Origin of the sequence: Marinicrinis lubricantis (assembly GCF_042658665.1) — a bacterium.
Taxonomy (GTDB): Bacteria; Bacillota; Bacilli; order Paenibacillales; family KCTC-33676; genus Marinicrinis; species Marinicrinis lubricantis.
The window spans coordinates 1-41,906 of the sequence record NZ_JBHSQV010000165.1; the positions used below are offsets into that span (position 1 = coordinate 1).

The window sequence follows — 41,906 nt, forward strand, 5'->3', positions numbered from 1 at the left end:
TCCCGCCTACGCTCTTACAGAAAATCGAGGTTCAGAGAACATTCTCCACTACTATCTCTTAAGCTGTCAAAGTTGAAATAATGAGAATGAGTGCGGAAACAGGAGAAAAAAATACTTTTTAGTAGGAAGGTTCGTATACGAAGTTGGCATTCATGCGAGAATCGACGGAGTATTCATAGAAAATTACTTCGAATATATTTACCAGAGATGAAGAATAAGAGATAATAGAAATATTGGCGTCCCTTTATTTGGAAGAGGTAAGCTATTTCTTACCTGCGTTTTTTTACATAAACCTGCTTGCCGGTGGAAATAACAGAAGAGGGAAGGACCGACACACGCTGGATGAAGAAGATTCACAATGCTGCAGTTGATAGTACACATTTGAGTCTGTTGCGCCCACAGATTACTGTGGACGCTTGATAAATATTGCCCTTATACAGTTGGAAGGAGAGGTCTTCTTGGATTCAATTTGGTTTGAATATGCTTGGGCGTTGTTGATTTTGATTGGTCTGGAGGGTTTGTTGTCCGCTGACAATGCGCTCGTCTTGGCAATCATTGCGAAACATTTGCCTGAAGATCAAAAGAAAAAGGCCATTAACTATGGAATTATTATGGCTTTTGTGTTTCGATTTGGTGCATTATTCGCGATTTCTTTTATCGCAAACGTTTGGCAGGTGCAGGCGGTCGGGGCCGCTTATCTCTTGTACTTGGGATTAAAGCATATCATTCAGGCTCGCTTTGGTAAAAAGCATGACAAGCCTCAAGAAGAGACGGAAGAAAAGGCGGCCGGCAGTGGTTTTTGGCCGACGGTAGGCAAGATTGCATTAGCCGACCTTGCATTCGCAATTGACTCGATTCTCGCCGCGGTTGCGCTTGCTCTAGGTCTTCCGGATTCGCCGCTGGGCAATTTTGGAGGTATGGATGGCGGAAAGTTCATCGTGGTATTACTGGGCGGCATTGCCGGTTTAATCTTAATCAAATTCGCGGCAACTTGGTTCTTGAAGCTGCTCGATGAGCGCCCGGCACTCGAAACAACGGCATATGCAATTGTCGCATGGGTTGGCGTCAAGCTCGCTGTCATTACGCTGGCGCATGAGGATATCGGGGTGCTCGAACACCATTTCCCTCACAGTACAGGGTGGACAATAACCTTCTACGGAGTCCTCGTCGCGATTGCCGTTATCGGTTGGTTCGCTCCAAGCAATAAATCAGCGGAGAAACAGGCGGAGAAAGAAAACGGCTAAAATATCAGCATATCTAAAGGAGAATGTTCGCTATGAACATTCTCCTTTTTGGTATCGTCAAAAGCTGTTAAGAAATATTTAATCGTTTGATAATCGGTTGGTTAGAACCTTTGTTTAGGATGAACATGTAGTTTGATCAAAAGGATATCGAGGCCATCGCAATCATAGGCAGCCCGGAACGTTTTATCATTCATCCATCTGGACGAAATGACTATTTTACAAAAAAATGCAGGGATTTGGATAACGAACAAGAAAAAGAAATACGTATCGAATCAAAAAGCGAGTTGATGGGGATGGATTTAGCTGAGCGGAGAGCTTGGAACGATAACCATAAGCGGTTAACTGAAATCATAACAAAACCAAATGAGCACGATTTAACGGTGGACCTTTTTCTTACTCATCATGCGATGCTGCACTCCTCGAAAATGATTCAAGGCGGCATTCCTACGCTTGAGGACGCGGTATTGGAAAATCTAGATGAAATGGTATTTCGCGAATATCCTGTGAACGCGCCAGACACGAAAAATTCAATCGCTTGGCATCTTTGGCACATCGCAAGAATTGAAGATATGACAATGAATGTTCTGATTGCAGACGACCAGCAGGTGCTGTATACAGGGAACTGGCTTGAACGATTGAACATCCGTTTCCCCCATAGCGGTAATAGTATGAATGATGAGCATATCTCCGAGCTGAGCGCTAGGATCGATATGAATGCTTTATTCGCGTATCGAATCGCGGTGGGAAAGCAAACGAGGAAGGTGGTGTCCTCTCTGCAATCCGGTGAGTTCAAAGAAAAGGTACAAGCCAGCCGCATTCAAAGGCTGTTTGTTGAACATGCCCTTCTTCCCGAGGCGAGGGGGATCGCCGATTATTGGAGCAAGAAAACCGTAGCGGGACTTGTGCTAATGCCTGCCACGAGACATAACTTCCTGCATCTGAACAAATGTGTTCGTATAAAACAAAAAGTCCAAAAAGGCACGAGGAATCCACTCCAAAGTTGAACCGCACTGCGAACGGTTATGGTGTCTAACCCTTGGCGCAACATCAAGCAAATGGAGTGGTTTTCTCTTCAAATGAAAAGGATGTTTAGATTCGAACAGGGATCCGTATCCTAAGAAACAGGAATGAAACCGATCATGAGGTGCTTGCATATGGTTGATGTTCAAACGGAAATGATCATTGGGTGCTCTAGAGAAAAAGTAGCTGAATATACAGCGAATCCTGACCATGCACCGGAATGGTACGTCAATATTAAAAGTGTACAGTGGGAAACCCCTAAGCCGCTCGGGATCGGTTCGAAAATCGCATTTAAAGCGAATTTCATAGGACGCACGCTGGAATATGTCTACGAGATTATGGAGTATCAGCCCTTGGAGAAGCTGGTGATGCGAACTTCTAACGGACCTTTTCCGATGGAAACAACTTACGAGTGGGTCAGCATCAGTCCGGATTCCACATTGATGAAACTCCGCAACAGAGGGGAACCTAGCGGGTTTTCCAAGTTTTTGACACCTTTCATGAAGGTGGCGATGCGGCGTGCGAACGTGAAGGATTTGAAGAAGGTGAAAGATATATTAGAGAGGCATTGTAACGATAGAAGGAAGTGAAATAGCCGGGATCACTGTCCCGGCCATTTCTGTCAGGCATCTGCGATTGCCGCCTGCCTTTACTAAATCAATGCGAATGAAATTCACTTATTGAATACTCTACATCATGCGAACAGCGATAGATGGTATTGCAAGCAACCTATGGAGTGCAGCTGTGGTTTTGTCGAGCAAGAATAACGCTTTAATAGCCATCTCCATAATAGCAGACAATAAGCTGGTTAGAGTATCCAAATTCATCCCTCCACATTGAAGTCGTATTGTGAACACAATACTAAGTATAGATTAGCCACTGTATGCGGAATTTATGTGATGCAGATGTGACGGCTAATGTTTAATTAATTCTTGGCGATTTTCCATTTGCGGCGGCTCTTCCATCCAGCCATGCTTAATCATCATCTTGATGCCGTCTTTAGCATAGAAGTAAATATCTCAACTTTCGCAGCTTGGAATAGGCAGATAAGCCTTGATGTAATTGGGTAAAGCAGAGATCCATTGCTGTAATTGACACTGAATCAGAGTGGAAAGCTTTTTCCCTGATTCGAGGATGGGAGTCATCAGGAGCTTCTTGAGAAAGAAGATGGCATGTTCGCGAAGCTGCACGCATTACAGCTGTAGATGGACTTTTCCTTAATGAAGGAGTTAGGTCATGGAAACCATGTTTGTTTTAACGGTTGTGATGTTACTTATCATTAGTGTTGTTTGTTTTAAATGCAGAGGCAAGGATGATAGGAAATGGATGAAGCTTATTCTAAGTTTAGTTCTATCCGTATTCATTCCGTTGGTCTTGACATCATCTATGCATTATTTTATATCCGAAGGCATTCTCCAAGGCGCTTTATTTACTTGGACAATGGTAGGCTTCACGGTCATAGGATTTATTATTTTTCAGCTGTTATTATACGATATTAGAACATCATCTTAGAACCTTAAAGTAACCTAACGACTGATCCTTCGGGTTCAGTCTTTTTTTTGTAGATATGAAAGCATACAATGTGGGATCCACTACAGGAACTGAAAGCGGAGCTGACAGAAGAGGGTGCTGCGATCGCATCGATTGCTGAGGAGAAGGGAATCGATGTTTCAGCGGTGACCAGTGTGGTCGAGGAAGCCATCACGGCACAAATCGATGAGGCATTAGCTGCCGGTACGCTGACCGAAGAACAAGCGGCGGCTCAGAAGGAGAAAGCAACCGATCCACATGTTGCCGGTCGGTTTTATTTGTTCACCTGCTGATCGCTCTTCGCGGTCTTTTTTGCAGGGTGTGACCCAAAAACATATCGTTTACATCCTTCCGATCGGATTAATTATTGTGCAACTATGCGGTTGAAGAAACCGTCTATTCAATAAAACAAGAAGCTTGAAGGTGATGTATGAATCAATTTCGAATAGGGGTATTGTCGTTCGTGCTGACCGTAAGTTGGCTGGTCTTGGCGTCTCCTATCCCGACGTATGCCTGCAGCTGTGTCAGGGTGGAACCGGAAGAGGCATTACAAAAGGCGGACGCCGTATTTATCGGGAAAGTGCTGCAGACGAAGGAGGAGCGCCAATGGGCAGGAGGCTTCGGCACGGTAGAAATTCGTGATGCGAACTTGCTTGAGGTGCAGGAGGTTTGGATTTTCCAACCTAAAAGGAGGAGAGCAAAGTTGAATATTGAACGATTAGACCACTTGGTGTTGACGGTTCGGGACATACAGAGGACACTCCAATTCTATGAAATGGTGCTTGGGATGCAGGTGGTCCAGTTTAAAGATAGATATGCTCTGCATTTTGGCAATCAGAAGATTAATCTGCATGAATACGGTCATGAGTTCGAGCCGAAAGCAGCTGTTCCGCAGCCCGGTTCCGCTGACTTATGCTTTATCACGAAGACTCCGCTCTCCACTGTGATCGATCATCTTCAGAAGCACGCGGTGCCCATTGAGGAGGGCCCTGTGACCCGAACGGGGGCAGCAGGTCCGATCGAATCGGTTTATTTTCGCGATCCCGATTTAAATTTGCTGGAAGTATCCAACTATCGCCTTGAAGTTTGAAGAACATCGCGAGCAGAAGCACAATGCTTTCCCCTTGGCCGAAGCAGTAAGCCTGCATAGATATACATAACCATCGCATCTGAAAGAATCCCTTCCCTCAATTAAAGTAAACATGGCATTTCTGGTAAAAATCAATTGACAAATTATAGATAAATCTGTCATGGTATATCCTAATATCAGGAAAGGATGGGGATGATGGATAAACACACAGATACCAAGCCGGCATCATCGAACTTTATTAAATCGATCATGGCCGAGGATTTGCGGGAAGGTCGGGTAAAAACGATTGTCACCCGCTTTCCGCCGGAGCCGAACGGCTACCTGCACATCGGACATGCGAGAGCGATCACGATAAATTTTGAGCTTGCGGATGAATTCGGCGGCAGGACCCATCTGCGGTTCGATGATACGAACCCGATGAAGGAAGACGTTCAATTCGTAGAGGCGATCAAGCAGGATATCGAATGGCTTGGATTTCGGTGGGACGGAATCTATTTCGCATCGGATTATTTCGAGAAGATTTATGACTATGCGTGCGCCCTGATTCGAAAGGGAAAAGCTTATGTAGACGAGCAGACGCCGGAGCAAATTCGGGAAGCCCGCGGTACATTGACGGAGCCAGGCAAGGAAAGCCCGTATCGGGATCGGCCGGCGGAGGAAAGTCTGGATCTATTCGAGAAAATGCGCAAGGGCGAATTCAAGGAAGGCGAGATGGTGCTTCGCGCCAAAATCGACATGGCTTCGCCGAACATGAATCTGCGGGATCCGGTCATTTATCGGATTTTACATGCTGCGCATCATCAAACCGGAGACAAGTGGTGCATTTACCCGATGTATGCATTCGCTCATCCGTTGGAGGACGCCATCGAAGGCGTCACTCATTCGTTGTGCTCGCTCGAATTTGAGGATCAGCGGCCATTCTACGATTGGGTCATTCGCGAATGCGCGACGCCCGAAGTCCCGCATCAATACGAGTTTGGCAAGCTGTATATTACGAATTCGGTCAGCGGCAAGCGCCACATCCGTAAGCTGATCGAGGATGGAGTGGTGGATGGTTGGGATGACCCGCGTGTGATGACGATCAGCGGTATGCGGCGCCGCGGTTTTACGCCGGAGGCGATTCGCGCGTTCATTCGGGAGACGGGTGTTTCGAAGAGCAATGGTGTGGTGGACTCTCGGATGCTCGATCATTTTATCCGCGAGGATCTGAAGCTGAAGGCTCCCCGGACGATGGGCGTGCTGCAGCCGCTTAAGGTCGTGATCACGAATTACCCTGAAGGACAGGTTGAAATGCTGGACGCGGAAATTAATCCGGAGAACCCGGATATGGGCGTCAGGCAAATACCGTTCTCACGGGAAATTTATATTGAGCAGTCCGACTTCATGGAGGATCCGCCGGCCAAGTATCACCGGCTCTATCCGGGCAATGAGGTACGACTGAAGAACGCTTATTTCATCAAGTGCGAGAACGTGGTAAAGGATGCGGACGGCTGCGTCATGGAACTTCACTGTACGTACGATCCTGAGACGAAGAGCGGTTCCGGATTTACGGGACGTAAGGTGAAAGGGACGATTCATTGGGTTGAGGCGACTAGAGCGGTCCCCGCGGAATTCCGGCTTTATGAGCCGCTGGTGCTTGACGATCAATCGGACGAGGAGGCTGAGAACGCCGAAACGACCGGAGGCCGCCGAATCAATCCCGATTCTCTTGAAATCCTTCAAGGATTTGTAGAGCCGGAGATGAGCGGGGTGAAGGCGCATGATAAGTTTCAGTTTTTCCGGCACGGCTACTTCAACGTGGACCCGAAGCATACGAGCGAAGAGCGGCTTGTGTTCAACCGAATCGTATCGCTGAAAAGCTCGTTTCAGGTGTAATGTGAAAGAGCTGATTCCTGCTAAATGAGGGATCAGCTCTTTTAAGTGTTTTTCGGGAGGTCACGACTCACTTATCCCGAGGAATTGCTGTTGAACTAATGTGCTGTACAGCTCATGCGACTGCATTAACTCCGAATGGGTTCCTTCTCCGGTGATCGTCCCTTCCTCCAAAATGATGATTTTGTCCGCCGTACGGATGGTGGAGAGCCTGTGGGCGATGACGAGCGTCGTTCTTCCCTGCATGAGCTGCTGCAGCGCTTCCTGTACCAGCTTCTCGGATTCGCTGTCCAAATGAGCGGTCGCCTCATCCAGCAGCAAGATATCCGGGTCCCGGACGATGGCGCGTGCAATGGCAAGCCGCTGACGCTGGCCGCCGGAAAGCTTGATTCCTCTCTCGCCTACATCGGTTTCTAGCCCTTCTGGCAGAGAGTCGATGAAGTGGGACAAGTTGGCCTGTTTCACTGCCAGGAGCAGCTTGCTTTCTTCGACTTGTCCCAAACCATATGTTAAATTGTGCCGGATCGTCCCCGCCATCATCGGACTGTCTTGAGAGACATAGGCAATCTTGCTTCGCCATTCTGAAAGCGGGATGGTGTGGATCGGTTGTGTGCCGTATGAAATATACCCTGCTGTCGGCAGATAGAATCGCTCAATCAAGGAAAATAAAGTCGTTTTCCCCGTCCCGCTTGGTCCGACGAAGGCGGTCATTTGGTCTGGTTCTGCGGCAAATGACAGAGCATGCAGTACAGGTCGATCGGGAACGTAGCCGAAGCTCAGCTGCTCGAAAACGATCGGCTGTTTATCGGAGGAGCAGCTGAAGTTTGTGGCAGCAGTGGAAAGACCTCTGTCCGTACCGCTATGATTCGTTGAACGATTCGCCTGCAGCACTTCTTCCTCAGTTCGTTCTTCTAACAGCTCGATAATGCGCTGAGATGCGCCGAGAGCTTTTTGGAACTGGGTAAAGAACGAAGCCATCTGCGTAAAAGGCATGATGATTTGAAACATGTACAGCAAAATGGCCACCAATTCCCCCGTAGCGAGCGAACCTTGTGCGACCCTGACGCCCCCGTATCCCATGAGAACGACGAGAAGGAGCAGCATGATGGTCATCATGAATGGGGTTACGATGGACATGATGCGGGCTTCCTGCAAGCCGAAACGAAATAGGCTGCGGATACGCCTCAAGCCCTGCTCCTCCTCGGTGGGTTCTGCAAGTGAAGACTTCACTAGGCGAATTTCGGTCAGCACTCTGCCAAGATCCCCTTGGAACGCAGCCGTTTCGTCCTGTACCGATTTGGAGACACGAAACATGCGAGACCCAAGAGGCCAGAGTACAAGCAGAGCGGCGGGAACGGCCAAAAGCATCAGCAAAGTCATCCGCCAATCGATCCAGATCAATATGGATACGCCGCCAATGATGGACACGATTCCTCCGAGGAAGGAGATGACATGACCGATAATAAAATCCTTGATCACATTCGTATCATTCGTGACCCGGCTCATCGTTTCCCCGGAATGATTTCGATCAAAGAAAGGAATCGGCAGCTTCAGTACCTGCCGCCATATATCATCGCGCAGCCCTTGGATGACATACTGACCGACGTAGGACATCGTATAGACGGAAAATCCCGAGAAAGCTGTCTGCAGGGCAAACACGGAGGCGAGCAAACCGATCGTTGCCGCTTTAAGATCGGAGACGGCTATTTGCTCTACCATATCCATCGTCAGGAGCGGGATCAATAAGGAGAGAATCGTCTCTCCCAGTCCAAGGATGATAGCGGCCGCAAATGAGGGAGGAAGGCTTGTGCTTCCCAATGAGCGACATGAATTGGGCCGCGCTGATCGCAGGTGCTGAATTGTGAGCACCAGCGCTGTATAACGACGTATTCGACTGAAGGGAGTTTGAGATGACAGACATCAATATCATGCAGAATATTAGAACCGGGCTACTTCAAGAATATGTGGATTCGATGGTTGCGAGTGTCTTTTCCATATTGTCCATAGATACCGATGCTTTTATGATTTCGGATTTGGAAGGGAAACTGATGTATGCAAGCCGCAGCTGCGAAAGACTTCTAGGCTGCTCATCCGCGGAGCTGACCCGAATGAATTATTCGGAGTTGTTCCTGCAGGATGAAGCTGCAGAGACTCGTTTGATTCGTGAAAAAGTATATGATTTTAAATCGCGGTTGGCTGTGCAACATCATCAATGTATCGATGTAAGCGTTACAATTATGCCGATTTATTGCCGAAGAGAGCAGATCGGATATTATATCTTATTGGTGGATCGAACGACGGTCGCCAGTATCGAAAAGCAGCGGAATTTGGAGCTGTCAATTTTATCGGAGAAGCTGTCCGCTGCAGGTCAATTGGCTGCCGGCATAGCTCATGAAATTCGCAACCCCCTTACGGCGATCAAAGGCTTTTTAAAGCTGATCCATAATGAAAATATCCATAGTGACAGGTATTATCAAATTATTATCGGTGAGATGAACCGAATTGAGATGATTATCAATGAGCTTCTCATGCTGGCGAAGCCGAATACGTTAAGAAAGGAGTATCTCGATATAACGGAACTATTGGAACAAGTCGTAAAGCTGATGGAGCCGCATGCGTTATTGAATACGATTGAAATACAGCAGCATTTCGACTTTAAGTATCCTAAGTTATTTTGTGATGGAAACCAGATTAAGCAGGTCATCGTTAATTTAATGAAGAATGCCATTGAGGCGATGCCGGAAGGCGGCCGTCTTTGTATCGAGGGAAGGAACATCGATGCCGGTACGATTCAGGTGAAGGTAAAGGATGAAGGCCACGGCATTCCAAGAGATATCTTGGAAAAGGTCGGGGATCCGTTTTTTACAACGAAGGAGAACGGCACAGGACTTGGTGTGCTTGTCAGCAAGCAGATCATCGAGAAGCACAAGGGTACCTTCTACATACATACCGATTCCAAGGGAACCTGTATTGATATCCATCTACCCACTGATTTTACAAAAAAATATTGAGTGAAGTTAGGAAAGATGATAAACTTAAATTTGGCTAATGTCTTGCTGTCATTAGTTATGTTTTAATCAGACCTTACAAGATCACAGAATATACGGTAAATAGCAAATCTCGATACATAGATTGGTAAATGGGAGAAACTATTGATTTTTGATAGCTCGTCTTTCCATGGCCTAACTTCCTTTAAGAGGAGTTAGGCCTTTTTTAATGTTTAGGGATGTTTCGCTTTACTAGAGCACAGAACCTACCGATTAGGGAGATCGTTCCTTGATAGAACAACTAAGATAGAAGGGGAATGTCAATGTTTAGATCGAGTATGTATCAAGAAGACCTTATTCGACTCACAAGCTCGCTAAGCAAGCTGCTGAAGCAAAGGTTTGGAAAAGGCCCAGAGAAATGCTTCGTCACCTTTTATAGAAACAGGCTCACGGTGAATATTCGCAATTTCGTCACCTCGGCCGAGGAAGTGTTGATTGAGCATGATCAAACGAGCTTGGCACTTCATTTTCGATCTGCCGTAATGGACAAAGTATGCAAGGAATTTGCACAGGAAGCCTGCAGTGTGCTGGGCACCTCGTTTGATTTGTATTATAACGACTGGGACTATGTGATGAATTCCGGCATTTTGCTGATGGAGAGTAAGCAGGCAAAAGAGGAGGCGGCAGAATGGGGGTGCCCCATTACGGGTCCGCTGTTTGAGCAGATTCGCCAGCTCAGTTCAGAAGGCTACAAAGTTCCGGACCGGATGGACCTGATCCAATTAAATCAGAACACGTATGCTGTGAACTGCGAAGGGATACTGCTTCAGATTGAAAAAGAACTGCTCAAAAGAGGCCACCTGGATATTTTGCAGGATCGGTTTTTGGAAATGAAAAAGAAGTACATGCTGGAAAGAAAGGCCTTTGCCAAAATATTTGGAAGAGATATCGAAGGTTTATTTATGACATGGGATATTCATCAGGATCAAAGCTATATTTTCTTCTGTCTAGAGTAAACCTCGCGATTCTCCTCTACCTGACCTCGATTACCTATATGCTGATCATCTCCGATCTTGTTTCACCATACTGTTAGGAATAAATATCCAAACATGTGCCAACATAATCATTGACAATCGTATTCCGCAATGCCGGAAAAGTACACGATGTTAATCGAATTCAAAAAAGAGGCTGGAAACATGGATCTGGATAAATTAAACGCCATCAGCAGTTTTACAAGCAAATTGTTGAGGAAAAGCTTTGGCAGGGGGCCCACGTCTTGTCAACCCATTACGAATCGGGAATATCTTACTTTATATATCCGCGGGTTTATTTCTCCAATGGAAGAAGTGCTGATGAAGGAAGGATCAAGCCCATACGTCGAAAAAGCAAGAACGCTGATTATTGAGCATATTGTGAAAGAAATCGAGGGCATGATCAAGTTTTCCTTCGACTGCGAAGTGATTGAATATTATCAGGACTGGAACTTTCCGAACAACTCGGGCTTTATTTTGTTTGTTTTAGATCAGCCTTTGAGCGAAGAAAGTTCCGTCCTTGAATGGGAGATACCGCGCTTAGAAGCGGAAATCGCTCGAATAAGTCAAATCGTACAGAAAGTTCCCGATCACATACATACCTATGTCCTATCTTCACAGATGTGTCTTGTGGAACGAAGCGGGATATTAATAATGATTGAAAAAGAGCTCATTTCCAAAGGATATTCTTTTGAGCTTAAACGGACTAAGGACGAATTGGAAAAGTCGTATTTCCATCGTCACGGCGAATTTGAACAGATTTTTCATCGAAAGGTAAAGGAAATCTTAATTGATTGGAATTTTAACAATGACAAATCCATCATGGCCTTCGTATTAGACTGAACTGTCTATCGCCCTACGAAGTGCTCCTGCTAGATAATTGGATAGTACGGGGCATACTTCGGGTTGCAGTAGTATGGGGGTCTCGCTCCAATTTTAGGAATGAGCAATGGATGTGAACGGGAGATATAAAATAACGGTTGTTTCTCTGGAGACGGGCCTTGCGGCAGCAGTGTGACTCCCGAATGGTATGGACCAAAAGGCATCGTAACGTCCTCCTCACGGCTTCAATGGATACATTTCAATATATTCCCATCTGTATAGAAATGAGTCTGTACGATTTCAATACATCTTTGAAAGTATAATGAAGCCATGCACTCTGGGCGCTTTCCCTACATACGTTAATTCGAGATGAACGTGCAGGGAGGATGCAAGATGCCTAAAGAAGAGTTCCATCACAAAGGGAAGGCGGCCTATCCGATGGTCCCGAACTATGGGAAAATCACCCGCTATGAGGAAGTGGCGCTCACCGTTCCTGAACAGCGGCAAATGCGTCAGCCTGGATTAGAACGCCTTATGGTCCCAAGACCGATCATTGAAAATCCTGAATATAAAGGAAGCGGCAAGCTGAATGGCAAAGTGGCCTTCATATCAGGCGGGGACAGCGGAATGGGGGCCGCTGTAGCGATCGCCTTCGCTAAGGAAGGCGCAGATGTAGCGATATCCTATTTAGATGAGCATGAAGATGCCGAGCGTACGAAGCGGAGAATTGAGGAACTGGGACAGCGCTGCTTGCTGCTGCCCGGGGATGTGAGAGATAAAAATCACTGCAAAGCGATTGTGGAAAGAACGATGGGGGTCTTCGGCCGGCTGCATATTTTATGCAACCATGTCGGCATTCAGTTCCAGCAGCGGAGCTTACTGGATATTACTGACGAGCAGTTCGATGACACGTTTAAAGTTAATATTTACGCTCATTTCTATATAACGAGAGCGGCACTTCCATACTTACAAGCAGGAAGCTCCATTATCAATACAGCTTCTGTCGTCGCCTACTACGGACATGAAGATTTGATCGATTACACCGCTACGAAAGCAGCGAATGTCGGATTTACACGTGCATTGGCCAACAATTTAGTCAAGCAGGGAATCAGGGTGAATGCGGTAGCACCGGGGCGGGTATGGACACCGCTGATTCCTTCCAGTTTCTCTGCAGATGAGGTGGCACTCGCAGGCAACCCAATGGACCGTCAGGGCCAACCTTTTGAGATTGCGCCTGCATATGTATACCTCGCATCGGATGATTCACGCTATGTCACTGGTCAGACGATTCATGTCAATGGAGGACAGATCACATCTTCATAGCGCGATAAGTTAATTATTCGATACGCTCAGGTGAAATAACGAAGCGGCTGCTCCGGAAGGAGCAGCCGCTTCCTGTGTGAGTTGGCCGAAGTTAAAAATCGTAATAACGTTTCAGCAAATAGGAGGTCCAGTGGAGCCTTGGGTGTTTCCGAATGTTTTCGATGAGTCCCTTGATTAATGCCGGACTAAGCGATGGCCTTTGGAGTTCCTCTTTGAGCAGGATGAGAGATTCCTTCTCGATCCCTTCCACCTGGTGATCGCTCAAATGATCATCGATCAACGAAATGATTTGTTCGGGCGTGATTTTTTGATCCATGGGATAGTCCAACATTTTCATCCATTCATTCGTTATAAAAGGAGACGACATATGAGCCGCTAAAATATTCGTTTTTTCCACCAAAGATCGGGACAATGCGTCTAAGTCAATGGGCAGGGTGTAGAACAAAAACAGCTCCGTGTAGTTCTTCATAAAGCCTTTGATGGTGTACACCAGGTCGTATTTGGTGTCCTGCACAGCGTCTCCATACACTTTCTCCACCATGGAAAGAATCGTCTTATCTTGCAGATGAGCGTAATAGCGCATCTTTGCAATTAAGTCTTCATTAAAGGAGTGGGTGTGTTCTTTAACAAAGATTTTGGCAAAGTCCGAATATTGGTTAAACGAGTTAAAGGAGGAAAAGAAAAATTTATATAGAAGCTCATCACTGTTTTTCGTGTTTCTGACTGTATAGTCAATCTGGGTAGTGATCTGCATCATAAAGTGGTCGATAAGGGCAACGATTAGCTCGTCTTTGGATTTGAAAGATAAATAGAAGGCCCCTTTGGATATGCCGCAGCGGTCCGTGATTTGCTGCACCGAAGTAGCCTCAAGACCTTGCTCTGCAAAGAGCTCCAACGCTTTCTCCATAATCAACTGTTTTTTAATCATTTTATTGGATCGCTCCTATGTTGTATCGTTTGACAAATGACTAACCAGTCATTATCATAAGTAATTGAATCATATAAGTCAATAAAGATAAAAGATAAGGGTAGGTGTCATGGTGAGAGGTTTAGTCAATTTTGTACTTAAGAATAAGCTAGCCGTTTGGTTGCTAACAATTATTATTACGTTTTCAGGCATTTATTCCACTACACAAATGAAAACGGAAACGATCCCCGACATTTCGATTCCATATTTAATGGTGATGGACGTATATCCGGGAGCAACGCCAGAGCAGGTCATGGAAGACGTCTCCATGCCGATTGAGAAAGCCGTCGAAGGTCTGGACGACGTCAAAGCTGTATATTCCAATTCATCCTCGAATATGTCGAGCATTCAGATTGAATACAATTACGGCGTAGATATGGATGAGAAGAAGCGTCAGCTCGAATCCGCACTGGACAACGTCGTTTTGCCGGAGAGCGCGGAGGAGCCAATCATTACGGCAATCAGCATGAACATGATGCCGGTTGTGGCGCTCAGCGTCAGCAGCACATCGGAAGATATCGTAGAGCTGACTTCTACAGTTAACGATATATTGGTTCCAAAGCTGGAAAAGCTTGAGGGTGTTGCTTCTGCGACGATTACAGGGCAGCATATCGAAGAAGTGGTCGTTTCGTATAATGAGGCCAAAATGGCGGAGCTCGGCGTCACAGAAGACACTGTGAAGCAGATGATTCAAGCGAGCGACATGTCTATTTCGTTAGGTCTCTATGAATTTGAAGAAGGGGAACAAGCTGTCGCGGTAGATGGCAAGTTCATGACGGTGGATGAGCTGACAGGGATGCTCATTCCGGTTACCCCTACACAAGCCAATCCTTCTCCTTTTGTAACACTGGGAGATATTGCAACCGTAGAAACGGTAGGACACGTGCAATCCGTATCCCGCACGAACGGTAAAGATGCAATCTCGATACAGATCATTAAAGGGCAGCAGGAAAATACAGTTGATGTTGTAAATAGAGTCAAAGAGTACATCGAAGATGAGCAGGCTAATAATGAAGGCTTGGTTATAGATATTACCCTCGACCAAGGTGAGCCGATTGAACAATCCATTAATACGATGGTGGAAAAAGCGGTATTTGGCGGTCTGATTGCCGTACTGATCATTTTACTTTTCTTAAGGGACTTCAAATCGACGATTATTTCCATTATCTCGATTCCGGTATCTATCTTCATGGCGCTGCTGCTGCTGCATTGGTTGGATATTACATTAAATATCATGACTCTGGGTGCGATTACCGTTGCCATCGGCCGTGTCATCGATGACTCGATTGTCGTTGTAGAGAATATTTACAGACGGATCCACTTGAAGGAAGAGAAGCTGACCGGTCGGGCGCTCGTTCGCGAAGCGACAATCGAGATGTTCAAGCCGATCTTGTCTTCAACTCTTGTTACGGTAGCCGTATTCGCACCGCTGATGTTCGTTGGAGGCATGGTAGGCGAGCTGTTCGTACCGTTCGCATTAACGATGACCTTTGCGCTGGGTGCTTCGCTCATTGTGGCGATTACCATTGTTCCAGCTCTTTCCCACTTCTTATTTAAGAAAAAGCTGTACAGCGAGAAAACCGAAGGCGGACATAAAGGAACGGGCAAATTGGCCGGTGGTTATAAAAGAGCACTGAAGTGGACGTTGAATCATAAGATTATTACTTCGGTCGTCGCTGTGTTGATGCTGGTCGGCAGCTTAATGCTTACTCCTCTGATTGGCTTCAGCTTCTTGGGAAGCGAAGAAGAGAAGGTCATGTATTTAACCTATACCCCTGCGACGGGTGAACTGAAGGAAGAGACGCTGCAAAATGTAGCCGTTGTGGAAGAAGAGCTGCTTAAGCGAGATGATATTGATATTATCCAGTTATCCGTCACCGAAGCGGGGGACGCGATGGCTGCCATGATGGGCGGCGGCAGCGGCGGTGCATTAATGTACGTCATCTTTGATCCGGATATGAAGGATTTCCCTGAAGTTCGGGAAGAAATCGAAGAATATGTATTCAACATCGGTCAAACAGGCGAATGGAAGAGTCAGAACTTCGCCTCTATGGGTGTCGCTTCGAATGAGGTCAGCTACACCTTGTACGGTGAGGATCTAGATGATCTATATGAAGCGGTGGGTATGGTTGAAGAAGTCATGAGTCAAAATGATGGTTTAGAGGACGTGTCCTCTTCGGCAGAAGACGCTTATGTAGAACATGTATTTAAAGTAGAACAAGACGAGCTGCTGCAATATGGATTAACGACAGGCCAAATCGTCATGATGCTGAATCCGATGTCCGCACAAGAGGTGCTTACGACGATCGAGAAGGACGGAGAGGCATTAAATGTTGTTGTGAAGCAGGAAGAGGCGGCTCAGCCGAAGTCGGTGGAGGAGATGTTGGCAACACCTATTGAGACTGCAGTAGGGACGCTGCCGCTTTCCGAGCTGGTTACGGTAGAAGAAGGAACAACTTTAAATACGTTATCGCGTAGCGAAGGTGAATACTATGCGACGGTGTCCGGCACGATTAAAGGAGACGATATTTCCGCTGTCACCTCAGAAATCGATGCGGCGATCGATGACCTCGAGCTTCCAAAAGGGGTAACGACAGGTGTCGGCGGGGTTGCAGCAGATATGGCTGAAACCTTCACACAGCTGGGCATTGCGATGCTTGCGGCGATTGCCATCGTCTACTTCATCCTAGTCGTTACTTTCGGTGAAGGGGCAGCCCCATTCGCGATCTTATTCTCGCTGCCATTTGCGATTATTGGTTCCTTTGTAGGTCTGCTGATTGCGAATGAGACGATTTCCGTCAATGCGATGATGGGTCTGTTGATGCTGATCGGTATTGTCGTAACGAACGCGATTGTTCTCGTCGACCGCATCATTCATATGGAACGCGATGGCATGAATATGCGTGAAGCGGTACTGGAAGCAGGTGCGACTCGTCTGCGTCCGATTTTGATGACAGCGATCGCCACGATCGGTGCACTGATTCCATTGGCGATGGGCACCGGAGGCGGTGGCGGCTTGATCTCGAAAGGACTCGGCATTACGGTTATCGGCGGTCTGGCCAGCTCTACACTCCTAACCCTGTTTATCGTACCGATTGTCTATGAGGTCTTGTCTAAAATCTTTAGAAAAAATCGTAAAAATGTAGAAACGAATTAAACATTATGAATGTAAACCCTGCGAGGAGCTTTCGCAGGGTTTTTTTCGTTGTATATTAGTAAATTGATATCTTCTCGAGCTATGCCACGGTAAATTCAGTTTATTCTTCTTCCTTCACCTTTCGGTCTTTGGGAGCGACCCAGAATGAAACCGCTATGGAGGCAATCAGCACGACCGCAGGGGCGATCGTAATAAAAAATGTGTTCAAACCCATGTCATCTCCCCCTGTAAACTATTTCCCTTCGACATATCTTTTATTAAATAAGAACAGCTTTAGCAGCAAATAAAGGGATGGCAGCAGGAGGCCTAAGCCGGCAATAAACGCGACAATTAAACTGATGGCCATCGCTTCATTCGTAAAGCCATAATACAGCGTCAAATGCGGGTACAGCAGGAACGGATAGTGGGAGATGCCGTATCCGTAAAAGGCGAAGGCAAATTGGCCGATTAACAGCCAAACTGCAGTCCCGTAATTTCTTCGCGCATAGAGAAAATACACTGTACCCAAAAATAAGACAAAAGAGATGCCGAACATCCACCAAAGGTCCGTAATGCGTCGATAATGGGCAGCATTATGGGAGCTCAGCTCATAAATAATCCCGCTGGCCGTAACGATGAGTGGAATCGCCCACGTTAGGGCGTATTTGCGCATGAGATCGGAAGCGGCGGAGTCCTTCGCCTGATGTGCATACCACGTAAGAAATACGGCAGAAATATACAGCACAGCGGCAATGCTGAGCACGACAATACTCCAGGTAAGCGGGCTGGTGAACAGCTTCCAATAATGAAGAACCGGTTCCCCTGTGGCCAAGGATACAAATCCGCCTTCAGAAATCGTCAAGACGATGGAGAGCGAAGCCGGCAGCAGCAGCCCAGAGAGACCATACATAAAGGCGTAACCTTTATGGCCTCTTGATCCATATGTTTCGAAGGCGTAATACGAACCGCGAACCGCTAGCAAAATGATGGCGATGCTGACGGGAACAAGCAGGGTTGTGCCATAATAATAGGCGGTTTTCGGAAAGAAGCCGACGGTTCCTACGAAGAAAAATACGAGGAAGACGTTGGTTACCTCCCATACGGGGGACAAATACCGCCGGATGATTTTCGTCAATACATGCTGTTTGCCGACAAATGCGCTGTAGGCATTGAAAAACCCGGCGCCAAAATCGATAGAGGCGACAACGATATAGCCGAACAAAAACGTCCACAGCACCATGATCCCGATGATCTCTAAATCTAATCTCATGTCAGCTCACCTGCTTTTTGTGCTTCATGGTCCGCTAGCTCCTGTTCGATTGTGTTTTTCTTAAACATTCGGGTCAGTACGACGACCGTTCCGATGCCTAAGACGAGGTAAAGCCCGGAAAATAAAAAGAGCATCAAATCGACGTGCTCATTCGAAGTGGCCGCGTCAGCAGTCCGCAGGATGCGATACAGCACCCACGGCTGTCTTCCCACCTCTGTCATCCACCAGCCGGCTTCAATGGCAAGGATCGACAGGGGACCGCCGAAGACAAGCAGCCAGTGGAACGCTTTTGATCTCACCCATGACCATCTCCGCAGTGTCCCGACCCAATAGAGCAGGGATAACACAATTAAAGCCATACCAATCGTGACCATGGAATCAAATAAGTAATGGACATACAGAGGAGGGATTTCGTCTTCGGGAAATTGGTCCAATCCAATGACCTCTGCAGTCGGATAACCGTGAGCCAGTACGCTGAGCGCATAAGGAACCTTGAACGCATATTTCACTTCGCCGTCCTCTAGGATGCCGTACATGAGCAGCGGTGCCCCTTTGCCAGTTTCGAAATGCCATTCCGAGGCGGCAAGCTTCTCAGGCTGATACTGGGCAAGATATTTACCGGAAAAGTCTCCGATGATCGCAGCCGCTACGGAGAAAATCAAGGCAAGCTTGAGCGTGAGAAACAGTGCTTTTTTATGGTAAATGTGTTTTGAACCTCTTAAAATACGGTAGGCTGCAATAGAAGCAAGGACGAAAGCTGACGTCATAAAAGCGGTGGAGACCACATGGGAAACCTTCGTCGGCATCGCCGGATTCAACATGGCAGCAAGGGGATTCACGTTCACCAGCTTGCCGCCGGCCAAATCAAACCCGCGGGGGGCGTTCATGAATGCATTCACGATGGTAATGAATACGGCAGAAAAGGCTGCGCCAATGGCAACAGGAATAAGCAGCAGCAAATGCTTGTACGGATGATCGAATCGATCCCAAGTATATAGATAGATCCCAAGAAAAATAGCCTCAAAGAAGAAGGCGAACGTCTCCATAAACAGCGGGAGGGCAATGACATTGCCGGCCAGCTCCATAAAATGAGGCCAGAGTAGGGAAAGCTGCAGGCCGATCGCTGTACCGGTGACGACGCCGACAGCAACCGTAATGACGAAGCCCCGAGTCCATCTTCTGGCTAATAATATATAGTGATCGTCATTTTTACGAATGCCGACCCACTGTGCAATCATGATCATGAGCGGCACGCCGACTCCAAGCGTGGCGTAAACGATATGGAACGTCAGAGTCAGCTCGGTTAATAACCGGCTGTAAAATACGGAATCCTCACCCACGAATTGAAGCCTCCTTCTAACCGCTCAAGCCTCTGAAGATTCGGCCGAGCATGGAAATGAGCATGACGGCAGCTGCGCCAAAGGCGAGCCACATTAATGTTCGTTCATGCTTTTTATACATGGTCATCAGCTCCCGACCTTATTATGACCGAATTGGATTTTCTTACACATAAGCCATTCAAACTTCACATTTGGAAGGGGCGCCGCGTCATTGCCCGCGTCGATCCAAGCTTCATAAAGGATCGTTATCGTTCGTTGACAATCGGCATGAAAACCATCAAACGGGGAAGCATAGAACAGAAAAAATTGAAATATGCTCATTAGGCATAGGAGGTTATCGAATGACGGATTTGAAGGATAAAGTGGCGATTGTTACCGGAGGAGCATCCGGGATTGGGCTGGCCACCGTAGAAGCGTTTGTGGGAAAGGGAGCTAAGGTTGTTATCGCCGACTATAACGAACAATCGGGAAAAGAAGTGGAGAAGGAGCTGCAAGGCAAAGGAGCAGACGTCACGTTTGTTAAAGTTAACGTAGCGGATGAAAGCTCTGTAGAAAGCATGGTGGCTAGTACGGTGCAAGACATCATTGTCAACAACGCAGGGGTTGGAATACTGGCGAAAACCGAAGAGCTTTCATTTGAAGAGTACAATAAGGTCATTACCGTCAACCAAAATGGTGTCTTCTTCGGTTCGAAGTATGCGATTCGTGAGATGCTTAAGACGGGCGGAAGCTGCATCGTCAACACCGCATCGATATTGGGCCATGTCGGAGAAGCGGGAGCCTTCGCCTATAACGCCTCTAAAGGTGCTGTAAACATCATGACGAAATCATTAGCTCTTGAATATGCGGATAAAAATATCCGGGTGAATGCGGTATGCCCAGGCTATGTGGAGTCGGGCATGGTGAACAAAGAGGCATTAGGCGAATTCTATGAAGGTCTGGTCGCAAGACATCCGATTGGAAGATTGGGCAAGGCGGAAGAAATCGCGCATGCGATTGTTTTCTTATGTGAAAATGATTTTACGACTGGATGTTCTCTGCTCGTTGATGGAGGATATACGGCTCAGTAATGCAAAAAGCATGATCATCAAGGGCTTGATGCAGTCAAGCGAAGGGGTACTCCTTACTGGGTTACCCCTTTGTCATTTGCCAATTCTATGTTATTACGGTTGATTTCAGCTTCTGAGACCCCTGCTTCTGAATATTGGTGAGAATCGTTTGAAGCATTTGCAGGGAGGTCTGACACCGTCCATATTGTGCCCGAATGTGCTCTGCAGTTTGTATGAACGGAGCCTTGGTTTCCCCTGGATGCCATGCCGTGATCATCTGTTCGATGACTTCGGCCGGATGTTCCAGATGGAATTGAAGTCCAACGATATGCTCCCCGTAGGAGAAAGCTTGCGTTTTACAGGCAGCGGAATAAGCAAGGGGGATAGCCCCTTCTGGAAGAGTAAACGTATCTCCGTGCCATTGCATGGAGTAGAACTGTGCAGGCAAGCCTTCCAGCCAAGGGTGATGCTCATCTGTACGGCAGATTGGATGCCATCCGATTTCTTTCTCTTCATTAGGGAAGACGGAGCCGCCCAGCAGCTCTGCGAGCATTTGTGCACCAAAGCAAATACCGAGAACGCGGATTCCTTGATCGATGCCCTGTTTGACAAAGGCCTTCTCTTCTGACAGCCACCGAGGCGGGTCTTCTTGGTATACACTGAGCGGACTGCCCAGGATGATGAGCAGGTCTGCACCTTCCAGCAAGCTTGGATCAATCCCCTCTGCAGGTACACAGACTTGCAGCGTATGTCCTTCTCTTGAAGCCCATTCTGAAAATACAGCAACATCATCAAATTCAATATGTTGAAAGATGACGATATTCAAGAGGATCACTCTCCCTTCTCTATGATATCTCTCATTATAATTCCAGAGACGAGCCCATGTGAAGAGATTACTCAACACTTCTCGTAAATATATATTACATAATGTGTTAATAAAATAATGAATACCCCTGTAACGAAAGTGAAAAACGTTTTGGATTTAGGTCGTTTTTCCTAAAATACAAATCAATATATGGTACAATATGGGGGTGCGTAATACATAATATTTATACATAAGGGAGACTAGCAGCATGAAATGGACGGTCAATCTATTACTTTGTATGATACTTTGTTTTAGTGCAGTGTCTGCGGCTCAGGCTGAGGAAGAAGATCGATTCGTCATCGATCCGCAATACATCGACGTACTTCATTATAACTACACATCGAATACGTTCAACGAGGGATTAGCTTGGGTTCAGCTGACAGCCTCCGGTGACATGGGTGTCATCGACCGAGCAGGCAATTTACAGTTTGATGGATATGATTTAGATCCTTACAGCCACACATCCTATGTTTACAGTGAAGGTCTTTCAAGAGTCATTATCGACAACCATTGGGCTTACATAGACCGACAGGGACATGTGGTGCTGGAGACAGCATACGATACGGTGCTGAATTTCAGAGAAGGCTTGGCGGCGGTATCGAAGAATGGAAAGTGGGGGTTTATTGATCGTACGGGGAAACTTGTCATTCCACTTCAATTTGACGAGGTGCGGGATGATGACGGCTACGGGATCAGCGCCGGTACATCTGGATTTTATGAAGGCTTAGCGGCCGTATTAAAGAACGGAAAGTGGGGCTTTATTGACCATAGCGGCAAGTTCGTCATTCAGCCAAAATATGAATGGGTGGGTAACTTTTCGGACGGGCTTGCTTCTGTCACAGACGGTGACAAATATGGATATATTGATAAAGCCGGGCGCGAAGTGGTGCCGCTGAAGTATACGGAGACGCTAAGGTTTAGCGAGGGAATTGGCGTTGTCATTATACCGAACAACAACTATTATCATTTTGCCTTTATAAACAAACAAGGGCGCATCGTGGCCGATTTTAAAAACCTATACAGCTTCGTTTATCCTCTTGAGGACGGAGTATCCATTGCGAAATACCATAGAGGAGATCCGACGGAGCGTTATGTGCTGTTGGATAAAACGGGCAAGGTCATCGCGGATTTAGGGGATAGGTATGCTGAAATCCGTTCATTCCGCGAAGGCTTGGCTTATGTGTACATGCAGAATCACAAGATGGGGATGATAGATCGCAGCGGGAAAGAAGTGGTTGAACCAATCTATGAATCGTTGAAAAGCTCCTCAGATGGCTTAATTGCCGCTTCGCTGGAGCGGGATTCGTTCGGGTTTATCCTCAATCCGCTTGATACTCCGTCCGGATGGGCGAAGTCCGAGGTGAAGGCAGCGTCTGCACTAGGAGTGATTCCGGTCGATATCGAGTATGGATATCAAAATGACATTACCCGTGCCGACTTTAGCAAACTAGCGCTTCAGCTGTTTTCTGTGAAAATGAACAAATCGGTGGACGAGCTGCTGCAGGAGGCCGGCAAAACGATTCAAGGGATGGAGATAACCGACACTTATGACGAAACGGTTCTTGCCGCGCATGCTCTTGGCATCATTAATGGAACGGGTCCGCACAAGCTGAACCCTAATGGATTCATCACCCGCCAAGAGGCGGCTGTGATGCTGACGCGGGTGGCCAATATGCTGCATATTCCGGCAGGAGGAAAGAGCCTGTTTTTTACAGATGAAGCATTGATGGGAAGCTGGGCCAAGCAGGGTATCGGGTTTATATCGACCATTAAGGACGGAACCAATGATGCTGCCGTAATGAGCGGTGTGGGCGCGAACAATTTGGGCCGAAAGAGACGTATACGAAGGAGCAGGCGTTCATTACGATGAAGCGGCTGTATCATGCCTTGTAAGGCTAACTGAACATTTAGAATAAAAACCAACCTTCCGCGAACGAGTGGAAGGTTGGTTTTTAGTTTTTCTTAGGGATATTGGAGTTTCAAGCACCATTAAGGCAGCACGTTGCCTGCGGCACGGTAAATCTCATACCATTCCTCACGAGTGAGATGGATTTCGCTTGCCTTGCAGCTGTCCTTCAAGCGGCCGATATTCATTGTCCCGATGACAGGCTGCATTTTCGCAGGATGGCGGAGCAGCCAAGCGATGGCAATCGTTGTGTTGGAGACGCTGTACTTTGCAGCAATCTCATCTATTTTCTGGTTCAATTCCGGGAACTTGTCGCTGCCCAGAAACACGCCTTCGAAGAAGCCGTATTGGAAAGGCGACCAAGGCTGAATCGTCATATCATGCAGCCTGCAGTAGTCGAGGATGCTGCCGTCCCGATCAATCGCGGCGTCATTCTCCATATTGACGTTGATGCCATTCGAGATCATCGTTGCGTTCGTAATGCTAAGCTGCAGCTGGTTGGCGACGATTGGCTGCTTTACATACTTTTTCAACAGATCGATCTGCATCGGCTTTTGGTTCGATACGCCGAAGTGGCGAACCTTCCCGGAGCTTTCCAATTGATCGAAGGCTTCCGCGACTTCTTCCGGTTCAACCAGCGCGTCGGGACGATGCAGCAGCAGGACGTCTATGTAATCGGTCTTCAGCCGTTTCAGGATGCCGTCGACGGAGTTTAATATATGCTCCTTTGAAAAGTCGAACATGCCTTGACGGATGCCGCATTTCGATTGAAGTATCATTTTTTCGCGAATATCGTCGTTCATTCCGATCGCATCGGCGAAGATTTCCTCACAAGCGCCGCCGCCGTATATATCAGCATGATCAAAGAAGTTGGCGCCTTCCTCCATCGCCGCTTTGATAAACTTCTCCGCCTCTGTTTTCTCCAGTCCGTTCATACGCATGCATCCGACGGCTATGACGGGCACTTCCAAGCTTCTTGTTCCAAGCTGAATGGTTCTCATGTATGATGCCTCCTTTATCTTTAGGAAACTAAGGTTAGGATCTCCGAGATTTACCCGCGCTGGGTAAACCTCTATTGTCTATTGTGACATACATGAACGGGCGTTTACAATCTCATATCAAATATGTGCTGCGATTTAACGGTTAAATGAAGAAAAGACAAGCCTGCCGCAAAAGCTGCGGCAGACTTGTGCTTGTAGATTGTTGCAGCATGGTGGCTGCTTAGAAAATGAAGTAAGCGGCGACTGTAATAATCGGCAGTGTAATCAAAGTACGCTGCAGGAAAATAATGAACAAATCCAAGAACGTAACTGGAATTTTGGAGCCGAGCAGCAGCCCTCCGACTTCCGAAATATAGATCAGCTGCGTGACAGAGACACACGCCACAATAAAACGCGTCATCTCGCTCTCGATACTGGTTCCAATGACAGAAGGCAGAAACATATCGGCAAATCCAACCACCAGCGTTTCGGATGCGGCCTTCGCTTCGGGAATTTGCAGCAGCTCCAGCAGCGGGATGAAAGGCAAGCCGAGCCATTGAAAGAATGGCGTATACTCCGCAATGACTAATGCGAGTGTTCCAAGGGCCATGACAATAGGGGCTACGCCCATCCACATATCGAGAATGTTTTTTAAGCCCGAACGAATAAAGTCAAGGAGACCTCGCTGCTCACCGGCTTTATTTAACGCTTGTTTCATCCCCCAAGACCAAACGGTAAAACCTTGCGGAATGTGATCCTCTGAATAGTTCTTTGATTTCTCGATGAAATAGGTATCCGGTTTTCGAGATAACGGCGGGATTCTAGGTGTAATAAAGGCAGCGATGAGTCCGGCCGCGGTAACCGTCAAATAAAATGGGACAAACATATGGCTCAGGCCAACCTGTGAAATCACCACCAGGCTGAAGGTAATCGAAACGACGGAGAACGTCGTCCCGATGACGGCTGCTTCCCGTTTCGTATAATAGCCTTCTTCATACTGCTTGCTTGTCAGAAGCACGCCGATGGTTCCGTCACCGAGCCATGAAGCGATGCAATCGATAGAAGAACGGCCGGGCAGTTTAAAGAGAGGACGCATGATTTTGGTCAATAGCGTACCGAATAATTCAAGCAGGCCGAAATTAAGCAGCAGCGGAAGAAACATGCCTGCAAACAAGAAGACCGAGAACAGAACCGGCAGCAGGTCATTGAGGAGAAGGCCTCCGGTATCCTCAGACCAGATCGCCTCGGGTCCCCACTGGAACAGTACGAGTACAGCAAATACCGCACCGAGGATTCTTGCCGCAAACCAGACCGGCGGAACGTCCAGCAGAGCTTTGAAGAACGGACTGCGATTCAGCCGCTGAGGCCGCACTGTCTTCATGACGATGGTAGCAAGCAGAGTGATTAGAATAATCCCCGTCATGATATCCGGTAAGTAAGAAGCGAGCTCGTCCTGTACCCAACCGGATAAAATGGCGATGGGGATCGTTATCTCGTCTTCGTAAGAGATTGGAATCATAAAAAAGAAAATGCCCAGTGCCGAAGGGAGAAGGAAGATCAATAATCTGACGAGAAATGCTCCGAACGGCTGTTTCTTCGAAAACTTTTGTTCCAAATGAAACCATCCTTTGATGTAAAAAATAGAAGGCCCATCTATTTTAATGCAAGGTCAACGATATGCCAATCCTTTTTCGTTATGATTGGTATCTGATAATTGCGGTGTTAATATGCACGCATTAGATGATTCGCTGCCCCTTTACCATAAAATGGCCGTGTTCGGCCTGAGCATGACTGCTGCAGTCAACTTCATGACCGAATCGGCAGAGGATGAGCCGCTCTCTTTAAGTGAAAGATACTTCATAAAAAAAAGGAAAGAGCGTTCATAAGCGTGCTGAACCTCTAACCCTTATTCTTATTTACAGCTGTGTCAAAATGACCGGACCGTCCTTCGTGATGGCAATCGTATGTTCATATTGGGCGGATAATTCGCCGTCTGTCGTTCGGGCTGTCCATCCGTTGTCATCCATTTTGCTGGACCAGACCCCGACATTGACCATTGGCTCGATCGTAATGACCATTCCCTCTTTCAAGCGAACGCCTCTGCCGGGCGATCCGTAATGGGGAATTTGTGGATCCTCATGGATCGTGGGCCCGATCCCGTGGCCGGTAAACTGTCGTACGACCGAGAAGCCTTCAGCTTCCACATAAGTTTGAATCGTATGTCCGATATCCCCGATTCGGTTCCCCGCTTGCGCTTGCTCTATGCCCATATAGAGCGACTTCTCTGTTACTTCTAACAGATGCTGGGTCTTCTTAGGGATGTCGCCCACGGCATACGTCCAAGCCGAATCGGCCAAGCCCCCGTGCAGATTCACGACCATATCAATCGTAACGATATCCCCGTTCTTTAGTGGCGTTGTCCGTGGAAAGCCATGGCAAATTTCATCGTTGATGGAGGCACAGGTCGCATAGGGATAACCGTTGTAACCCTTTTGCTCTGGCGTGGCCCCGTGCTCCTTTAAGAACTTCTCTACAAACTCGTCAATTTCCATCGTAGTGATCCCGGGCTTAATCAACTTGGCGATTTCTTGATGGCATAATGCCAGCAGCTTGCCGGACTCGCGCATCAGGCTTATTTCTCGTTCCGATTTAAATGTAAACAAAAATATGCTCCCCTTTCACAGGTAAAGATCAAACAGCCGAAGCTTTTGCAGCCGTTACACTTATCCTGCTCTATAATATGTTCTAAAGAGAGGGATGCTCATACCAGACGCTGCAGACGCTCTACCGAACGAACACAATAACGCTAATATACTGAAACGAAGTCAATCTGTCCAGTACTTTACGTTACCCAGACAGACAGCCCCAGCCGTATCGACTGGGGCTGCTGCTTAAAGAGATTACAGCGCATTTTTAATGACTTTTTTCGAGTAAATGACAGAGAGAATGCCGAAGATCGAATACAAACCGGTATACAGCACCATAACGAGAATCATCGGCGTCCACAGCTCTGTTCCGAAGAAGAACCAACCGGACTTGACCGCAAAATAGCTGTGTACGAGCCCGACCATAAGCGGGATACCAAAACTAAACAGCTGCTTCGCTTGAATGCCCTTTAGCAGATCGCCTTGTGTAAATCCAAGCTTCCGCAGGATGGTGTAGTTTGGCTGTTCGTCCTCGCTCTCGCCCATTTGCTTGAAGTATAAGATACAGCCGGATGTAATCAAGAACGTTAAGCCTAGGAAGCCGACGATAAACATGACTAAGCCCATCGTCTCTTTCTGGGTGTTCGCCATATGCAGCTGCGAATGGTTTCCATGTTCTTCACTGAAATCGAACGTAAGGAAAAGATCTTTCGCCTGTTCCATCTGGCTTTCGTCTTCTAGATCCAGTCCGATATACAGCGATGACTCATACTGAAGCTCGGGGTTCAGATCCTGTTTCAACCACTCATAAGTTGTCTCATCGACGATGGCTAGAGGCAGCCCGCCGCCTGTGAAGTAATAGGAGACAATGAAATCGTCGCTTAAACCGGTATATTGCAGCGGCAGTGATCCGGATTTGCTCTTTAGCTCGACCTCGCCGGAGTCTTTCAGTGACATGAACTGCTTCATGATGTCGTTGTATCCTGTGAGCGTGAATTCATTTTCGGCGACATCTAAGTCCGTGAAGTTTTTATCGCTAATGACGGGCACCTGCAACACGCTTGAATCATAATTCATTGTTGCAAGCGAAGAGGCTAAAATCATTTCCGCATCAACCTCGGCTTGAAGGACCTCAATTCGAACTTCATCTTCATAAGCGATACCGTGTGCATCAAAAGCCTGCTTGAGCTGCTGAGCATCTTCTTCCGAATATAGCGCGAAATGGTTCGGCACATTTTGGATCGCAGACTTTTCTGCGGAATAATATGAGATATAGCTTAAGGACAGCAGCCCGATCGCCAGTGCCGATACCGTTGTAATAATCGTAAGCAACAGCGCATTCGATTTCATGCGAAACATGATCGAAGAAAGCGACATGACTTGATTGATATTGAGATAACCGCCCTTGCTCTTACGAATAATATTGGATACGAAGCTAACGGAGTTTTTATAAAGCAAATACGTTCCTATAATGACGGAACCGAGAATAAAGATCATCGCCAAAAACATCGAGTTAATGTCAGTGAAGGAACCGTCAAACAGTTTGGAAGAGACATAGTAGCCAATGAGTATCAATGCGATACCGATGAAACCAAACAGCATTTCCAAGAAAGATATTTTCTTCACTCTGCCTTCCGCTGATGAAACGACCCGGAACAGCGCTAATATCGTCTGACGTTGAATAAACGTATAGTTCATAATCATAATTAAGACATACACAGCGCCGAATACGACCAAAGTTTGGATCAGCGCTTCGTTCGAGAACCTTAGGGATGCGATGGCTTCGACGCCTGTAATTTTAAACAGCAGCATAATGACAAGCTTAGAAATGGAAAATCCAATGAAGATCCCGATCACCAAGGAACCGAAATAGAGCATAAAATTCTCTGTGCTCAGGATGCGGAATATTTTCCCTTTGGTCATGCCGATTAATCGGAACAGCCCGATTTCTTTGCTGCGTTTCTTAATAAACAGATTATTCGCATACAGCAGAAAGATGGACACAATCGCGATTAAAAGCACCGATGCCGCTTTAATGCCTGCAGCCCCTTTCAGGGAGCCTTCTACTTCATCCATCGAAGGATCATACTGCAGCGTTACGAATGCGAAATACAGCGCGACACTGAAAATTAAAGCGAAGACGTACAAATAGTAATGTTTTAAGTTTTTTCGTAGATTTCGGAAGATGAGATGATTAATGCTCATGCTGCACACCGCCTAGCACGCCCTGCGTTTTCATAATATCTTGGAAGAACGCCTGCCTTGATTCCCCTCCGCGGTTTAACTGGGTATACATCTGCCCGTCCTTAATGAAGATCACCCGGTGGCAATAGCTGGCTGCGACAGGATCGTGAGTCACCATCACAATCGTTGCTTTGCGTTTCAGATTCAGCTCGCTCAGCTTGTTCAGCAGGTCGGAGGCGGATTTGGAATCGAGCGCTCCTGTCGGTTCATCCGCGAAAATGATGCTGGGCTCATGGATGAATGCCCGTGCTGCTGAAGTACGCTGCTTTTGACCGCCGGAAATTTCGTTCGGATACTTGTTTCTTAACTCGTAAATTCCTAACTCTTCTGCGACCGCCTGAAATCGCTGATTGGCTTCGCGTTTAGAGATGCTCGTGACGGACAGCGGCAGTAGGATGTTTTCTTTGACGGTTAGAGTATCCAATAAATTATAGTCCTGAAAAATGAACCCGAGGTGGTGCTTCCGAAATTCGGCGAGCTCCTTCTCTTTCATGTTCGTAATCTCTTTATTTTCAATTTGAATGGTACCGCCGCTCACCTGATCGATCGAGGACAGCACATTCAGCAAAGTCGTCTTACCCGAGCCTGATGCGCCCATGATGCTGACGAATTCGCCCTTTTCAATAGAAAGGTCAATGCCCTTGAGTACCTCTTGTTTATTCATCTTATTCCCGTAGCTTTTGCGAATCTTACTCGCTTCTAGTACGTTCATCCACTCACACATCCTCACTTGAAATTTCTTTTATAGCTTTATTATAGGGACCGCGACGCCGCTTTTCCTTCGATTGTCCGAACAAAACAGAAGAGCATGTGACAATTTTGTCACATGCCCGTCATTTGCACAAATACGGGAGGGAAAGGCTGTAAAAGCTTTTGTCTCGGATCGAAAGTGATCATATTCATGACAACTGTAACTATCGGCCGTGACAACATGAGAGGTACGATAGTCATGGAATGATTTGCTTGGAGGGATAAGCATGCGAAGACTACCGTATTTTTTATGTGTTGTATTGATGTATATGAGTATTTTGGCCGTACCGCTGGAGACGGCGCTTGCACATGTTGAAATGGGCAGTCCCCATCCCGATGCGATGGAGCTGCAGGGAGGGACTCGATATGTTGGGAATGATCGGTACTATCAAGCAGGGGATACGGCTAGAGTCCTCGTCACCTTTGATGTATCCGAAGTGAATTGCAGTAATCCGGGAAACCAAACCGCGATTCAGTTCAAGTCGGGCAGCGGTGAAATCATCGATGCGATATGGCAATCGAAGAGTGGAAAAATTCACGAGTTTACATACGAGGTCACATCGAGCTCGCCGAACGGTATTTTTCAGTTATACGATATGAATCCGAGCCACTGCAATATAGATGAAATAGGCTACTATCACACGAGCGATAAAGCGTATTTCTACAGTTTAATGGATGGGAAAGTCATCATCGATACGCAGCCTCCCGTTGTGACAAGCGTGACGTCAGTGAAGAGCGTTGTAAAAGCAGGGGATGTTCTTCCGATCACCGTCACCTTCAATGAACCGGTACATTCGTACCCTGATATGACGGCTCATCTGAATAACGGCGCCGTCGCGACGTATACGAAACGGTCTGCGGACAAGGTGTACTTTGAGTACGTTGTGCAGCCAGGGGATGATACCGATGATTTGCAAGTCGAAGCGTTTAATTTGTATGGGCAGCAGCAAGTGATGGATTATTCGAATAATTTCTTTCAGAACGAAACGCTTGCAGGAGGCATGTCCTTCAGCAGCAAGGTGATCGTCGATACCACATCACCAGAGATGACAGCGGATCCGTCAACGGATTTATCATATGCCCGCTTTCACGATGTGGTGGTGACGGCACAAGACCGGCCTGGATTAGAGCCGGAGCTGTTTTATGTATGGAGCGAGAATGCAGCGACTCCAAGCCCTGCGCTCATCAGCGGTACAGGGGCTTTCACCGCGCAGCCCGTTCCTAATCCTGTGGATGCAACAGGCACATATTATTTGCATATGCGCGCAGTGGACGATGTAGGCAATGAGTCCGTTCGAACGTTCGGCCCGTATGCCTTTGACAACACCGTCCCATCCATTGAATTTACGCCCATTTCGGGACTGGACAACGAGCCGATTTCCATCACGGTTTCGGCATCGGATGCGTTATCCGGAGTGAATCAGATCCGTTACCAGTGGGCAGGGGAATCGGGAGAGCCGAAGACGACCGCCGAATCTGCCTTCACGGTGAGTTCGCCGCCTAATGAGGGTGCACATGTATTGGTGATTACAGCTGAGGATCAAGCAGGCAATACGGTGACGGTATATAGCGGGGAGTATACGATCGACCAAACGGCCCCGCTTGTGGAATTTGCTAAAGAAGGGAATAGCGATGCGGCTCAATCGCATACGGTCACTGTTCGCTTCCCGCAAGGGGATCAAGAAAGCGGACGCATCTATGCAAATTGGTCCGAGGCAGTGGATCCGCCGGCGGAGGACGCGGCGTGGGAGTTACTGCATGACGGTCCATATCCAGCAGAGCTGCCGCTGACTACGCCGAGCAGCTTAAACGGTACATGGTATCTCCATGTAAAGACGACAGACAGCGCAGGAAATACCGCTATTCATACGACACCGGAAGGATTCGTGCTGGATAACGAAGCACCTGCTGTGGACTTTACACCGAACGGCAGCAATGGAGTATATGCGGCAACAGCAGAGATTCAGCTGCTGATCGATGGGAAGTCGGCGGGCTTTGAGAAGTATGACATCACTTACTGGATCAGTGAGCAGGAGACTCTGGATGAGAGCGCCAGCGGCGGGGTTATTTCCGAGGATGGCACGATTGCGCTGTCCGGTATATCTGGTATTTATTATGTCTATGCGAAAGTGGTGGATGAAGCGGGAAATGCGGCGTTGGTTTCAAGTCAGCCGTATGCGTTGGATCATTTGCCTCCGACAGGAGGTGTGAGCTTCGTTCAGCCACACACGAATAAGCTGGAGGCACAGGTGAAGCTGGAGGCCGCGGATAACGAATCGCAGGATGGTTTGGAGCTTCGTTATTCGAACGATTTGGGCGAAACGTGGTCGGAATGGCTGACCTTTACGCCCAACCTAGACGTTGCACTTCAGCCAGAGGAAGGCTCTCAATTTCTCATGGTGAAATATAAAGACCGCGCGGGCCTTGTAAGTCAGACGTATACGGCTGAGGTTATTTATGATACAACACCGCCTGAAGCGGTCGATGTTTCATACAGTACGACCGAATGGACCAGTGGGCCCGTGACCGCCACGGTATTTTACACGGATGATTATTCCCCTGATGACTCGGTGTCCGTGAGCTTTGAACAGAACGGCACTTATACGATGGAGTTTACAGATTTGGCGGGCAATGTTTCGCAGCAACAAGTGACGATCAGCAATATCGAGAAGCAAAAACCGGCCGTCCAGCTGTCTGTAGACGGAACGACAACGAAGCAGCAGACTGTATCGACGACCGTCAGTGTTACGGATAATGTCAGCGCGCCGGAACAAATTGAGCTTTACGCTGCTTGGTCTATGAACCCGTCGGAACCGCCGTTGGAATGGGAGGAGATCACCTCTGACTATGCAATGGTCTTGTCTGAAGTCGATGGCCAATGGTATTTGTGGACGAAAGCGATTGACGGTGCTGGCAATGAGGAAATCAAAGCGAGCCAACCGTTCAGGCTCGACAATACACCGCCTGTTGGAATCATCCACTACAGCGCAAGCTCAAGAACAGCGGGACCTGTAACGGCGCGGCTGGAATTGTCGGAAACAGCAACAGTGATCATACCTTCCAGCGGGGCTCGTGAATATACGTTCACGGACAATGGGACGTATACGTTTGAATTCGTCGATGAAGCCGGCAATGCGGGCGCCGCAGCGGCTGAAGTTACCTGGATTGATCAGACCCTGCCGACCGCGCAGGTAACGATGACCCCAGATCATTGGACGAATCAGCCTGTAGATGTACAAATCAGCGTCAAGGGCAATCCGCCGCGAGTACTCCACGATGTTCAAGCGCCGCCCCGATCTGAGTTGATTCGCTTGGAGCGGGTGGAGGACGGCAGTGTGACGGAGGTGGTCTATCGTGTGTCAACGAATGGACCGATCCGCTATACCATTGAAGATGTAGAAACCGGGATTAGAAGCGAGATGGAGACGATCGTGGATCATATCGACCGCGTGCCGCCGGCAGGTGAATTGATCTACAGTCACAGCAGCTGGACCCGGGACAACGTGACCGTTACACTGGTCGCCAGTGATGACCGCAGCAGCGTGACGGTAACTGGGGAGCAGGAATATACGTTTACCGACAATGGCACGCATACGTTCACCTTTTACGATGAAGCGGGGAATCTAGCAGAACTGACAGCGGTCGTGGACTATATCGATCGAGAGGCACCGCATCCGATCATTACGTACAGCAAAGACAGTTGGACGAATGAATCGGTCACGGCATCCGTTTACTTCGATAACGAGTCTGGGCCGGTATACATCTTGAACAATGGCGGAAGTGAGGAGTACGTATTCGAGAATAACGGTACGTTCACGTTCTTTTACGAGGACGCAGCGGGGAACAGCGGAGAGGTCACAGCAAGCGTCCATTGGATCGACCGGATAGCGCCGACAGGCAAGCTGAATTATAGCTCCACCGGCTGGACCACGAGTGATGTCGTTGTCACGCTCACCGCCGAAGATAACTCGGGACAATCCCCGACAATTGTGAGTGAAGGCGGCAGCACGCATGTGTTCAAGGAGAACGGCACGTTTACGTTCGTGTTCATGGATGAGGCGGGCAATCGAACGGAGCTGGCTGCGATCGTCCAGCGAATTGACCGAACTCCGCCGACCGCGGACGTCTTTTATTCGGTTACGGGACCGACGAATGCGGCAGTCAGAGCATCGCTCAACCCGAATGAACCAATTACGGTGCTGAACAATAACGGCAGCCGTGTGGTTGACTTTAACGATAATGGACAATTTACTTTTCAAATATCAGACCGGGCGGGCAACATCAGTACGGTGACCGCCATCGTCCAGAACATCGATAGGCAAGCGCCCATTGCACAGATCCACTACAGCACCACGGCATTAACGAATCAAGATGTGATTGCGACGGTAACGGCGAACGAGCCTATCTATGTGCTGAATAACAACCGAAGCTTGCAGCATGTGTTTCGTGACAACGGCAGCTTCACATTTATCATTCAGGATTTAGCCGGCAATACCGCGCATATCGATGCAAGCGTGTCGAACATCGATAAGACGAAGGCGGATATTACGATTGCCTACAGCGAGACCGAGCCGACAACCGGCAATGTGACGGCAACGGTAGAGTCCGACCGGCCGCTCGCCATTATGAACAACAACGGCAGTCCAACCGTCACGTTCACGAGCAACGGCGTGTTTTGGATCGAAGCGAAGGATGCGATGAACAATCCGTATTTGCTTCCGATGACCGTGACGAATATTGATCGGGAGAAGCCGCAAATTCGGTTTACCCAAGGCGAACGGTTACTGATCCCAGTCCATGGAACTGTAGATCCGCTGGCAGATATGGAAGCTTTCGATCAGCTGGACGGCGATGTGTCGAGCAAGGTCACAGCAGAGCACGAGATCGATGCAAGCACACCAGGGGACTACGAAGTCACCTATAAGGTGCGGGATCGAGCCGGCAATGAAACAATCGTTGTGCGACAAGCTTCCGTTATTCCGATGGAGGAGCTGACAGTATACGTCAATTCCGTGGCTCCTGTCGATGGTGAGATGACGGTGTGGGGCTCAGAGCTCCTCGTGCAGTGGTTCGGGCAACAAGGATCAGAAGTGGTGAAATGGGCCTACGGCAAGCTGCATACGGGAGACTTCAAGGGATTGGATGCAGTGCTGGAAGCGGGCATGCTTGTCGCCGACAAGCAAGGCTATTACACCATTCTCGTTCAAGATCAGGAACGAAGCAGGAAATTCATCCACGTGTATGTCATACCAAATCGGTAAGTGTTGATAGATCAGTTTTTGGGAGAGACACCGGGTGACGAATAAGTAGGGCTGGGGGAGAAGGTTGGCATGTTGAACAAATGTCTCATGGCAGGCTTATGCGGTTTGCTTTTGTTTTCAGCCGGTTCGCAGACGATCATGGCGATGGGAGCGGATAACGGCGCGAGTCCACTGGAACAAGTGGATAACGGCTATGTAAGGATATCAGTAGATGAAGGCAGCGGTCGATTCAGTATTCGGACGAATGAAGGCCATCCGTTAAGAGACGGGGATAACGAAGAGCAGCTGCTGTATGAAAACAAAGTTCCCGAGACATCCTTTACGACGTTTCGCATTAACGGCGAGGATTATATTTACGGGAATGATTACAGCTTTATGGAATCGGGAGGCGGGCTGACGGCTCGTCCCCAGACGGTTGGATTATCTAATCAATCCGTATGGCAGGCCCAAGGGTTGGAAATTGTCCAGACGTTGACACTGGTAGACAACCCCGAAAACCCTAATATCGGTAACGTGAAAATTTCTTATCTTGTCACGAATCAGGCGGATCAAGCTGTACAGGTCGGCAGCCGGATCCTGCTGGACACGATGCTGGGCGCGGATGATGCTTCTCCGATTTCTTTGTCTGGGATGAATACGTTCGTGCAGCAGGAGACGGAGTTTGCGGGAGAGCTTCCTTATTATTGGAGGGCGACCGACAATCCGTTGGCTCCTCAGGTGATGTCCTATGGATTTTTGCAGGGCTGGGGCAATACGGGCCCAGACCGAATGGTGGTTGCCCATTGGGAAGGGATCTCGGAGACGAAATGGGATTATGCAGTGCATGAAGATTTAGATTTTACTTCTGAGAACAATCCGTACGGTTCCGCGGACAGCAGCGTAGCGCTGTATTGGGAGCCGAGTGTGCTGGCGCCAGGTGAGCAAAGGGTGTATGAAACGTACTACGGTCTAGGCAGCTTCTATACGTCCGACAAGCCGGCCAAGTTCACTACTCAGCTCATTGCCCCGAAGGAATTGAAGTTGAACACAGCGAAGGACGGCTATGCCCAGGACCCCTTCGAAATTCAGCTGATTATTGATAACACGACGAGCGGGGCAGAGCCCTTGGCGGATGTAGCCGTGAATATTGGACTTCCGTCTGAGCTGGAGCTTGTGGACGGGGAAGAAGCGCTGCGAACATTCGATCACATGGCTGTGGGAGAAATCAGGACAGTGGTCTGGAAAGTGAAAGCGAGACCTCAGTATAGCTACAAAGCGGCCCAGTACTGGGTGAGTGTACAGCAAGCGGGGGGCGAAGAGGTGACGCAATCCAGCTATGTGATCCTCCCAGCGCTTGCAGGTGAGCCGCCGGAGGTTCAGGTACACGATGTACTGCCAGATAAGCTGTACATTCATAACGAAAGGCACGATCTGTATTTCAAGGGCAGCGGATTCGAAATGTTGAAGGGCAATTGGAATGCAGAGGTTCAGCTGATTCGCGAAAGAGACGGCGAAACAGTTAGGATTCAGGACTTGACGGTAATTGGCGATCAGCAATTGACTCTGCATCTCGATGCTTTATGGCAGTCGGGAGTACCGGAGCCAGGAACGTATACCGTCCGGATGGACGCCGGCATGTACGGAAGCTTTGAACAATCGATCGAGCTGACCGAAGACGAAGGCTACAAAACGAGAGACTATGGCATCGTGGCCGTTGTCGGGAACAATAAGAGGTACACGATCGTTCCGGTGGCTGGTGAAGCCGAGCTTGCACAGCTAAAGAAGAATCATGAGCAGGTGCTGCTGGAGCTGCGCGGAAAGATTCAGGAAATTGCCGGCGGCAGCCAAACGCTGTATGAGATCGCACCTGGCGCCACGATCAATTCGGTGGTCCGTTTCGATGAAAGCCCGCTGGTCGGCAGTCGATTCGGAACGACACAAACACTGCAGCTGCAGAAGAAGGAAAGCGATCGTGACCATGACGAGGACTATATCGAGGTTTCTGGGATCGGTATGCTGTCTATCCCAAGCTTTCCATTCGTCACCGGATCGTTCAGCATCATTCTGGAGGACGGAAATCATTATGCATTGGATGCGGATGACGAAGAGGAATCGATTATCATCAAGTGGCAGGTGTTGGAATGGATGTCGATGGTTCACCGCATGGCGTCTCTTCCCGTCACGGTCAAGCACGCGGTGATTGGCGATCAAAGCGTTTCATTCGGCGGCTCCGTTTCCTTAAGCTTCAAAGGCGGGGAGGAGCAACAACCATCTGAAGGTGAGAAGCCAGGCTCAGAGGACGATGAGTCAAGAGCGGACTTTCCTAAGGAACCAGAGCCGGACGTCGATGATGATGACAATGATAATGATAATGGGAAGAAAGAAGAAGAGAAGAAGGATCCCTTCGAATTGAGCATCGAACTTGATGAAGCGAGGTTCGGTATCGATCAAAGAGGACAATACGGCTTCCTTGGATTGCGGGCAGAAGGTGAAGTCGGACTTCCTGAAAAGTTCGTTCCCGGCATGGACTTTGGCGCGGAAGCGCGAATGCTGATTGACACGCTCGATCACATTTATGAAATCGAAGCCGATGTATCGTTCGAAATTATCGAGGTTGGCGGCGTGCTGACGATCCGTTTTACCGAAAGCTCCATCCCGATCGTCGATAATTTTGTTTTCTACGTAGGCGGGAAGCCTGGAATTCCGCTCATCCCTCCTTATCCCGTGGCGTATATTACGAAGGGCGGGGGCGGCTTCAAAAATATGTATGATACCGTAACAGGCAATTTTGAAGTGCTTCCTCCTTTGAAAATGGTGATCATGGGTGGCATGGACATTGCCAAGATCATTTCAGCCGACGACATGACGCTAGAGGCATCGCTGCGTGGTGTCAGCTTTGAAGGCTCCTTCGGAATTATGGGTATTGACATATTCGAACGGGTGTACGGCGGAGTTTCCATTCGGGACTCGCTAACGCAAACCGCGATTGCAGTCAAGGTGGGAGCTGAGCTCGTCATTTTTGATATTATTACCGGAGAAGTGTATGCGACGCTGTCGTACGATTCCACACAAAACGGAATTATGGGACCTGTATCGATGGCCGGAGGCGGCACGATTGAAGTGGTCGTTCCCAAACAAATTCCGTTTATCGGAGGCAAAAGTATTGCAGGCGCCGAAGCGGAATTAAGTACCGAGAAGGTCTATGCTCAGTTTCACGTTCTATCGATTCCGATCGGCATCGAGTATGTTTGGGGCAGCAGTGCACCGGTACTCGCGCTTTCCGCGGCATCTGCGCCAGCCGGGTTTGCACAGCAAAGGCTGTATCATCCGGAGGATGGCTCTTACGAGGGACAGGTGGTCTACGGAACGAATATTCGGCGAATATCCAGCTCGGATTCGAGGGAAATCGAGACGCAGTCGATGAAATCTCTCGTGACGATCCAAGCAGAACCAGAGAAGAGCTACACCATTCCGATCGGCAAGCAGGATTATGCTTTGCTGGAATTAGGATACAGCGGTGAAGTACCGAATTTGGAAATCCGCAATCCGCAAGGTGAGCTATACGAACTTACGGAAGGTATCAACTATCTCGTCCAAGAGATTCCGGCGGATCAAAGCCAGACCGGGGTACTGGAGCAGCGAGTATATGTGACGATGGTTTCACCGATGGGGGGCGACTGGACGGTTACTTCTGACCGCCCGATCGACTGGACACTGATGGATGTGGCGCAGCCGCCTGGATTCAGTGCTGTAGAAGTCGTTAAGACGGGAGATCATTCACTCCGTGTCAACTGGCAAGCGGAGCATGCAGAATATAAGAAAGTGGCGTTGTATATTACCGAGAACAATGAGACGGACTCTGGGCAGTTATTGTTGAACGGTATCGACGTGAGCAAAGGCTCTGCGGAAGTGACGCTTCCGGAAACCTTTGCTTCGGGTGAATACTACGTGAAGGCGATAGTATATGATGGCAGCACGAGCTATGACAGCATGTACAGCGTCGGAACGTTTCATATGGATAATGCGCATGAGCCGAAACAACCGGATGACGTCATCGCGACATCGATCGGGAATGGCCTCCTGCAGGTGAGCTGGAATCTGGAAGAGAGCGTAGACGGGTTTTATATTCAAGTCTTGGACGAAGGCGGACAGCCTCTTGACCAAGCGGGTGCAATTGAAGTAGAAGGGGATGTGCGAGAGGCAAAAATCGGAGGCGTTTTTGAGGACGCATCTGGTGGGAAGCTGGGCATGATGCCTGGCGAAACGTACAAAATTTCCGTGACTGCCTATAACGAAGTCGAGGGTATTAAAGTGTTCGGCCCTTCGGCGCAATCTAGCCAGACGTATTTACCGGAACCGGATCCTGCGCTCATCGTTCTAAGTGTGGCAGGTGAAAGCGGAGATGTAAGACAGGAGATCGGCACGGATGGTCAGGTGACGTATATTGTCAATCAAGAAACGGCTCTTCTAACGGTCCGCTCGGACCAAGCCGTCCAAGCAGAGATGATGGTTAATGACACCTTCGTGGCGAACCAATCCGGAGAAGGCTGGCAGCAGCGTATTCCACTCGTGGAAGGGACGAATATCATTCAGGTGACCGCGGTCAATGAGCAAGGAGATGTGACCATGGCGGGAATTCAAGTGAAGTCAGACACCACCGCACCGGACTTGAAGATCGAGTCACCGGATATCGCTTATGTGGCTCAGGAGCCATCTGTGCGTGTGAAGGGTGTGGCGGAACCCGGAACCACGGTAAAGGTAAATAATACGGTCGTGGCAACGGATGAACAGGGACAGTTTGATACGAACGTGTCGCTTACGGGCTACCTATCCCAACATATTCGCATCGTGGCAGAGGACCAGGCAGGGAATCAGACGGCCTATACGTCTTTCGCAGCGAATCAGACGATACAGCCATTCGATCATGTCGAAATTCGCCCGATCTCCAGCCGTGCTGCAGCTGCAGATGAAGAGGACAGCTACCATGTGAACTTGAATGAACCCCAGGCGTTCCAATTGGTAGGGATCAGCCAACAAGGCGAGACGGTTGTGTTGAATCAAGAAAACGTGAAGTGGGACATTCTGATAGGGGATAAATACGGTACGCTGTCAGAGGATGGCCAATTGAACATGACGCACGAAGGGGAATTAGTGATCAAAGCATCCTATGCGCTATCCACTGAATATGCCCTAGAGGATACGATCATCGTTCGTACAGTGGGTGACACCGGAGGAACGACGCCGGGCAGCAATGCGGATGATTGGTATGTACCGGAGGAAGGCGAAGGCGGGGAAGATGGATCTGACAATGGACCGGGTCGTGACCCCATGAGCCCTGATGTTCCGAAGGAAGACCCAGAACGTCAAGCCGACGAGTGGCTGCGAGAGGTACTGCAGTCGATCATTGAAGCTGAGGAAGAGGTCATCTTCATCCAGTATGCGGCATTATCGAATGAGCAGGACACGGTCATAGCGATTGAAGATTCAGCTAGACTCAAGGTGTTCAAGCAGACATTTGCTGCACAAAGTGGAGTTGGTGTTGGGAAGGTGCTTCGTCCGAAGCGCTATGAGGACGGTGTGCAAAGCTTGATCGGTGAAATTTACGAATTGAAAACGAATCAGCCGATTCAATTTCAACGGAAGCCTGAGCTCAGCATTCGCTTTAACCTCGTTGAGGTAGAGGATCCGAACCGATTAGGGATCTACTGGTACAATGAACTGGAACGGCGCTGGGAATATATTGGTGGAGACATCCATATCGAGCAGGGCTACGTCATAGCAAGGCTGCCTCATTTCAGCAAGTACGCACTTTTCTATAATGAATCGATGCAGCAGCTTGCGGATATGGACGGCAGGTGGTCTAAGGACGCAGTCTATCGATTAGCCTCCATCGGTGTCGTTAGCGGCAAACCGCAGTCAGGCAAACTCGTCTTCGCACCGAACGAGGCAGTGACGCGTCAGGAATTTGCCAAGCTTCTGGTGGCCGCCAGCGGGGTGCGGCCGTCAGAGCAAGGCTTAGACGGAAGCTTTGTTGATGAGGCAGCTGTAGGCAGGTGGGCGATGCCGTATGTATCCGCCGCGCTGCAGCGAAAGTGGCTGACGGGAATTCCGACCGGTGATGGCATGAGTGTAGAGCCGCAGCGTTCGATTACCCGCGCCGAGGCGGCTGTGATGGCCGCCAACGTACTGGACGGGGTGCTGGAATTCAGCGGGCAGGCGCAGACGGCCTTTCGCGACGGCGATCTCATTCCGGCATGGGCAGCCGATGCTGTAGCCCGCATGCAGTCGATCGGGATCATCAGCGGTTACCCGGATCAAACCTTCCGGCCGAATGAATCGATCACGCGCGAGGAAGGGGCGGTCATGATTTTGAATATGACCGATGCACTTTACCGTGAAGGACGCAGAATTCAATAACAGAGAATAAGAATGAGCATCTCGATCTCCTTGGCAGGAGTCGGGATGCTCTTTATTATGGCTTTAGCCAGTTGAGTGCGTGAAACGCGCGAAACAGAAAACCACCCGCTATGCGGGTGGAGGGTTCTAGGGTTTGACCAACAAGACCATTCCGATAAAATTGAGATGTTCAGGCTCA

Annotated in this window: 28 protein-coding genes; 15 read left to right on the forward strand and 13 right to left on the reverse strand. The window is 48.5% G+C overall.

Annotated elements, in window-relative coordinates; all coding sequences use genetic code 11:
• Positions 1-458: 458 nt before the first annotated feature.
• The 3 genes from ACFPXP_RS14060 (at position 459) to ACFPXP_RS14070 (ending at position 2,854) form a co-directional block, all read left to right on the forward strand.
• Complete coding sequence (locus tag ACFPXP_RS14060) at positions 459-1,244, forward strand: TerC family protein (protein ID WP_379894926.1); 786 nt, start codon at positions 459-461, stop codon at positions 1,242-1,244.
• Between the two features lie 236 nt (positions 1,245-1,480).
• A complete protein-coding gene (locus ACFPXP_RS14065; RefSeq protein ID WP_379894927.1) occupies positions 1,481-2,248 on the forward strand; it encodes a DinB family protein in 768 nt (255 codons plus the stop codon).
• A gap of 150 nt (positions 2,249-2,398) precedes the next feature.
• A complete protein-coding gene (locus ACFPXP_RS14070) occupies positions 2,399-2,854 on the forward strand; it encodes an SRPBCC family protein (protein WP_379894928.1) in 456 nt (151 codons plus the stop codon).
• A 324-nt stretch (positions 2,855-3,178) separates the two neighbouring features.
• Here ACFPXP_RS14070 and ACFPXP_RS14075 read toward each other — a convergent pair whose 3' ends face one another.
• Positions 3,179-3,280, reverse strand: coding sequence for a DUF3231 family protein (locus tag ACFPXP_RS14075; protein ID WP_379894955.1), 102 nt, complete (start codon positions 3,278-3,280; stop codon positions 3,179-3,181).
• Positions 3,281-3,844: 564 nt separating this feature from the next.
• Between ACFPXP_RS14075 and ACFPXP_RS14080 the strand changes: the two genes are divergently transcribed.
• From ACFPXP_RS14080 to ACFPXP_RS14090, 3 genes are all read left to right on the forward strand, one after another.
• Positions 3,845-4,087 carry a hypothetical protein gene (locus ACFPXP_RS14080; RefSeq protein ID WP_379894930.1) on the forward strand — a complete coding sequence of 81 codons (243 nt, stop codon included), beginning with the start codon at positions 3,845-3,847 and terminating at the stop codon, positions 4,085-4,087.
• A gap of 410 nt (positions 4,088-4,497) precedes the next feature.
• Positions 4,498-4,884: a VOC family protein gene (locus tag ACFPXP_RS14085; protein ID WP_379894956.1), complete on the forward strand. Its 387-nt coding sequence runs from the start codon at positions 4,498-4,500 to the stop codon at positions 4,882-4,884.
• Between the two features lie 195 nt (positions 4,885-5,079).
• Positions 5,080-6,759, forward strand: coding sequence for a glutamine--tRNA ligase/YqeY domain fusion protein (locus ACFPXP_RS14090; protein ID WP_379894957.1), 1,680 nt, complete (start codon positions 5,080-5,082; stop codon positions 6,757-6,759).
• A gap of 60 nt (positions 6,760-6,819) precedes the next feature.
• Here the strand turns inward: ACFPXP_RS14090 and ACFPXP_RS14095 are convergent, their stop codons facing one another.
• Positions 6,820-8,574 (reverse strand): ABC transporter ATP-binding protein, encoded by a 1,755-nt coding sequence (locus ACFPXP_RS14095; protein ID WP_379894932.1) that lies wholly within the window; start codon positions 8,572-8,574, stop codon positions 6,820-6,822.
• Positions 8,575-8,666: 92 nt separating this feature from the next.
• On the opposite strand from ACFPXP_RS14095, the gene ACFPXP_RS14100 reads away from it, so the two are divergent.
• The 3 genes from ACFPXP_RS14100 to ACFPXP_RS14110 all read left to right on the forward strand — a co-directional run bounded on the left by ACFPXP_RS14100 (position 8,667) and on the right by ACFPXP_RS14110 (position 11,617).
• A complete protein-coding gene (locus ACFPXP_RS14100) occupies positions 8,667-9,767 on the forward strand; it encodes an ATP-binding protein (protein WP_379894933.1) in 1,101 nt (366 codons plus the stop codon).
• Between the two features lie 299 nt (positions 9,768-10,066).
• Positions 10,067-10,759 carry a Na-translocating system protein MpsC family protein gene (locus ACFPXP_RS14105; RefSeq protein ID WP_379894934.1) on the forward strand — a complete coding sequence of 231 codons (693 nt, stop codon included), beginning with the start codon at positions 10,067-10,069 and terminating at the stop codon, positions 10,757-10,759.
• A 180-nt stretch (positions 10,760-10,939) separates the two neighbouring features.
• Positions 10,940-11,617 (forward strand): Na-translocating system protein MpsC family protein, encoded by a 678-nt coding sequence (locus tag ACFPXP_RS14110; RefSeq protein ID WP_379894935.1) that lies wholly within the window; start codon positions 10,940-10,942, stop codon positions 11,615-11,617.
• 29 nt (positions 11,618-11,646) lie between these two features.
• Here the strand turns inward: ACFPXP_RS14110 and ACFPXP_RS14115 are convergent, their stop codons facing one another.
• Entirely contained in the window at positions 11,647-11,820 is a 174-nt protein-coding gene (locus ACFPXP_RS14115; RefSeq protein WP_379894936.1) for a hypothetical protein, read from the reverse strand.
• 169 nt (positions 11,821-11,989) lie between these two features.
• On the opposite strand from ACFPXP_RS14115, the gene ACFPXP_RS14120 reads away from it, so the two are divergent.
• Entirely contained in the window at positions 11,990-12,919 is a 930-nt protein-coding gene (locus tag ACFPXP_RS14120; protein WP_379894937.1) for an SDR family oxidoreductase, read from the forward strand.
• A 91-nt stretch (positions 12,920-13,010) separates the two neighbouring features.
• Here ACFPXP_RS14120 and ACFPXP_RS14125 read toward each other — a convergent pair whose 3' ends face one another.
• Positions 13,011-13,847: a TetR/AcrR family transcriptional regulator gene (locus ACFPXP_RS14125; RefSeq protein WP_379894938.1), complete on the reverse strand. Its 837-nt coding sequence runs from the start codon at positions 13,845-13,847 to the stop codon at positions 13,011-13,013.
• A 112-nt stretch (positions 13,848-13,959) separates the two neighbouring features.
• On the opposite strand from ACFPXP_RS14125, the gene ACFPXP_RS14130 reads away from it, so the two are divergent.
• On the forward strand, positions 13,960-17,043 hold the full coding sequence (locus ACFPXP_RS14130; RefSeq protein WP_379894958.1) for an efflux RND transporter permease subunit: 3,084 nt from the start codon (positions 13,960-13,962) through the stop codon (positions 17,041-17,043).
• 100 nt (positions 17,044-17,143) lie between these two features.
• Here ACFPXP_RS14130 and cydS read toward each other — a convergent pair whose 3' ends face one another.
• From cydS to ACFPXP_RS14145, 3 genes are read right to left on the reverse strand one after another with little or no spacing between them, the layout of a single operon-like run.
• A complete protein-coding gene (gene cydS, locus ACFPXP_RS14135) occupies positions 17,144-17,257 on the reverse strand; it encodes a cytochrome bd oxidase small subunit CydS (protein WP_379894940.1) in 114 nt (37 codons plus the stop codon).
• 18 nt (positions 17,258-17,275) lie between these two features.
• A complete protein-coding gene (locus tag ACFPXP_RS14140) occupies positions 17,276-18,292 on the reverse strand; it encodes a cytochrome d ubiquinol oxidase subunit II (RefSeq protein ID WP_379894942.1) in 1,017 nt (338 codons plus the stop codon).
• The gene (locus tag ACFPXP_RS14145) at positions 18,289-19,632 is read right to left on the reverse strand and encodes a cytochrome ubiquinol oxidase subunit I (RefSeq protein WP_379894943.1); all 1,344 of its coding nucleotides are present in this window, start codon (positions 19,630-19,632) and stop codon (positions 18,289-18,291) included. The genes ACFPXP_RS14140 and ACFPXP_RS14145 overlap by 4 nt, the downstream gene beginning before the upstream one ends.
• A gap of 341 nt (positions 19,633-19,973) precedes the next feature.
• On the opposite strand from ACFPXP_RS14145, the gene ACFPXP_RS14150 reads away from it, so the two are divergent.
• The gene (locus ACFPXP_RS14150; RefSeq protein ID WP_379894944.1) at positions 19,974-20,702 is read left to right on the forward strand and encodes an SDR family NAD(P)-dependent oxidoreductase; all 729 of its coding nucleotides are present in this window, start codon (positions 19,974-19,976) and stop codon (positions 20,700-20,702) included.
• Positions 20,703-20,787: 85 nt separating this feature from the next.
• Here ACFPXP_RS14150 and ACFPXP_RS14155 read toward each other — a convergent pair whose 3' ends face one another.
• Positions 20,788-21,516 (reverse strand): type 1 glutamine amidotransferase, encoded by a 729-nt coding sequence (locus ACFPXP_RS14155; protein WP_379894945.1) that lies wholly within the window; start codon positions 21,514-21,516, stop codon positions 20,788-20,790.
• A 238-nt stretch (positions 21,517-21,754) separates the two neighbouring features.
• On the opposite strand from ACFPXP_RS14155, the gene ACFPXP_RS14160 reads away from it, so the two are divergent.
• Positions 21,755-23,416, forward strand: a complete 1,662-nt coding sequence (locus ACFPXP_RS14160; protein WP_379894947.1) for a WG repeat-containing protein — start codon at positions 21,755-21,757, stop codon at positions 23,414-23,416.
• Between the two features lie 119 nt (positions 23,417-23,535).
• Here ACFPXP_RS14160 and ACFPXP_RS14165 read toward each other — a convergent pair whose 3' ends face one another.
• The 5 genes from ACFPXP_RS14165 to ACFPXP_RS14185 all read right to left on the reverse strand — a co-directional run bounded on the left by ACFPXP_RS14165 (position 23,536) and on the right by ACFPXP_RS14185 (position 30,033).
• Positions 23,536-24,453, reverse strand: a complete 918-nt coding sequence (locus tag ACFPXP_RS14165; protein WP_379894949.1) for an aldo/keto reductase — start codon at positions 24,451-24,453, stop codon at positions 23,536-23,538.
• Between the two features lie 220 nt (positions 24,454-24,673).
• Positions 24,674-25,951, reverse strand: a complete 1,278-nt coding sequence (locus ACFPXP_RS14170) for a YjiH family protein (protein ID WP_379894959.1) — start codon at positions 25,949-25,951, stop codon at positions 24,674-24,676.
• A gap of 397 nt (positions 25,952-26,348) precedes the next feature.
• A complete protein-coding gene (gene map / locus ACFPXP_RS14175; protein ID WP_379894950.1) occupies positions 26,349-27,095 on the reverse strand; it encodes a type I methionyl aminopeptidase in 747 nt (248 codons plus the stop codon).
• Positions 27,096-27,332: 237 nt separating this feature from the next.
• Positions 27,333-29,282, reverse strand: coding sequence for an FtsX-like permease family protein (locus ACFPXP_RS14180; RefSeq protein WP_379894951.1), 1,950 nt, complete (start codon positions 29,280-29,282; stop codon positions 27,333-27,335).
• Positions 29,272-30,033: an ABC transporter ATP-binding protein gene (locus ACFPXP_RS14185; protein WP_379894952.1), complete on the reverse strand. Its 762-nt coding sequence runs from the start codon at positions 30,031-30,033 to the stop codon at positions 29,272-29,274. The genes ACFPXP_RS14180 and ACFPXP_RS14185 overlap by 11 nt, the downstream gene beginning before the upstream one ends.
• A gap of 265 nt (positions 30,034-30,298) precedes the next feature.
• Here ACFPXP_RS14185 and ACFPXP_RS14190 point away from each other — a divergent pair, with 265 nt between their 5' ends.
• Positions 30,299-35,332 carry an immunoglobulin-like domain-containing protein gene (locus tag ACFPXP_RS14190; RefSeq protein ID WP_379894953.1) on the forward strand — a complete coding sequence of 1,678 codons (5,034 nt, stop codon included), beginning with the start codon at positions 30,299-30,301 and terminating at the stop codon, positions 35,330-35,332.
• Between the two features lie 69 nt (positions 35,333-35,401).
• Positions 35,402-41,728 carry an S-layer homology domain-containing protein gene (locus tag ACFPXP_RS14195; protein ID WP_379894954.1) on the forward strand — a complete coding sequence of 2,109 codons (6,327 nt, stop codon included), beginning with the start codon at positions 35,402-35,404 and terminating at the stop codon, positions 41,726-41,728.
• Positions 41,729-41,906: the final 178 nt, after the last annotated feature.

What these genes read in the sequence shown, in the direction of transcription:
- ACFPXP_RS14070 (WP_379894928.1), top strand. Translation starts at nt 2,399, where the DNA reads ATGGTTGATGTTCAAACGGAAATGATCATTGGGTGCTCTAGAGAAAAA.
- ACFPXP_RS14080 (WP_379894930.1), top strand. Translation starts at nt 3,845, where the DNA reads ATGTGGGATCCACTACAGGAACTGAAAGCGGAGCTGACAGAAGAGGGT.
- ACFPXP_RS14090 (WP_379894957.1), top strand. Translation starts at nt 5,080, where the DNA reads ATGGATAAACACACAGATACCAAGCCGGCATCATCGAACTTTATTAAA.
- ACFPXP_RS14100 (WP_379894933.1), top strand. Translation starts at nt 8,667, where the DNA reads ATGACAGACATCAATATCATGCAGAATATTAGAACCGGGCTACTTCAA.
- ACFPXP_RS14105 (WP_379894934.1), top strand. Translation starts at nt 10,067, where the DNA reads ATGTTTAGATCGAGTATGTATCAAGAAGACCTTATTCGACTCACAAGC.
- ACFPXP_RS14110 (WP_379894935.1), top strand. Translation starts at nt 10,940, where the DNA reads ATGGATCTGGATAAATTAAACGCCATCAGCAGTTTTACAAGCAAATTG.
- ACFPXP_RS14115 (WP_379894936.1), bottom strand. Translation starts at nt 11,820, where the DNA reads ATGCCTTTTGGTCCATACCATTCGGGAGTCACACTGCTGCCGCAAGGC.
- ACFPXP_RS14120 (WP_379894937.1), top strand. Translation starts at nt 11,990, where the DNA reads ATGCCTAAAGAAGAGTTCCATCACAAAGGGAAGGCGGCCTATCCGATG.
- ACFPXP_RS14125 (WP_379894938.1), bottom strand. Translation starts at nt 13,847, where the DNA reads ATGATTAAAAAACAGTTGATTATGGAGAAAGCGTTGGAGCTCTTTGCA.
- cydS (WP_379894940.1), bottom strand. Translation starts at nt 17,257, where the DNA reads ATGGGTTTGAACACATTTTTTATTACGATCGCCCCTGCGGTCGTGCTG.
- ACFPXP_RS14140 (WP_379894942.1), bottom strand. Translation starts at nt 18,292, where the DNA reads ATGAGATTAGATTTAGAGATCATCGGGATCATGGTGCTGTGGACGTTT.
- ACFPXP_RS14150 (WP_379894944.1), top strand. Translation starts at nt 19,974, where the DNA reads ATGACGGATTTGAAGGATAAAGTGGCGATTGTTACCGGAGGAGCATCC.
- ACFPXP_RS14160 (WP_379894947.1), top strand. Translation starts at nt 21,755, where the DNA reads ATGAAATGGACGGTCAATCTATTACTTTGTATGATACTTTGTTTTAGT.
- ACFPXP_RS14165 (WP_379894949.1), bottom strand. Translation starts at nt 24,453, where the DNA reads ATGAGAACCATTCAGCTTGGAACAAGAAGCTTGGAAGTGCCCGTCATA.
- ACFPXP_RS14170 (WP_379894959.1), bottom strand. Translation starts at nt 25,951, where the DNA reads ATGATTCCAATCTCTTACGAAGACGAGATAACGATCCCCATCGCCATT.
- ACFPXP_RS14180 (WP_379894951.1), bottom strand. Translation starts at nt 29,282, where the DNA reads ATGAGCATTAATCATCTCATCTTCCGAAATCTACGAAAAAACTTAAAA.
- ACFPXP_RS14185 (WP_379894952.1), bottom strand. Translation starts at nt 30,033, where the DNA reads ATGAACGTACTAGAAGCGAGTAAGATTCGCAAAAGCTACGGGAATAAG.
- ACFPXP_RS14190 (WP_379894953.1), top strand. Translation starts at nt 30,299, where the DNA reads ATGCGAAGACTACCGTATTTTTTATGTGTTGTATTGATGTATATGAGT.
- ACFPXP_RS14195 (WP_379894954.1), top strand. Translation starts at nt 35,402, where the DNA reads ATGTTGAACAAATGTCTCATGGCAGGCTTATGCGGTTTGCTTTTGTTT.